54 protein-coding genes and 3 riboswitches (2 of these 57 only partly in view) are annotated in these 56,305 nt (G+C 66.9%); of the genes, 32 read left to right on the top strand and 22 right to left on the bottom strand.

The window, feature by feature from the left end:
• The 5 genes from E4K64_RS14115 to E4K64_RS14095 form a co-directional block, all read left to right on the top strand.
• A protein-coding gene (locus tag E4K64_RS14115) for an ABC transporter permease (RefSeq protein WP_126256002.1) crosses the window boundary here: on the top strand, positions 1-84 show its 3' end. It extends 804 nt beyond the left edge of the window; 84 of the gene's 888 nt are visible here — the last part of the coding sequence; its start codon lies beyond the left edge, outside the window; its stop codon occupies positions 82-84.
• A 2-nt stretch (positions 85-86) separates the two neighbouring features.
• Positions 87-1,100, top strand: coding sequence for an ABC transporter ATP-binding protein (locus E4K64_RS14110; protein ID WP_167771998.1), 1,014 nt, complete (start codon positions 87-89; stop codon positions 1,098-1,100).
• Entirely contained in the window at positions 1,097-2,101 is a 1,005-nt protein-coding gene (locus tag E4K64_RS14105; RefSeq protein WP_135164059.1) for an ABC transporter ATP-binding protein, read from the top strand. The genes E4K64_RS14110 and E4K64_RS14105 overlap by 4 nt, the downstream gene beginning before the upstream one ends.
• A gap of 55 nt (positions 2,102-2,156) precedes the next feature.
• The gene (locus tag E4K64_RS14100) at positions 2,157-3,653 is read left to right on the top strand and encodes an ABC transporter substrate-binding protein (protein WP_135164058.1); all 1,497 of its coding nucleotides are present in this window, start codon (positions 2,157-2,159) and stop codon (positions 3,651-3,653) included.
• 341 nt (positions 3,654-3,994) lie between these two features.
• A complete protein-coding gene (locus E4K64_RS14095; protein WP_135164057.1) occupies positions 3,995-4,855 on the top strand; it encodes a L,D-transpeptidase in 861 nt (286 codons plus the stop codon).
• A gap of 62 nt (positions 4,856-4,917) precedes the next feature.
• On the opposite strand, the gene E4K64_RS14090 is transcribed toward E4K64_RS14095, so the two are convergent.
• A complete protein-coding gene (locus tag E4K64_RS14090; RefSeq protein WP_135164056.1) occupies positions 4,918-5,544 on the bottom strand; it encodes an alpha/beta hydrolase in 627 nt (208 codons plus the stop codon).
• Complete coding sequence (locus E4K64_RS14085; protein ID WP_135164055.1) at positions 5,541-6,479, bottom strand: ring-cleaving dioxygenase; 939 nt, start codon at positions 6,477-6,479, stop codon at positions 5,541-5,543. Before E4K64_RS14085 ends, E4K64_RS14090 begins: the two co-directional genes overlap by 4 nt.
• A gap of 128 nt (positions 6,480-6,607) precedes the next feature.
• Here E4K64_RS14085 and E4K64_RS14080 point away from each other — a divergent pair, with 128 nt between their 5' ends.
• Entirely contained in the window at positions 6,608-7,516 is a 909-nt protein-coding gene (locus E4K64_RS14080; protein WP_167771997.1) for a LysR family transcriptional regulator, read from the top strand.
• A gap of 206 nt (positions 7,517-7,722) precedes the next feature.
• Here E4K64_RS14080 and E4K64_RS14075 read toward each other — a convergent pair whose 3' ends face one another.
• From E4K64_RS14075 to cobU, 5 genes are all read right to left on the bottom strand, one after another.
• The gene (locus tag E4K64_RS14075) at positions 7,723-10,416 is read right to left on the bottom strand and encodes a hybrid sensor histidine kinase/response regulator (RefSeq protein WP_135164054.1); all 2,694 of its coding nucleotides are present in this window, start codon (positions 10,414-10,416) and stop codon (positions 7,723-7,725) included.
• Positions 10,413-11,444, bottom strand: coding sequence for an ABC transporter substrate-binding protein (locus E4K64_RS14070; protein ID WP_135164053.1), 1,032 nt, complete (start codon positions 11,442-11,444; stop codon positions 10,413-10,415). Before E4K64_RS14070 ends, E4K64_RS14075 begins: the two co-directional genes overlap by 4 nt.
• 152 nt (positions 11,445-11,596) lie before the next feature.
• Entirely contained in the window at positions 11,597-12,229 is a 633-nt protein-coding gene (gene bluB, locus E4K64_RS14065; RefSeq protein ID WP_135164052.1) for a 5,6-dimethylbenzimidazole synthase, read from the bottom strand.
• A 4-nt stretch (positions 12,230-12,233) separates the two neighbouring features.
• A complete protein-coding gene (gene cobS, locus E4K64_RS14060; RefSeq protein ID WP_135164051.1) occupies positions 12,234-13,016 on the bottom strand; it encodes an adenosylcobinamide-GDP ribazoletransferase in 783 nt (260 codons plus the stop codon).
• Positions 13,013-13,516 (bottom strand): bifunctional adenosylcobinamide kinase/adenosylcobinamide-phosphate guanylyltransferase, encoded by a 504-nt coding sequence (gene cobU, locus E4K64_RS14055; protein WP_135164050.1) that lies wholly within the window; start codon positions 13,514-13,516, stop codon positions 13,013-13,015. Before cobU ends, cobS begins: the two co-directional genes overlap by 4 nt.
• 122 nt (positions 13,517-13,638) lie before the next feature.
• Here cobU and cbiB point away from each other — a divergent pair, with 122 nt between their 5' ends.
• Together cbiB and cobD are read left to right on the top strand one after the other, a co-directional pair.
• A complete protein-coding gene (cbiB, locus tag E4K64_RS14050) occupies positions 13,639-14,580 on the top strand; it encodes an adenosylcobinamide-phosphate synthase CbiB (RefSeq protein WP_167771996.1) in 942 nt (313 codons plus the stop codon).
• 11 nt (positions 14,581-14,591) lie between these two features.
• Positions 14,592-15,554 (top strand): threonine-phosphate decarboxylase CobD, encoded by a 963-nt coding sequence (gene cobD / locus E4K64_RS14045; RefSeq protein WP_167771995.1) that lies wholly within the window; start codon positions 14,592-14,594, stop codon positions 15,552-15,554.
• Here the strand turns inward: cobD and E4K64_RS14040 are convergent.
• Together E4K64_RS14040 and cobO are read right to left on the bottom strand one after the other, a co-directional pair.
• Complete coding sequence (locus tag E4K64_RS14040; RefSeq protein WP_135164048.1) at positions 15,543-16,991, bottom strand: cobyric acid synthase; 1,449 nt, start codon at positions 16,989-16,991, stop codon at positions 15,543-15,545. The genes cobD and E4K64_RS14040 overlap by 12 nt on opposite strands.
• A 6-nt stretch (positions 16,992-16,997) precedes the next feature.
• Complete coding sequence (gene cobO / locus E4K64_RS14035) at positions 16,998-17,633, bottom strand: cob(I)yrinic acid a,c-diamide adenosyltransferase (protein WP_126255987.1); 636 nt, start codon at positions 17,631-17,633, stop codon at positions 16,998-17,000.
• A gap of 40 nt (positions 17,634-17,673) precedes the next feature.
• Positions 17,674-17,893: riboswitch (cobalamin riboswitch) on the top strand.
• Positions 17,894-17,987: 94 nt separating this feature from the next.
• Here cobO and E4K64_RS14030 point away from each other — a divergent pair.
• Genes E4K64_RS14030 through cobJ form a run of 7 tightly spaced genes read left to right on the top strand, consistent with a single transcriptional unit; the run spans position 17,988 to position 25,895 of the window.
• Positions 17,988-18,362 carry a DUF1636 family protein gene (locus E4K64_RS14030; protein ID WP_135164047.1) on the top strand — a complete coding sequence of 125 codons (375 nt, stop codon included), beginning with the start codon at positions 17,988-17,990 and terminating at the stop codon, positions 18,360-18,362.
• Positions 18,359-19,393 carry a cobalamin biosynthesis protein CobW gene (cobW, locus tag E4K64_RS14025; RefSeq protein ID WP_135164046.1) on the top strand — a complete coding sequence of 345 codons (1,035 nt, stop codon included), beginning with the start codon at positions 18,359-18,361 and terminating at the stop codon, positions 19,391-19,393. The genes E4K64_RS14030 and cobW overlap by 4 nt, the downstream gene beginning before the upstream one ends.
• On the top strand, positions 19,393-22,641 hold the full coding sequence (gene cobN, locus E4K64_RS14020; RefSeq protein WP_135164045.1) for a cobaltochelatase subunit CobN: 3,249 nt from the start codon (positions 19,393-19,395) through the stop codon (positions 22,639-22,641). The genes cobW and cobN overlap by 1 nt, the downstream gene beginning before the upstream one ends.
• Positions 22,638-23,801: a precorrin-3B synthase gene (gene cobG, locus E4K64_RS14015; RefSeq protein WP_135164044.1), complete on the top strand. Its 1,164-nt coding sequence runs from the start codon at positions 22,638-22,640 to the stop codon at positions 23,799-23,801. The genes cobN and cobG overlap by 4 nt, the downstream gene beginning before the upstream one ends.
• The gene (locus E4K64_RS14010; RefSeq protein WP_135164043.1) at positions 23,801-24,430 is read left to right on the top strand and encodes a precorrin-8X methylmutase; all 630 of its coding nucleotides are present in this window, start codon (positions 23,801-23,803) and stop codon (positions 24,428-24,430) included. Before cobG ends, E4K64_RS14010 begins: the two co-directional genes overlap by 1 nt.
• A gap of 2 nt (positions 24,431-24,432) precedes the next feature.
• A complete protein-coding gene (locus E4K64_RS14005) occupies positions 24,433-25,164 on the top strand; it encodes a precorrin-2 C(20)-methyltransferase (RefSeq protein ID WP_135164042.1) in 732 nt (243 codons plus the stop codon).
• A complete protein-coding gene (gene cobJ, locus E4K64_RS14000) occupies positions 25,161-25,895 on the top strand; it encodes a precorrin-3B C(17)-methyltransferase (protein WP_135164041.1) in 735 nt (244 codons plus the stop codon). The genes E4K64_RS14005 and cobJ overlap by 4 nt, the downstream gene beginning before the upstream one ends.
• Here cobJ and E4K64_RS13995 read toward each other — a convergent pair.
• Entirely contained in the window at positions 25,871-26,614 is a 744-nt protein-coding gene (locus E4K64_RS13995; protein WP_135164040.1) for a cobalt-precorrin-6A reductase, read from the bottom strand. The genes cobJ and E4K64_RS13995 overlap by 25 nt on opposite strands.
• A 1-nt stretch (position 26,615) precedes the next feature.
• On the opposite strand from E4K64_RS13995, the gene cbiE reads away from it, so the two are divergent.
• The 8 genes from cbiE to cobT all read left to right on the top strand — a co-directional run bounded on the left by cbiE (position 26,616) and on the right by cobT (position 33,810).
• Positions 26,616-27,797: a precorrin-6y C5,15-methyltransferase (decarboxylating) subunit CbiE gene (cbiE, locus tag E4K64_RS13990; RefSeq protein WP_135164039.1), complete on the top strand. Its 1,182-nt coding sequence runs from the start codon at positions 26,616-26,618 to the stop codon at positions 27,795-27,797.
• On the top strand, positions 27,794-28,162 hold the full coding sequence (locus E4K64_RS13985; RefSeq protein WP_167771994.1) for a cobalamin biosynthesis protein: 369 nt from the start codon (positions 27,794-27,796) through the stop codon (positions 28,160-28,162). Before cbiE ends, E4K64_RS13985 begins: the two co-directional genes overlap by 4 nt.
• Positions 28,159-28,941 (top strand): precorrin-4 C(11)-methyltransferase, encoded by a 783-nt coding sequence (gene cobM, locus E4K64_RS13980; protein ID WP_135164037.1) that lies wholly within the window; start codon positions 28,159-28,161, stop codon positions 28,939-28,941. Before E4K64_RS13985 ends, cobM begins: the two co-directional genes overlap by 4 nt.
• A complete protein-coding gene (locus E4K64_RS13975) occupies positions 28,941-30,251 on the top strand; it encodes a cobyrinic acid a,c-diamide synthase CobB (RefSeq protein WP_135164036.1) in 1,311 nt (436 codons plus the stop codon). Before cobM ends, E4K64_RS13975 begins: the two co-directional genes overlap by 1 nt.
• Positions 30,248-30,979, top strand: a complete 732-nt coding sequence (gene cobA, locus E4K64_RS13970; RefSeq protein WP_135164035.1) for a uroporphyrinogen-III C-methyltransferase — start codon at positions 30,248-30,250, stop codon at positions 30,977-30,979. The genes E4K64_RS13975 and cobA overlap by 4 nt, the downstream gene beginning before the upstream one ends.
• A gap of 45 nt (positions 30,980-31,024) precedes the next feature.
• A riboswitch (cobalamin riboswitch) is annotated at positions 31,025-31,242 on the top strand.
• A gap of 37 nt (positions 31,243-31,279) precedes the next feature.
• Positions 31,280-31,957 carry an energy-coupling factor ABC transporter permease gene (locus E4K64_RS13965; RefSeq protein ID WP_135164034.1) on the top strand — a complete coding sequence of 226 codons (678 nt, stop codon included), beginning with the start codon at positions 31,280-31,282 and terminating at the stop codon, positions 31,955-31,957.
• 40 nt (positions 31,958-31,997) lie between these two features.
• Positions 31,998-32,747 (top strand): precorrin-6A synthase (deacetylating), encoded by a 750-nt coding sequence (gene cobF / locus E4K64_RS13960; protein WP_135164033.1) that lies wholly within the window; start codon positions 31,998-32,000, stop codon positions 32,745-32,747.
• A 10-nt stretch (positions 32,748-32,757) separates the two neighbouring features.
• Complete coding sequence (gene cobT, locus E4K64_RS13955) at positions 32,758-33,810, top strand: nicotinate-nucleotide--dimethylbenzimidazole phosphoribosyltransferase (RefSeq protein WP_135164032.1); 1,053 nt, start codon at positions 32,758-32,760, stop codon at positions 33,808-33,810.
• Here the strand turns inward: cobT and E4K64_RS13950 are convergent.
• Entirely contained in the window at positions 33,803-34,375 is a 573-nt protein-coding gene (locus E4K64_RS13950; protein ID WP_167771993.1) for a histidine phosphatase family protein, read from the bottom strand. The two genes, cobT and E4K64_RS13950, sit on opposite strands and share 8 nt — an antisense overlap.
• 72 nt (positions 34,376-34,447) lie before the next feature.
• Positions 34,448-34,649, top strand: a riboswitch (cobalamin riboswitch).
• 115 nt (positions 34,650-34,764) lie between these two features.
• Here E4K64_RS13950 and E4K64_RS40295 point away from each other — a divergent pair.
• The 7 genes from E4K64_RS40295 to E4K64_RS13910 all read left to right on the top strand — a co-directional run bounded on the left by E4K64_RS40295 (position 34,765) and on the right by E4K64_RS13910 (position 44,286).
• Entirely contained in the window at positions 34,765-37,122 is a 2,358-nt protein-coding gene (locus tag E4K64_RS40295; RefSeq protein WP_167771992.1) for a TonB-dependent receptor, read from the top strand.
• Positions 37,123-37,134: 12 nt separating this feature from the next.
• Positions 37,135-38,559, top strand: coding sequence for a PepSY domain-containing protein (locus E4K64_RS13935; protein WP_135164029.1), 1,425 nt, complete (start codon positions 37,135-37,137; stop codon positions 38,557-38,559).
• Positions 38,560-38,789: 230 nt separating this feature from the next.
• Positions 38,790-40,391, top strand: a complete 1,602-nt coding sequence (locus E4K64_RS13930; protein ID WP_135164028.1) for an ABC transporter substrate-binding protein — start codon at positions 38,790-38,792, stop codon at positions 40,389-40,391.
• Between the two features lie 17 nt (positions 40,392-40,408).
• On the top strand, positions 40,409-41,350 hold the full coding sequence (locus E4K64_RS13925) for an ABC transporter permease (protein WP_135164027.1): 942 nt from the start codon (positions 40,409-40,411) through the stop codon (positions 41,348-41,350).
• Entirely contained in the window at positions 41,347-42,270 is a 924-nt protein-coding gene (locus E4K64_RS13920; protein WP_135164026.1) for an ABC transporter permease, read from the top strand. Before E4K64_RS13925 ends, E4K64_RS13920 begins: the two co-directional genes overlap by 4 nt.
• 31 nt (positions 42,271-42,301) lie before the next feature.
• Positions 42,302-43,291: an ABC transporter ATP-binding protein gene (locus E4K64_RS13915; RefSeq protein ID WP_167771991.1), complete on the top strand. Its 990-nt coding sequence runs from the start codon at positions 42,302-42,304 to the stop codon at positions 43,289-43,291.
• Complete coding sequence (locus E4K64_RS13910) at positions 43,288-44,286, top strand: ABC transporter ATP-binding protein (RefSeq protein WP_135164024.1); 999 nt, start codon at positions 43,288-43,290, stop codon at positions 44,284-44,286. Before E4K64_RS13915 ends, E4K64_RS13910 begins: the two co-directional genes overlap by 4 nt.
• An 84-nt stretch (positions 44,287-44,370) precedes the next feature.
• Here E4K64_RS13910 and E4K64_RS13905 read toward each other — a convergent pair whose 3' ends face one another.
• The 11 genes from E4K64_RS13905 to E4K64_RS13855 form a co-directional block, all read right to left on the bottom strand.
• Positions 44,371-44,658 carry a YciI family protein gene (locus E4K64_RS13905; RefSeq protein WP_135164023.1) on the bottom strand — a complete coding sequence of 96 codons (288 nt, stop codon included), beginning with the start codon at positions 44,656-44,658 and terminating at the stop codon, positions 44,371-44,373.
• 69 nt (positions 44,659-44,727) lie between these two features.
• Positions 44,728-45,702, bottom strand: coding sequence for a sugar ABC transporter substrate-binding protein (locus E4K64_RS13900; protein WP_135164022.1), 975 nt, complete (start codon positions 45,700-45,702; stop codon positions 44,728-44,730).
• Between the two features lie 43 nt (positions 45,703-45,745).
• Complete coding sequence (locus tag E4K64_RS13895) at positions 45,746-46,723, bottom strand: ABC transporter permease (RefSeq protein ID WP_126255960.1); 978 nt, start codon at positions 46,721-46,723, stop codon at positions 45,746-45,748.
• On the bottom strand, positions 46,720-47,670 hold the full coding sequence (locus tag E4K64_RS13890) for an ABC transporter permease (protein ID WP_135164021.1): 951 nt from the start codon (positions 47,668-47,670) through the stop codon (positions 46,720-46,722). Before E4K64_RS13890 ends, E4K64_RS13895 begins: the two co-directional genes overlap by 4 nt.
• Positions 47,663-49,186 (bottom strand): sugar ABC transporter ATP-binding protein, encoded by a 1,524-nt coding sequence (locus tag E4K64_RS13885; RefSeq protein WP_135164020.1) that lies wholly within the window; start codon positions 49,184-49,186, stop codon positions 47,663-47,665. Before E4K64_RS13885 ends, E4K64_RS13890 begins: the two co-directional genes overlap by 8 nt.
• 10 nt (positions 49,187-49,196) lie before the next feature.
• A complete protein-coding gene (locus E4K64_RS13880; protein WP_135164019.1) occupies positions 49,197-50,591 on the bottom strand; it encodes an FAD-linked oxidase C-terminal domain-containing protein in 1,395 nt (464 codons plus the stop codon).
• A gap of 59 nt (positions 50,592-50,650) precedes the next feature.
• On the bottom strand, positions 50,651-51,535 hold the full coding sequence (locus E4K64_RS13875; RefSeq protein WP_135164018.1) for an intradiol ring-cleavage dioxygenase: 885 nt from the start codon (positions 51,533-51,535) through the stop codon (positions 50,651-50,653).
• A 14-nt stretch (positions 51,536-51,549) separates the two neighbouring features.
• Positions 51,550-52,452 carry an NAD(P)-dependent oxidoreductase gene (locus E4K64_RS13870; protein ID WP_135164017.1) on the bottom strand — a complete coding sequence of 301 codons (903 nt, stop codon included), beginning with the start codon at positions 52,450-52,452 and terminating at the stop codon, positions 51,550-51,552.
• Positions 52,453-52,473: 21 nt separating this feature from the next.
• On the bottom strand, positions 52,474-53,838 hold the full coding sequence (locus E4K64_RS13865; protein ID WP_135164016.1) for an amidohydrolase family protein: 1,365 nt from the start codon (positions 53,836-53,838) through the stop codon (positions 52,474-52,476).
• 4 nt (positions 53,839-53,842) lie between these two features.
• The gene (locus E4K64_RS13860; RefSeq protein ID WP_135164015.1) at positions 53,843-54,922 is read right to left on the bottom strand and encodes a maleylacetate reductase; all 1,080 of its coding nucleotides are present in this window, start codon (positions 54,920-54,922) and stop codon (positions 53,843-53,845) included.
• Positions 54,919-55,242 carry a Dabb family protein gene (locus E4K64_RS13855; protein ID WP_126255952.1) on the bottom strand — a complete coding sequence of 108 codons (324 nt, stop codon included), beginning with the start codon at positions 55,240-55,242 and terminating at the stop codon, positions 54,919-54,921. The genes E4K64_RS13860 and E4K64_RS13855 overlap by 4 nt, the downstream gene beginning before the upstream one ends.
• Positions 55,243-55,348: 106 nt before the next feature.
• Here E4K64_RS13855 and E4K64_RS13850 point away from each other — a divergent pair, with 106 nt between their 5' ends.
• Together E4K64_RS13850 and xylB are read left to right on the top strand one after the other, a co-directional pair.
• A complete protein-coding gene (locus E4K64_RS13850) occupies positions 55,349-56,272 on the top strand; it encodes a LysR family transcriptional regulator (RefSeq protein ID WP_135164014.1) in 924 nt (307 codons plus the stop codon).
• A gap of 13 nt (positions 56,273-56,285) precedes the next feature.
• On the top strand, positions 56,286-56,305 hold the 5' end (the start) of the coding sequence (gene xylB / locus E4K64_RS13845) for a xylulokinase (RefSeq protein WP_135164013.1). Its footprint extends 1,426 nt past the window's final position; only the first 20 of its 1,446 coding nucleotides appear in the window; its start codon is at positions 56,286-56,288; its stop codon lies beyond the right edge, outside the window.

The raw sequence follows: 56,305 nt of genomic DNA, 5'->3' as shown, positions 1-56,305 counted from the left end.
ATCGCGGTCGCGGTGCTGGGCCTCAATCTGCTCGGCGACGGCTTGCGCGACCTGCTCGATCCCAGACTGGCGCGGGAGCGATGACGATGGCCGAGCGCTCCGACATGCCGCTGATCGAAGTTGAAAACCTCGGGGTCCGCCTCAACACCAGTCGCGGGCCGGCGCAGGCCGTACGTGGCCTCAGCTTCTCGCTGAAGCGCGGCGAGACGCTCGGGCTCGTCGGCGAGTCCGGTTGCGGCAAGTCGGTCACCGCGATGTCCCTGATGGGACTGCTGCCTGATAGCGCCGTGGTCTCGGGCAGCATCAAGCTCGACGGCCACGAGCTCGCCGGGCTACCGGATGCGGAATATTGCCGCCTGCGCGGCAACCGCATCAGCATGATCTTCCAGGAGCCGATGACCGCGCTCAACCCGATGCACACGATCGGCAACCAGGTCGCCGAGCCGCTGCGGCGGCACAAGACATACTCGGCGGCGCAGGCACGCAGCGAGACGATCGCCTTGCTCGACCGCGTCGGACTGCCCGATCCGGCGCGGCGTGTCGACGCCTATCCGCACCAGTTTTCCGGCGGCCAGCGCCAGCGCATCACCATCGCGATGGCGCTCGCCTGCGAGCCGGACCTCCTGATCGCGGACGAGCCGACCACCGCGCTCGACGTCACCATCCAGGGCCAGATCCTCGACCTCATTGCCGATCTCGTCGAGGAGCGCGGCATGTCGATGATCCTGATCTCACACGATCTCGGCGTCATTGCCGAGAACGTGCAGCGCATGATGGTGATGTATGGCGGCGCCGTGGTCGAGAGCGGACCGACCGACGAGGTCTTCCGCCGCATGGGCCATCCCTATACGCAGGGCCTGTTCCGCGCGCGGCCGAAGCTCGGCGCGCGCAAGGGGACGCGGCTGCAGACGATATCGGGCACGGTGCCGGAGCTGGCTGATCTGCCAGCGGGGTGCACCTTCTCCGACCGCTGTCCCCTGGTGATCGATGCGTGCCGCGCCGCGCTGCCGCCGATGGTGGAGGTCGGACCGCGCCATGGCGTGCGCTGCATCAGGACTGATGTGTCGATGGCAGAACGCGTCGGAGCGCTGACCGCATGACCGCCGAGCCGCTTCTCGACGTGAAGGATCTCGAACAGCGCTATGCGCTGCCGCGGGAAAGCCTGTTTCGTCCGCCGGGGCAGGTGCGCGCGCTCAATGGGGTGAGCGTGCAGGTTGCCGCGGGCAAGAGCCTCGGCGTGGTCGGCGAATCCGGCTCGGGCAAGTCGACCTTCGCGCGGCTGGTGATGGCGCTGGAGCGGCCGACGTCGGGACAGGTCGCGCTGCTCGGCCGTGATCTCAACCGCATCCCCGCGGACGAATTGCGCCGCGCCCGCCGCGATTTCCAGATGGTGTTCCAGGATCCTTACGGCTCGCTCGATCCGCGCCAGACCATCGCGCGCATCGTGGCCGAGCCGCTGACCGTGCTGGAGGGGGCCGACCGCTCCAGGTTTCGCGACCGCGTCGCGGCGGCGCTGCGCCAGGTCGGCTTGCGCGATGCGGACATGGAGAAATATCCGCACGAGTTCTCCGGCGGCCAGCGCCAGCGCATCGCCATCGCGCGCGCGTTGATCACCCAGCCCAAGCTGATCGTCGCCGACGAGCCGGTCTCCGCGCTCGACGTCTCCGTGCAGGCCCAGGTGCTGAACCTGATGCAGGATCTCCAGGAGCAGTTCGGCCTCAGCTACATCCTGATCAGCCATGACCTCGCCGTCGTCGACTATCTCTGCGACGAGGTCGCGGTGATGTATCTCGGCCGCATCGTCGAGCAGGGGCGGCCCGAAGACCTGTTCGAGCATTGCGCCCATCCCTATACGCGGGCGCTGCTGGAGGCCGTGCCGCGGGCGCGTGCCGGCGGCGGTCGGCGGCGGCGCGGCGGCCAGGCGATCGCCTCGCAATCGGCGGCGACGGCCGGATGCCCCTATGTCGCGCGCTGTCCGCTCGCCGAGCAGCATTGCCGCGAGGCCCTGCCTGCGTTACGCAAGGTCGGCGAGGGACACCTTGCCGCCTGCCACAGGGCGGAGGCCGTGATGGCGTTGCCGCAGGTCGCCATGGAAGGTTAGTGTCCGGAGCCGGATTGGCGTAGGCTGAAGAACGGAACAGGCCGGGGAGTTGCGCATGTTGAGGAAATTGTCGATTGTTGCCGTTGCCGCCGCGCTCGTCGCGGCGCCTTTGCCGGTGCTGGCGCAAGGCAAGAAGGACAGCGTCGTCATGGCGATGGCGCTGGAGCCGCCGGGCCTCGATCCCACCAATGCCGCCGCCGCCGCGATCGCCGAGGTCACGCTCTACAACATCTACGAGACGCTGACCAAGATCAACGAGGACGGCTCGGTCGCGTCGCTGCTGGCCGAGAGCTGGACCGCTTCGCCCGACCTGAAGACCTATACGTTCAAGCTGCGCAAGGGCGTCAAATTCCACAACGGCGAGCCGTTCAATTCCGCCGCGGTGAAGTTCTCGTTCGAGCGCAACGCCGCGCCGACCAGCACCAACAAGGACAAGAGCCTGTTCCAGGCCTTCGAGAAGGTCGATGCGCCCGACGCCGACACCGTTGCGATCACCATGAAATATGGCGAGCCGAACCTGCCGTTCCTGCTGGGACAGGCGAGCGGCTCGATCGTGGAGCCGAAGAGCGCGGCCACCAACGTCACGCAGCCGGTCGGCACCGGGCCCTACCAGCTCGGGGCCTGGGCCAAGGGCTCCTCGATCACGCTGACCAAATGGGCCGACTACCGCAGTGCCGCTGCGGTCAAGCTATCCAAGGTGACGATCCGCTTCATCTCCGAACCGGCGGCGCAGACCGCCGCGCTGCTCTCGGGTGACGTCGATGCGTTCCCGCGCGTTGCCGCCCAGCGGACGATCGCGCAGTTCAAGGCCGATCCGCGCTTCAACGTCCAGGTCGGCGGCTCCAGGGCCAAGACGATCGTCGGCATCAACCACCGGAAGAAGCCGCTGGACGACGTCCGCGTCCGCCGCGCCATCCTCGCCGCGATCGACCGCAAGGCGATGATCGACGGCGCCGTCGATGGTTTCGGCACGCCGATCGGCAGTTTCTACGTCCCGGGCGCGCTAGGCTATGTCGACACCACCGGCATCAATCCCTACGACCCCGAGAAGGCCAAGAAGCTGCTGGCCGAGGCCGGCGTCGCCACGCCGCTCGAGCTCTCGCTCAAGCTGCCGCCGCCGTCCTACGCGCGGCAGGGCGGCGAGATCCTGGCGGCGCAGCTCGCCAAGGTCGGCATCGTCGCCAAGATCGAGAACGTCGAATGGGCGCAGTGGCTGTCGCAGGTGTTCGCGCCCAACGGTCCGCACAATTTCGATCTCACCATCGTCAGCCATGTCGAGCCGTTCGACCTCGTCAAGATCACCGAGCCGGACTACTATCTCGGCTACAACAACGAGAAGTTCAACGCGCTCTACAAGCAGATCGTGTCGACGCCGGAGGAAGCCGCCCGCGCCAAGCTGCTCGGCGACGCCCAGCGCATGCTGGCCACCGACGCGGTCTCCGCCTACCTCTACCAGCCGCAGCTGATCACCATCACCAACAAGAAGCTCAAGGGCGTCTGGAAGGACGTGCCTCAATACGAGAACGATTTCTCGACCTGGTATTGGGAGTAGGGGGCGGCGAGATCAGGTCGAGATGATCTACTTGTCGATTTCTCCCGATGAGAGAGAAGATCACGGGGGGCCAAGACAAAAACTGAAAAACAACCCCATGCACAGTAGCCGGGCGTAGTCATTTCAATGGCTTGCGCGTTGCGCCGTTCAATGGCTGACGCGTCAGGGCGGGCTAGCCTGCATTGGGCCGACTTCTCGTTTGAGCGAGTTGGTTTGGACGCAACGACGGAAAATAGTTCGGCGTTAACCATCGCTGCCGGTTCCAATCTGAACGAACTCGCTTCGAAGTTTCTTAAAACTTGCTGGATACTTCTCTTGGGCATGGTGACCTGGGGAAGCATATGAGCAAGCGGGCCAAACGCAGGAAGGCGGAGACGCTCGCAATACCAATGGCCGCCAGAGTTGCAATTGGCGCCGTGGCGGTCGCCGCATTGGGCTACGGCTTGCTGTCTCGCCCAGCGAGCGTGCAAACGGCGCGGAAGCCGTCCGCGCCTCAAGCCCAGGCATCGTCAACTCCGGTTTACGTGGCACCTCCGGTTCATGCATCAGTGTCGGCTCCGGCTCCGATTCCGGCCCCGGCGCCTCTGGTCGAGCCACCAAAAGCCGCTGACGGTCCCGGCGCTTTTGTCCGGCAGGTGGTTGACTATGCAAGCCGCCAGGCACCGGGCACCGTGATCATCGATACCAAGAACACGTTTCTTTATTTCGTCCTGAACGACACGCAAGCGATGCGCTACGGCATCGGTGTCGGCCGCGAAGGTTTCACATGGTCCGGTGAGCAGACTGTGGCCCGTAAGGCAGAATGGCCGGATTGGCATCCGCCCGCGGAGATGGTCTCCCGTCAGCCTTATCTGCCGCGGTTCATGGCAGGTGGCCCCGGCAACCCGCTCGGCGCCCGGGCGATGTATCTGGGCGAGACCGAATATCGAATTCACGGCACCAACAAGCCCGATACGATCGGGAAGCGGGTTTCGTCCGGCTGTATCCGGCTGACCAATGAGGATGTCGTTGACCTCTATGAGCGGGTGAAGATCGGAGCGAAAGTGATCGTGCTTCCGACGAATGCTGCGCGTCGACCTTCCCAGGGCGTGCCGTCCGACGCCGCTTTCCGGTTGCCGGACCCGGCATCGCCGTCGAACCGGTCCTTGGCGGCTCACGCGAAGACGCCGTCGTTTGCACCGGAAATCGCCGAGGTCCAGTAGCTCACCTCTTCGTACGAGTGAAGGCGGCGGCGCATCGTTCGGACAACGATGCGCCGCTTCTCTCATGCGGCTTTCGCTTCAAGATTGCCGATCCAGTCGCGGGCGAGGGTCACGTCGGCTTGCGACAATTGATGGCCCGCCGGCAGGACCCTGTGGGTCACGCTCGCGCCTGCTTGCGAGAGCAGGGCCGCGAGCCGCGCCGAATTGCCAGCCGGCACGATCGGGTCGCCTTGCCCGGACAACAGCAGAATCGGCTTGCCTGCAAGATCCGCCGTTGGCGCATCAGACAGCGGCACCATCGCGCGCAGCAGGATCGCGCCGGCAAGCACGTCCGGCTCCAGCAGCAACAGCGCGGCGGCGATGTTGGCGCCGTTGGAGAAGCCGACCGCGACAGGCGCGCCGATGCCATAGCGCTGCCGCGCCTCGCTCACGAAGTCGCCGAGCTCGTGCGCGCGGCGGCGCACATCGGCCTCGTCGAACACGCCTTCGGCGAGGCGGCGGAAGAACCGCGGCATGCCGTGCTCGAGCACGCGGCCGCGCGGCGAGAGCAGGGCGGAGCCGGGCGAGATCATCTTGCCGAGCCCGAGCAGGTCGTTCTCGTCGCCGCCGGTGCCGTGCAACAGCAGCAGCGGAGGGGAGCCCGCGCGGGTCGCGGGCTCGAAGCGGTGGATGAAGGCACTCTCGGTCATGACGCGGTCTCTTCCAGGCTCGGCAGCACGCCCTCGATCTGCTTGCGGTGCTGCTCGAGGAAAGCAGGCAGCTTGAGGTCCTGCCCCAGCGTCGCGACGGGCTCGTCGACGGCGAAGCCGGGGATGTCGGTCGCGATCTCGAACAGCACGCCGCCGGGCTCACGGAAGTAGATCGAGCGGAAGTAGTTGCGGTCCCTCTGCTCGGTCGGATGCAGGCCGTGATTGCTCACGAGCTTTTGCGCCATGTTGCCTTGCTCGGCATCGTCGGCCGCGCGGAACGCGATGTGATGGACCGACCCGCCGCCCTGATGCCCGCGCAAAAATCCCTTGGCCTCGTAGATGTCGACGATGCTGCCTTCGGCATCGCCCGCAGCCTTGAAGCGGATCACCGAGCCTTCGCGGCCGGTCTCCTTGAAGCCGAAGACGTCGGTGAGAACGGCGGCGGTCTTCGCCGCGCTGTCGAGCAGCAGGGTCACGCCGTGGAAGCCGCGGATGGCATGCTCCGCCGGCACGTCGCCATTGCTCCAGCCGGGTTCGCCTTCGGCGCCTGATACCCCGACCAGCGCGAGCGCCATGCCGTCAGGATCGGTGAACGGCAGCACGGATTCGCCGAAGCGCTTCTCCAATGCCTCATAGGCAATGCCCTTCTCGGTGAAGCGCTGGGTCCAGTAGCCGAGCGAGCGCTCCGGCACGCGGAAGGCGGTCTGATGGGTCTCGCCGACGCCGCGGCGGCCGGGCGACACGCCGGCCCAGGGAAAGAAGGTCAGGATGGTGCCGGGGCGGCCGGTCTCATCGCCATAATAGAAGTGATAGGTGCCGGGATCGTCGAAATTGACCGTCTTCTTGACGAAGCGCAGGCCCAGATCCCGGGTGTAGAAGCCGAAATTGCGGATCGGGTCGCCGGCGATCGCGGTGACATGGTGCAGTCCAGACATGGTCGTCCTCCTGAGTTCGGGGAGCGTCTTGCTCTGGCCGGAAATATTGTTCCGCTTTGGATTGGAGACAATCCATGCAAATATGACCACAATGTCTACGATTTGGAAACAATCGGCGAAGGCGGCCCTTGGATAAGCTCGGCAGCCTCCGGGCCTTCGTGAAGGTGGTGGAAAGCGGCAGCTTTGCGGAAGCCGGCCGGCAGCTGCGGCTGTCGCGCTCGGCGATCAGCAAATACATCGCCGACCTCGAGGAGAGCCTCGGGGTCCAGTTGCTTATCCGGACCACGCGGCACGCCAGCCCGACCGAGAACGGCAAGCGCTATTTCGAACGCGCGCTCGTCATCCTCTCGGAGGTCGAGGCGGCCGACCAGGCGGTGACGCAGGCGCAGTCGGCGCCACGCGGGCTGCTGCGCGTCAATGCGCCGATGTCGTTCGGCACGATGCGGCTCGGTCCCGTGCTCGCCGATTTCATGGCGCGATATCCGGAGCTTCAGCTCCAGATCGTGCTCAGCGACGACCTGCTCGATCCGGTCCAGGACGGCTTTGACGTGACGTTGCGGATCGCGGAATTGGAATCGTCGAGCCTGATCGCGCGAAAGATCATGCCGGTGGCGCGCATGGTCTGCGCTTCGCCGGATTATCTCGCCCGTCACGGCACGCCGAAGCATCCGCAGGATCTGCGCGAGCATGTCTCGCTGACCTACGGCTTCCTGCTGACCGGCAATCAGTGGAAGCTCACAGGCCGCGACGGCGACCACTGGATCCAGCCGGCCTGGTCGCTTTGCGTCAACAATGCCGAGGTGCTGCGTGATGTCGCGATCAAGGGCAGGGGGCTGGCGCTGCTGCCGGAGTTCATCGCTGCCGACGCGTTGACGAAGGGCGAGCTGCGAACCGTGCTCGACGACTATGCCGCGCCGCCGCTCGCGCTCTATGCGGTGTATCCGCCGACGCGGCATCTGTCGGTGAAGGTGCGGCTCTTTATCGACTTCCTGGTCGAGCGGTTTGGCCGCGAGGACGAGGGCGTGCGAACGCGTTGAGGACAACTCATGATCGCGCCCATGTCAGGTCTCGATTTCGAGCCGAACTTCCACATCCTCACCAATGCGGGCAAGCCTGCGCGCTCGTGTCTCCGCAATCGCTGAGGCGCTCCCATTGCAGCCTTGAGCGCTAGTCGAAAATCCTGAGCCGTTTTCCAACTGCTTGCATCGAGTTGTATGTCGTGCATGGCATACCAAGTGATTGTCTAGCCGACCGTACGCTGCTCGGCCGGCCGCAGCAATTGGTCCAATGCGTTCATCGAGGCCTCCTGAAGCGCAGCGAGTCCCTGCGCGGCTTCTTCGCATTCGGCGGGAGACATCGAGGGCGCAGCCAGTTCGACTTCGCGGCAGCGTTCGAACAGGCGGACGAGGCCGAGCGCGCCGGCGGCGCTGCCGAGCTGGTGCGCGGAACGCGCCAGCTGCTTGTGATCGCCGGCCGCCGCGGCGCTGACGATGTCGGCGATCAGCCTGTCGCTGGTTTCCCGCAGCAGACGGTGCAGGCTTGCGATCTGTGCGGCCCCCAGCAGCTCGCGCTGGTCGTCGAAAAAATGCCGGTCGATCAATGCGCCCGCGGCAAGCTGCGCGGCGGCCGGCTCGGCTTCCGGATCGTCCTCGATCGCCTCGCGCAGCGCGCCGATCAGGATCGGCTTGCTGATGATCCGGACGATGCCGGCGTCTGCGAGCCGCTCGCGCGCGCTGGACGACACGTCCGCCGTCACGGCGATGATGCGCGGTATCTTCGGCAGATCGAGTGCGCCGATCCGGGTCGCGGCCTCGACGCCGTCCATGTCGGGCATGTGCAGATCCATCAGGATGACGTCGAACGAATGATCGCCGGCGAGCTCGACGGCCGATGCGCCGTTCCTGGCGATCGTGGGGTCATGGCCGAGCCGCTTCAGGATCGCCTCCCCGACCTCGCAATTGACGGGGTCGTCGTCAACCAGCAGCACGCGGCGCGGCCGCGACGGCGGCGGAAGCGCGCCTTGCGCGACGCCGCTCGTGGCCAGGCCCAGCGGCACCTCGAAGCTGAATGTGCTGCCCACCCCTGGCGTGCTCGCAACCGTCAACTGGCCGCGCATCAGGCGGGCCAGACGCCGCGCGATCGCAAGGCCGAGGCCCGTGCCGCCGAACCGCCGCGCGATGCTGTCGTCGGCCTGCACGAAATCCTCAAAAATCCGCTCGTGCATCTCGGGGGCAATGCCGATGCCGGTGTCGCGCACGGTGAGGTGCAGCAGGACATGATCGTCGTGCCGCTCGGCGGCTGCGGCCACGGCGATCCCGCCCGACGGCGTGAACTTGACGGCGTTGCCGATCAGGTTGAGCAGGATCCGATTGAGCCTGACTGGATCGCCATGCACCGAGGTATGGACCGACGCATCGCAGGCAAGGTCGAAGGTCAGTCCCTTGCCGACGGCCTGCGGACGCATCAGCTCGGCGGTCGTCTCGATCAGCTGGTCGAGGCGGAAATTGCGCGGCTCCAGCGTTTCAGCGCTGGCCTCCAGGCGCGCATATTCGAGGATGGTGTCGACCAGCGCGATCAGCGTCTCGCCCGACGCGGCCGCAGTCGCGAGGTGGCGCCGCTGCGCCTCACCGAGGCTGCCGTCGTCGAGCAGCTGCACAACGCCCATGACGCCGTTCAGCGGCGTGCGCAGCTCGTGGCTGACGACGGCGAGGAAGCGCGACTTGGTCTCGTTGGCCGCCACCGCCGCGCTGCGCGCGCGCTCGGCGGCGTCGTGCTCGGCGAGCGCGTGATCGCGAGCCTTCTCCAGCTCCGAGGTGCGCTCGATCACCTTGCGCTCGAGCGTCGCGTAGGACTCGCGCAAGTGCGCCGCCATCCGGTTGAACTGGTCGCCGAGCGCTTCCAGCTCGTCGCCGGTCCTGATCGCGAGCCGCAGACCGAGATCGCCGCTGCCGATCCGCCGGGCGCCCTGCGTCAGCAGCTGGATCGGCCCGGTCATGCGCCGGCTGAGGAAGAGCGAGACCGGCACCGCACCGATCAGCAGGACGACGAGGAGAAAGGTCGAACGGCCGATCGATGCATAGATCGGCGCATAGGCTTCGCTGAGCGGCAGCTCGACGAACACCAGCCAGCCGAGCGAGGGCACCGTCGCATAGGTCGACAGCACGCGCTGGCCGGTCAGATCCTCCTTGACCAACCCGCCCGAGGGCGGCCCCACGCCGTCGAGCGCGGCGCGCACGTCCGCATGGCCGGAGAGATCGCTGCGCTGCAGTGCCCGCCACAGATCGGGATGGGCGATCAGGACCCCCATGCGGTCGACCACATAGGCCTTGCCGGTGTTGCCGACCCTGATCCCGGTGACGAGGTCCCAGATGAAACGCAGATTGACCTCGGCGACGATCACATTCGGATTGCGGCCGGTGCCGCGCGTGGCGAGCGTCATGAACGGCTCGGTGTCGGCGAAGAAATAGACCGGCCCGTAATAGGCGCGGCTTTCGTTGGCGCCGCGGAAGGCGGGCGAAGCCGACAGATCGGCCTTGCTGCCGATCCTGTCGGCGACACGGCGGGACACGCGCACCTGCTCGAGCCCGCGCGAGTCGAGCTCGGCGATTTCCGCGATCGCCGGCGAAAGGCGCAGGAGACGGATGGCGTTGAGGCGCTCGTCCTCGTTGGTCGACAGCTCCGGCGGCAGGCGCGAGAGCCATCTGATCTGGTTCTCGATCTGGCCGACGAACTGGCCGATCTGGATCGCCGCGGACGCTGCCTGCTCGCGCTGGGTTGCCGCCAGAAGCTGCTTCTGCTCGCGATAGGAGAACCAGACGTCGAAGCCGGTGTTGATGGCGAGCGCGGCAAAGGCGAGGGCGAGGATCGAGTAGAGATATTTGCGGAACAGCCGCCCGGGAGGCGTCCGCAAATGTCCCTGGTCGACCGTCTCGTTCACTCGCGGATCTCGTCGGCGCGCGCGAGCAGCGTGAACGGAATGGTCAATCCCAGCGAGCGCGCAACCGTGCGGTTGATCAGGAGCTCGTATTTCCGAGGCGACTGCACCGGAAGATCACCTGCCTTGGTGCCGCGCAGGATGAGATCGACGTAGTCGGCCGAGCGTACTTCCAGCGTCGGCCCGTAGCTCATCAGCCCGCCGGCATCCACGAAGTAATGGAACGGATAGATCGTCGGCACGCGATACTTGACTGCCGCCGCGACGACCGCCTGCCGGTTGACGACGAGGAAGCTGTCGACCAGCGCAATCATCGCCGCCTTGGGCGGTTCGGAGAAGCGCCTGACGGCTTCGTCGATGTCCGCCGGCGCATTGACGGGGGCGGGGAGGACCGACACGCCGGACTGGGCCGCCTGTTGCTCGATGGAGTCGAGGAAGAAGCGTCCCGCCCGAGGCGTGCTCGCCGGATTGAACAGAACGCCCACGCGCGCGAGATCCGGCACGGCCTCCCGGATGAGCTGAAGCCATTTGCCGCCCATCTCGGCGGTGCTGTTGGTGAAGCCGGTCACGTTGCCGCCGGGATGGGCAAGGCTATCGACGAAGCCATTGCCGACGGGATCGTTGGCGGTCGCAAAGACGATCGGAACGGTCTTGGTGGCGGCGAGGACCGCTGCGGTTTCGACGGTCGATCCCGTCAGGATCACATCCGGCTTGAGCTCGAGCAGTTCCTGAACGGCCGCCTTCAGCCGGTCCGGTGCGCCGAAGCTCGAACGCAGCTCGAGGCGGAAGTTGACGCCTTCGACCCAGCCGCGCTGTCTCAAGCCGACGATGAGGCTGCCGAGACGAGAGGTCGCGCTGTCGATCATGCTCCGCCTCGTCAGCTCGTCGTCGAGCGGCAATGCGGTCAACGATGCGACGATCCGCATGCGGTCCGACGTTGCGCCGAGCGCGATCCATCCCGCGGCGGTTGCTCCCGCAACACGAATGAAGCCGCGGCGATCGACCGCGAAAGCGGAAGGCAGTTTGGTCATGGAGTGCTTTGCATGATGGCTTGCCCCGGTTCGGATGCTTAGCGCGAACGGCCGGTGTCCACAATTGATCAAAAAGCGCTTGTGAATGTTCATTCGCAGCGCTTGGCACTCGATACCGTATTCGTACCCGGCCCGAGGGATGGTCCGGTGCGCTAACGCCGCAAGGTAAACTCGTCCGCCCCGCGCCGATGCTCCCATTTCGCCTGCTCCAGCTCCGGCCGGTCGCATTCGGTCTCGGGATAGCCGATGCAGAGATAGGCGATGAACTTCCAGGGATCTGGCACGTCGAGGACGGCGTGCACGCGATCCGGATTGAGGATCGACACCCAGCCGAGGCCGATGCCTTCCGCGCGCGCGGCGAGCCACATCGCGGTGATGGCGGCGACTACGGAATATTCCGTGGTCTCCGGCATGGTCGCGCGACCGAGACCGTGGCCGATGTCGCTGCTCTTGTCGGCGAACACCGCGAGATGGCCGGGCGCCTGTTCAAGGCCCGACAGTTTCAGCGTGGCATAGCGCGCGGCGCGTTCGCCGGAATAGCAACTCAACGCATCGGCGTTGCACGCCTTGAAATCGTCGGTCACGGCGCGGCGGCGCACGGCATCGTCGACGATGACGAAGCGCCAGGGCTGGCTGAGGCCGACCGAGGGCGAGAGGCAGGCGGTCTCGATCAGGCGGTCCATGGCGCCGTCCGGCAGGGGATCGCTGCGAAAGCGGCGCACGTCGCGGCGCCACACGAACAGCTCGCGCAATTGCCGGCGGAAGGTGTCGTCGAATTCGGCCATGAGGTCAGCCTCCCGTCTGGAAGGAAGCGGCAACGAGCAGGATGATGATCTCGCCCAGCTGCTCGAACGCGCCGAGGATGTCGCCGGTCTGCCCGCCGATCTGGCGGATCGCAAGCCGCGCCAGCATCAATCCAGCGAGCGACAGCAGGATCAGGCTGACCAGCGCCTTGCCCGGCCCCAAAGCCAGAGCGAGCGCGAGCGTTCCGACTGCAAAGGCGATGGCGATGCTCCGGCCCGGCGGCGCGCCGGCGCTTGCCGACAGCCCGTCCGGCCGGGCGGGCGGGACCAGCGCCATGAAGGCCGGCACGCCGGCGCGGGCAGCAGCATGCGCGGCGCAAAGCGCGAGTGCGACGGAATACGGATTGGCGATGGTCGCGAGCGCGCTCCAGCGCAGGCCGAACGACAGGATCAGCGCGCAGACGCCGTAGGTGCCGATCCGGCTGTCGCGCATGATCTCCAGTTTGCGCTCGCGCGTGCGGCCGCCGCCGAGCCCGTCGGCGGCATCTGCGAGACCATCTTCGTGCAGCGCGCCGGTGATGAGGGCGGTGGTCGCCAGGGCGAGCAGGGCAGCAAGGCTCGGCGTCAGCCCGAACCGGATGGCGACCTTGTAGACGAAAGCGCCGGCAAGGCCGACCAGCAGTCCCGCGACGGGAAGCGCCCAGGTCGCGCGCGCGACGGCGCCGTCAGGCGCCGGCTTCGACGATGCCACGGGAAGGATCGTGACGAACGATGCCGCCATCCTGAGATCGGCGACGATGTCCTTGAGGAGCTCGGCGCGCGGCATCATTTCAATTTCATGGGAAGGCCGGCGACGACGAACTCGACTTCATCGGCGGCGGCCGCGATCGTCTGGTTCATGATCCCGGCGGCGTCGCGAAAACTGCGCGCCAGTGCATTGTCGGGCACGATGCCGAGGCCGACCTCGTTGGTGACGAGGACGACGGGGCTCTTCAAACCGGGCAAGGCGCTGGCGAGCTCGGTCACGTCACGCTCCCAGTCGCGCCTCGCATGCATCAGGTTGGAAAGCCACAGCGTCAGGCAATCCACCAGCCGTGCGCCGTCGCCATCGCTCGCGACCAGCGCGGACACGAGATCGAGCGGTACCTCGCGCTCGATCCAGTCGGCTCCGCGCCGCGCGCGATGCTTGGCAATACGTGCTTCCATCTCGGTGTCGAGCGCCTCGGCCGTTGCGACATAGACCGGCTGTCCGGGAAAGGCGCGCGTGCGCATTTCCGCGCGCTTGCTCTTGCCCGATCGCGCTCCGCCGGTGATCAAGATGACAGCCATGAAGGTCTCCTGGAGGCCTGACTAACCACCAATCGCGGCCAAAGACAAAGCCGAAATCGGGCGTGGAGGGGCTTGCGCTCGCGCCTTGCTTTGCGCAACAGGGGCGGGGACAGGAGGCAGGATTGGGCTTTGCGGGCGCGATGGTGGTGGCGATGGCGGTGGACGCCTTCCTGGGCTGGCCGTCAGGGCTGTTCGCGCGCGTCGGTCATCCCGTGACCTGGCTGGGCCGGCTGATCGGCGCCATCGATCGCAGCTGGAATCGTGCAGCCGATCCCCCGGCGCTGCGCCGTGCGGCCGGCATCGCCGGAGCGCTTTTGGTGATTGCAGTCTCCGTTGTGATCGGCTGGATGATTCAGTCCTTGCTTCCCAAGGGTTGGATCGAGATCGTGCTGGTTGGCATCCTCTCCTGGCCGCTGGTCGCGCTGCGTTCGCTGCATGATCATGTGGCTGCCGTGGCGAAGCCGCTGCGCGCCGGCGACATCGCCGCCGCACGCGAGGCGGTCTCGCGGATCGTCGGTCGCGATCCCACAGCGCTCGATGAGGCCGGAATCGCGCGTGCGGCGATCGAGAGCCTCGCGGAAAACGCCTCGGACGGCATCGTTGCGCCGGTGTTCTGGGGCGCGCTGTTCGGCCTTCCGGGCATTTTGGGTTACAAGGCGATCAATACGCTGGACTCCATGATCGGCCATCGCAGCGAGCGGCACGAAGCCTTCGGCTGGGCCGCGGCGCGCATCGACGATGTCGCCAATTTCATTCCGGCGCGCCTGACCGGATTTCTGTTCGTGCTGCTGGCGCCAAGGCGGTCCGAGGCGCTGTCAAGCATGACGCGCGATGCGCGCCGTCACCGCTCGCCCAATGCCGGCTGGCCCGAAGCGGCGATGGCCGGCGCACTTGGCGTACGGCTCAGCGGTCCCCGCATCTATCAGGGCAGCATCACGAACGAACCCTGGCTCAACGAGGGCGCGCGCAATCCGCTTGCCGCGGATATCGGCGAGGGACTAACGGTCTACCGTCGTGCCATGCTGCTGCTCGCCGGCGTGCTTGCGATCCTGGCCTTCGCGTGAAAGAACGGAGCATGCGCGAGCACGGTGGAAATCTCGATCAAGCCCAAGAGCGTTTTGGCGGACGCGCCGAGCACTGGATCGATCTGTCGACCGGGATCAACCGGTCGCCTTATCCCGTCGGCGAGCTGAGCGCGCGTGCGTGGAGCGCGCTGCCCTCGCGCGCCGAGATCGACGCTCTTCATCAGGCCGCGCGGCACGCCTACCGCACCAGCGCGCCGATCGTCGCGCTCGGCGGCGCGCAGGCCGCCATTCAATTGCTGCCGCAACTCGCGCCGCCCGGCCGCGCGCGCATCCTCGCGCCGACCTATAATGAATATGCCGGCGTGCTGTCGGCCGCGGGCTGGAATGTTCAGGAGGCCGGCGAGCTCGACGCGCTGGCGGGCGCCGACCTCGCCGTCGTCGTCAATCCCAACAATCCCGACGGCCGGACTCATGCGCCAAAGGACTTGCTGGCGCTGCTGCCGCGCGTCGGCCGTCTCGTGATCGACGAGAGCTTTGCCGACGCGGTTCCGCTGTCGCTTGCACCTGAGGCGGGACGGCCGGGGCTGCTGGTCCTGCGCTCGTTCGGAAAGTTTTATGGCCTTGCCGGCCTGCGGCTGGGCTTTGCTCTTGGCGATGCGGCTGATGTGGCCAAGCTCGCGGCGGCTTCAGGGCCATGGCCGGTCTCAGGGGCAGCGATCGCAATCGGTTGTCGCGCGCTGCATGACGATGCCTGGGCCGAGGCCACATCCGCGCGGCTTGCCCGCGACTGCGTTCGCCTCGACGAGATGGCGCGAGTGCAGGGCTGGACCTTGGTCGGCGGCACCCCGCTGTTTCGTCTTTACGAGACGCCTGACGCACGTGCTGCGCAGGAGAACCTGGCTCATGGCCAGATCTGGTCACGCGTGTTTGCACAACAGCCGACATGGCTGCGCCTCGGGCTTCCCGGCAGCGAAGCCGAATGGACGCGCCTCGCCGAAGCCCTAGCGCGCTAGCGCGAGCAGGCCTGCGACGTCGAGATGTTTTTCGATGTGATCGGCCAGCGCCTCGAGCGCGCTTTCGACCCGGGCCATATACGGCTCGTTGCCGGCGGGAATGTCGAGCTTGGCCAGATACGCCTTGCGGAAATCATCCGACGTGAACAGGCCGTGCAGATAGCTGCCCTGCACGCGGCCGTCGCGCGAGACCGCGCCTTCCGGCTCCCCGTTCAGCGTCGCGAAGGGGCGGATGCGATCCGGTCCGTCGGTGCGCCCGATGTGGATTTCGTAAGCCTCGATCGCCTGCTTCGTGGCGGCATGCACGGCCGCGACACGCGTCAGCGTCTTCTGCGGGCTCATCACCGTCTCGACATCGAGCAGCCCAAGTCCCGGCGTATCGCCCGCGGGCCCTTCGATGCCATCAGGGTCAGCAACGCTGCGCCCCAGCATCTGATAGCCGCCGCAGAGGCCGAGCACGTGGCCGCCGCGGCGATGGTGTGCGAGCAGGTCGATGTCCCAGCCCTGCGCGCGCAAAAAGGCGAGATCGCCGCGGGTGGATTTCGAGCCGGGGATGATGACGAGGCGCACGTCGCCCGGAATCGCTTCACCCGGGCGCACCATGACGAGATCGACGCCAGGCTCTAGCTTCAGCGGATCGAGATCGTCGAAATTGGCGATCCGCGACAGCGCAAGACAGGCGATCTTGCATTGGCCAGGCTTGCGCGCGTCGCTCAGGCCCAGCGCGTCCTCGGCCGGCAGCTCGCCGGCGCGGGCGAACCAGGGCAGCACGCCGAAGCCGCGCCAGGCGGTCTTTTGTTCGATCAGCCTGTAGCCGTCGTCGAACAGGGTGGGATCGCCGCGGAACTTGTTGATGACAAAACCCTGGACCATGGCGGCATCGTCGGGGTCGATCACCGTCTTGATGCCGACGAGCTGCGCGATGACGCCGCCGCGGTCGATGTCGCCGACCAGCACGACCGGCACGTCCGCCTTGCGGGCAAAGCCCATATTGGCGATGTCGGACTTGCGCAGGTTGACTTCGGCCGGACTGCCGGCGCCCTCGACCAGCACGAGATCGGCGCGCGCCTTCAGGCGCTCGAAGCTCTCCAGCACCGCGCCCATCAATGATGGCTTCATAGCCGCGTAGTCGCGCGCACGCGCCGTGGCAATGCGTTTGCCGTGAACGATGACCTGCGCGCCGACATCGGTCTCGGGCTTCAGCAGCACCGGGTTCATGTCGGTGTGCGGCTCCACGCCTGCGGCGAGCGCCTGCAATGCCTGGGCGCGGCCGATCTCGCCGCCGTCGATCGTGACAGCCGCGTTGTTCGACATGTTCTGCGGCTTGAACGGGAGCACGCGCAAGTCCCGCCGCGTGAACGCGCGCGCGAGGCCGGCGACGATGAGCGATTTGCCCACGTCGGAACCGGCTCCCTGGATCATCAGCGCGCGCGCCATCGTGGTTCAGAACTCGACGCCGGCCTGCGCCTTGATGCCGGAGCGGAAGGGATGCTTGACCAGCGTCATCTCGGTGACGAGGTCGGCGATCTCGATCAGCTCGTCCTTGGCGTTGCGCCCGGTGAGCACGACGTGAGTCATCGGCGGCTTCGAGGTGGTCAGGAAGTCGACGACCTCGGCGATGTCGAGGTAATCGTAACGCAGCGCGATGTTGATCTCGTCGAGCACGACCATGCGCAAGTTCTCATCGAGGATCAGCTCCTTGGCCTTCTCCCAGCCGGCGCGCGCCGCGGCGATGTCGCGGGCGCGGTCCTGCGTCTCCCAGGTGAAGCCTTCGCCCATCGCATGGAACTGGCAGAGCTCGCCGAAATGGCCGGTGAGCAGGCGGCGCTCGCCGGTGTCCCAGGCGCCCTTGATGAATTGCACCACCGCGCAGGGGAAGCCATGGGCGACGCAACGCACGATCATGCCGAAGGCGGAAGAGGACTTGCCCTTGCCGGCGCCGGTGTGGACGATGATGAGGCCCTTTTCGCCGCTCTTGGTCGCCATGATCTTGTCGCGGGCGGCTTTCTTCTTCGCCATTTTCTGGGCGTGCCGGGCGTCGGTTTCCTCAGGTGTTTGGGTGTCCGGTTCAGGCGTCATTGGATCCGGTCCTTCGGCTTGACAAGAGGCGGCCACCGGCAAATGGTGGCCCGGCGTTGGTTCCTGTCCTATGACAGGCGAAGAGGGAATGCGATAGGGTCCGAATCGGCAAGATTTGGGTCCAAACTGCAGCCGCCCCCGCGACCGTGACCGGAGAGATGCCCAAAGCCACTGATTCCCCAGGGAATCGGGAAGGCGGGGATCGAAGGGCAAAACCCTGCTCCGCAAGCCGGGAGACCTGCCAGCGCGGACGAGTTTTGGACCGGCGGACGGGGTGTTCCGCGACGGGGAAACGGGCCTTCTGACGAACGGTCCGTGTGCCTCATCGCCTCCCGCTGTTATCTGGAAGAGGCGATGACCGTCACACTTCACGTCTGCATCACCTGCCGTGCCGGCCAGACGCTTGGCGAGGGCGAGACCACGCCCGGCAAGCGCCTGCATGGTGCGATCCTCGACGCCGGCGTGCCCGACGGCGTCAATGTGGTTCCCGTCGAATGCCTGTCGGCCTGCAGCCAGGGCTGCTCGGTGGCGCTGAGCGCACCCGGCCGCTGGTCCTATGTCTATGGCCGCCTGTCGGATGCGAATGCGCAGGACGTTGTCGCGGGCGCTGCGGCCTATGCGGCCGCGCCGGACGGGCTCGTGCCCTGGCGCAGCCGCCCCGAAATCTTCCGCAAGCAGTCGCTTGCCCGCATTCCCCCCATTGCAATCGTGCCGGAGGCCGCCGAATGAGCTCGCTCGCAAAAGTCCCGGTCACGGTGGTCACCGGTTTCCTCGGCTCCGGCAAGACGACGCTGATCCAGCATCTTCTCGCAAATCCCAACGGCAAGAAGCTCGCCGTGCTCGTCAACGAGTTCGGCAGCGAGGGCGTCGACGGCGAGATCCTGAAGTCCTGCGCCGATGCGAACTGCCCGGAAGAGAACATCGTCGAGCTCGCCAATGGCTGCATCTGCTGCACCGTTGCCGACGATTTCATTCCGACGATGGAGAAATTGCTGGCGCGGCCGGTGCGGCCCGATCACATCCTGATCGAGACCTCGGGCCTGGCGCTGCCGAAGCCGCTGCTGAAGGCGTTCGACTGGCCACAGATCCGCTCGCGCATCACGGTCGACGGCGTGATCGCACTCGCCGATGCCGAGGCCGTGGCGGCGGGCCGCTTCGCGCCCGATCCTGACGCCGTCGAGGCGCAGCGCGCGGCCGACGCCAATCTCGACCACGAGACGCCGCTGTCGGAAGTGTTCGAGGACCAGATCGCCTGCGCCGACATCGTGCTGCTGACCAAGGCCGATCTCGCGGGCGCGGCCGGCATCGAAGCCGCCAGGGCGGCGATCACGGCCGAGATGCCGCGCCGCGTGCCGATGCTGCCCGTCACCGACGGCGCGATCGACGCCCGCGTCATCCTCGGCCTCGGCGCTGCCGCGGAGAACGATCTCGCCGCGCGCCCCTCGCATCATGACGGCGAGGAGGAGCACGAGCATGACGATTTCGCTTCCGTCGTGATCGACCTTCCGGAAGTCGCCGACATCGATACGCTCGTTGCCTCCGTGCAGCGCCTAGCGCGCGAGCAGAACGTGCTGCGCGCCAAGGGCTATATCGCGGTCGCGGGCAAGCCGATGCGTCTCTTGCTTCAGGCCGTGGGCGAGCGCGTGCGCCACCAGTTCGACAAGCCCTGGGGCGCAGGTCTCAGGCAGTCCAAGCTCGTCGTGATCGGCGAGCACGGCGATATCGATGAGGCCGCGATCAGGTCAGGACTTGGTATCTGATGCACGTCGTCTTCCGCGAGAGCCGCGGTCTGGAGGAGACCGCGACACCCAGAGACATCGGCCAGGACCCGGCCGATCTCGTGGTGCTCTCGTATTCGGATTCCGACCTTGCCGCGTTCGCTGCCGGCTGGCGCCGGGGCCGCGATAGCCTGCCGTCGCTGCGGCTCGCCAATCTCGCGGAGCTGCGTCATCCGCTGTCCGTCGACACCTACATCGAAAAGACGCTGTCGCAGGCGCGCGGCATTCTGGTGCGGCTGATCGGCGGCGAATCCTATTGGCAATACGGGCTCGCTGCGCTCCAACAGCTCGCGAAGGACCGCAACATCGTGCTCGCCGTGCTGCCGGCCGACGGTCGCGATGACACGCGGCTCGATTCATATTCGACCTTGCCGGTCTCGACGCTGCGCCGGCTCAAGGTGCTCTGCGACACCGGCGGCCCGGTCGCCGCGCAAGCGGCGATCGCGCAGCTCGCACTGGCCTCGGGGCTTTATGCCGGGCCCGTCACCGGCGAGCTGACCGTGCCGGAGATGGGCTTCTACGATCCCACGCGCGGCGTCATTGCTGCGCCGGCCTCGCGTGAGGACAGGCCGCTCGCGCTGGTGACGTTCTATCGCTCGTACCTTACCGCCGCAGATGCAGGCCCGGTCGATGCCCTGATCGCCGCGCTGCGCGAGAAGGGCTTTGACGCATATGGCGCGTTCGTCACCTCTTTGAAGGCGCCGGGCGTTGCCGATTGGTTGCGCGCGCATCTCGCGCATAATCCTCCGGCCGCGATCGTCAATGCGACGGCGTTCTCGGCCATCGGCGACGATGGCACGACGCCGTTCGATGCCGCATCCTGTCCGGTGTTCCAGGTCGCGCTCTCGACGGCGCGGCGCGAGGATTGGGCAGAGTCGCTGCGAGGTCTCTCGCCCGGCGATCTCGCGATGCATGTGGTGCTGCCCGAGGTCGACGGCCGGCTGTTCGCCGGCGTTGTGAGCTTCAAGTCGGCAGGGATGCGCGATCCCGATCTGCAATTCGCCCATCTGGCGCACGGGCCCGACGATGAGCGCGTCAAGGCCGTCACCGCGCGCGTTGCGGCCTGGCGGCGACTTGCACAGAAGCCCGCCGCCGAGAAACGGGTGGCGATCGTGCTCTCGAATTATCCGGGTCGGCCGCACCAGATCGCGCATGCGGTCGGGCTCGATGCGCTGGCTTCGGTGGAAGCATTACTGTCCGATCTCACCGAGGCCGGCTTCGCTGCTGCGCCGGTTCAAGCACTCGGTGGGACTCTCTTGAAGCAGAAGCTCGCCTGGAACGTGGCCGATTATCGCGCGGCCCTTTCGCGCCTGCCGCAATCCCTGCAAGACGATCTCGCGCAGGCCTGGGGCGCGCCGGAAATCGATCCGAGCTGCAACGGCGGTGCGTTTCAATTCGCGGCCATCGCAAGCGGCCGGTCCATCATCGCGGTGCAGCCGGAGCGGGGCGATGCGGTCACGCGCGATGCCGATTATCACGATCTCGCCCGCACGCCGCGCCACGCTTATGTCGCGTTCTATCTCTGGCTCCGCGCGCAGGGGATCGATGCCGTCGTGCATATGGGCGCGCATGGCACGCTGGAATGGCTGCCCGGAAAATCCGTCGCGCTGTCGTCCGCGTGCTGGCCGGAAGCGCTGATCGGCGATCTGCCCGTCATCTATCCCTTCATCGTCAACGATCCCGGTGAAGCCGCGCAGGCCAAGCGCCGCATCGGTGCGGTCACCATCGGCCATCTGCCGCCGCCGCTCGCGCAATCTGTGGTGCCGGAGGGGTTGCGGCGGCTCGAACGTCTGCTCGACGAATATTCGACCGCCGATGGTCTCGATCCCGCGCGCCGCCAGCGGTTGATCGCGGCGATCCGCGACGAGGCACGCGCGGCAGGTCTCGAAGACGATCTCGGCCTCGATGCCTCGGCCGCGCCGGCCGAAGCCATTCCACGGATCGATCGCTTCGTCTGCGATCTCAAGGAAAGCCAGTTCGGCGACGGCCTCCATGTGTTCGGCCGCGGCGCCTGCGGCGACGCCGAGCGCGATGCGCTGCGTTCCGCACTTGGCGGCAAGCGCGTCGCACCCGGGCCGTCGGGCTCGCCCTATCGCGGCCGCCAGGACGTGCTGCCGACCGGGCGCAATCTCTTTGCCGTCGACCCGCGCGCGGTGCCGACCCCGTCGGCGCATGCGCAAGGGATAAAACTCGCCGAGGAGCTGCTGCGCCGTCACCTGCAGGATCATGGCGACTGGCCGAAGGGCCTCGTCGTCGATCTCTGGGGCTCGGCGACGATGCGCACGGCGGGCGAGGAATTTGCGATGGCGCTGCATCTGGCCGGCCTCGCGCCGCGCTGGGATCACGCCTCGGGCCGCGTCACCGGCTATGACATCATCGCCCCGGCCGAGCTCGGCCGCCCCCGCATCGACGTCACGTTGCGGGTGTCGGGCCTGTTCCGCGACGTTTTTTCGGGCCTTGCGCAATTGTTCGAGGCCGCCTCCGAGGCGCTCGCCGCGCGCGAGGACGAGGGCGAGGAGAATCCGTATCGCCACCGCGTCTCCCGTGTGTTCGCGCCGCGTCCCGGCCAATATGGTGTCGGCCTCTCGGCGATCCCCGATGCGTTCACGCCGGAGACGCGCGAGGCCGCCGGCGAAGCCTGGCTGTCGGCCTCGTCCTGGGCATTCGCGGTCGATGGCGAGATGCAGCACGATCGCGCCGGGATCGAGGCGCGGCTTGCCTCTGCCGACGCCTTCGTCCACGTCCAGGATTTGCCGGAAACCGACCTGCTGCTCGCCGCCGACTATGCCGCGCATGAAGCCGGCATTGCGGCGGCCGCAGCGCATCTCGGTGCGGCAGGACCGGCGCTCTATCACCTCGACACGACACGTCCCGAACAGCCGCACGCGCGTACGCTGACCGAGGAGATTTCCCGCGTCGTCCGGGCGCGCGCCGCCAATCCGGCCTGGATCGCCGGCATGATGCGTCATGGTTTTCGCGGCGCCGCCGAGATCGCCGCGACGCTGGAGCACATGGCCGCCTTCGCCCATCTTGCCGGCGCCGTGCCGCCACATCTGTTCGATCTCTATTACGATGCGACGCTCGGCAATGACGATATCCGTGCTTTCATGGCGCGCGAAAATCCGTCGGCGCTCGCCGCGATGCAGACCTGTTTTGCGCGCCTGCACGATGCGGCGTTGTGGCAGACGCGTCGCAACTCGATCGCCGCGGCGCTGCGGGAGGCCTCATGAGTGCGGCCGCGGTCAAGGGCTGGTGTCCCGGCGCGCTGCGTCCGATGCTGTCGGGCGATGGGCTCGTGGTGCGGGTGCGCCCGTTCGGCGGGCGCCTCGAACCCCCACAGATCACCGGGCTTGCCGAGCTCGCCGGGCGGCACGGCAATGGCCTGATCGACGTCACGAGCCGCGCCAATCTCCAGATCAGAGGCGTCAGCGAGCAAGGCCATCGGCCGCTGCTCGACGGCCTTGCACAACTGGCGCTGCTCGACCCCGACGCCGAGATCGAAGCTCGGCGCAACATTCTGGTGATGCCGTTCTGGGGCGGCGGCGACGAAACGCAGTCGCTGGCTGCCGAGCTGGAGGAGGCGCTCGCCGATAGCGGCCTCGCTCTTCCGACCAAGTTCGGGTTCGCCATCGATGACGGAAGGTCACGGGTCCTCGTCGGCGATTCCGCCGACATCCGCATCGAGCGCGATCGCTCGGGCCGTCTCCTGGTGCGGGCCGACGGTGCGAGGCTTGGCCGCTCCGTCGCGCGCGGCGAGGCCGTGAGCACGGCGCTGGCGCTCGCAAGCTGGTTCCTGGTCTCCGGCGGCGCGAGGAGCGGGCGAGGGCGGATGGCGGCCCACATCGCGTCCGGTGCGGCATTGCCTCAATCTCTGCGCGGCGAGACCGAGCCTGCGCCCGTGATGGCCGCCTCGCGGCCCGGGCACTATCCGCAAGGCGCGATGGTCGGCGTTGCGTTCGGGCAGATGCTGCACACGACGCTGCATCAGTTCGCCGGTTGCGGACACGCGCTGCGCATGACGCCCTGGCGGATGCTGCTGAGCGAAGGCAAGCGCGAGATGCCGAGCGCGCCGGGCCTCATCACCGAGCCGTTCGATCCTGCGTTGCGCGTCATCGCCTGCAGCGGCGCGCCGCGCTGCCGCGAAGCCCATGCCGATACGCGCGCGCTGGCCGCGGCGCTCGCGCCGCGCATCGCCGCCGATGCGCGGTTGCACGTCTCGGGCTGCGGCAAAGGCTGTGCCCATTCCGGCACGGCCGCAGTCACGCTGGTTGCGACGCGTGCCGGCTTCGATCTCGTTCGCGACGGCTCGACGCGCGATGAGCCGGTCCTGCGTGGCCTCAACGGCGCCGACATCGTCAGCGACCCCTCCATCCTGGTGGGAGGGAACTGATGCCGCACAGCTACGAGACCGATGGCGCGGCGATCTACCGGCAGTCCTTCGCCACGATCCGGGCCGAGGCCGATCTTGCCCGCTTCACGCCGGACGAGGAGCAGGTGGTGGTGCGGATGATCCACGCCGCCGGCATGGTCGGCCTGGAGTCGTATATCCGCTTCACGCCAGGCATGGCGATCGCCGCGCGCGCGGCCTTGCAGAAGGGGGCGCCGATCCTGTGCGACGCGCGCATGGTCTCCGAAGGGATCACGCGCGCGAGGCTGCCCGCGGCCAACGCCGTCATCTGCACCCTTGGCGACGAGACCGTGCCCGCGCTCGCGCAATCGATGCGCAACACCCGGTCGGCCGCGGCGCTCGAGCTGTGGCGGCCGCATCTCGCCGGTGCGATCGTTGCGATCGGCAATGCGCCGACGGCGCTGTTTCATCTGCTCAACATGCTGGAGGATCGTGACTGCCCGCGGCCCGCCGCGATCATCGGTTGCCCTGTCGGCTTCGTCGGTGCGGCCGAATCCAAGGCGGCGCTGATGGCCGATCCGCCGGCGCCGGCGCTGACCGTCGCGGGCCGCCTCGGCGGTTCCGCAATCACGGTCGCGGCCGTGAACGCGCTGGCGAGCCGGAGCGAATAGCGATGGGACGCATCATCTGCTGCGGTCTTGGCCCCGGCGACCCTGATTTGATGAGCGTGCGCGCCGATCGCACCGTGCGCGGCGCCAGCCACGTCGCCTATTTCCGCAAGAGGGGCCGGCCGGGCCAGGCGCGGCGCATCGTCGAGGGCATGCTGGCGGCCGGCGTCACCGAATTTCCGATGGAATATCCGGTCACGACCGAGATCGCATTCGACAGTCCCGAATACATCCACTTGCTCGCCGGTTTCTACGATGAATGGGCCGAGCGCCTGGCGCGGCTCGCGCGCGCCGTCGATGTCGTCGTGCTCTGCGAGGGCGATCCCTACTTCTACGGCTCCTTCATGCATCTCCATACGCGCCTGCAAGGCCGCGTCGAGATCGAGGTGATCGCGGGCATTCCCGGCATGGTCGGCTGCTGGAACGGCGTCGGACAGCCGATCGCGCTCGGCGACGACGTGACGACCGTGCTGATGGGGACGCTGGCTGAAAGCGAGCTCGAGCGGCGCATGCGCGATTCCGATGCGCTCGTCGTCATGAAGACCGGCCGCAATCTCGCAAAGGTGCGCCGCGCGCTCAGCTCAGCCGGCCGGCTGGACGATGCCTGGCTGGTCGAGCAGGGCACCATGCCGGGTGAGCGCGTCGCGCGGCTGGCCGAGATCGATGCCGCCGACTGTCCGTACTTCGCGATCGTGCTCGTACACGGCAAGGGCCGGCATCTGGATGCCGCCGAATGACGGGCACGCTGACCATCGCGGGTCTCGGCCCGGGCAGCGAGGCGCTGGTGACGCCGGAAGTCTCGGCGGCGCTTGCAGCCGCGACCGACATTCTGGGCTACGCGCCCTATGTCGCGCGCGTGCCGCCGCGAGTTGGACTTAACCTGCACCCTTCAGATAACCGCGAGGAGCTGCAGCGCGCCCGCGAGGCATTGCGGCTTGCGTCCGAAGGCGGGCAGGTGGTCGTCGTGTCCTCCGGCGATCCCGGCGTGTTCGCGATGGCCTCCGCCGTGTTCGAGGCGCTCGAACAGGCGCCGCACTATCAGGCCCTTCCGATCCGCGTGCTGCCCGGCATCACCGCGATGCTGGCGGCCGCCGCCCGCGCCGGCGCGCCGCTCGGCCATGATTTCTGCGCCATCAACCTTTCCGACAATCTCAAGCCCTGGGCCGTGATCGAGAAGCGCTTGCGCCTCGCGGCCGAAGCTGATTTCGCGATCGCGATGTACAATCCGCGCTCGGCGAGCCGGCCGGAAGGATTTGGCCGCGCGCTTGCGGTGCTGAGGGACGCGCGCTGTGGCGAGCGCCTCGTGATTTTTGCGCGCGCGATCAGCGCGGCTGATGAGAAGATCGAGATCGTGACGCTGAATGAAGCGACGCCAGAAATGGCCGACATGCGCACGCTGGTGATCGTCGGCAATTCGCAGACACGCTGCGTCGGCCGCTGGGTCTATGCGCCGAGGCAGGCGCGATGACCGAGCCATTGCATCACGTCAGCAACGCGCTCGACCCGCCGCCGCTCGGGCAGTTGCGGCCGCGAGATCATGAGCACGGGCAGGCCGAGCCTCCGGGCCGCGTCGATCTTGGCGCGCGCGCCGTCGCCGCCGGAATTGCGGGCGACGATCCAGGCGATGCCGCGCCTCCGCATCATCTCAAGCTCGCTATGAAGCGTGAACGGTCCACGCGATACGATCACGTCGGCCGCAAAGGGCAGGGGCGCTTCGGGCGGATCGACGAAGCGCAGCGTGTAGGTGTGCTGCGGCTTCGTCGCAAACGGCGCGATATGCTGGCGGCCGATGGCGAGGAACACGTTTGCCGGCGCCTCGGGCAGCGCAGCGGCCGCTGTGTTGACATCGGCGACGTCTATCCAATTGTCGCCGGAGGCCCTCGTCCAGGGCGCGCGCTCCAATGCGATCAGCGGCGTGGTGGTTTCCGCGCACGCCTTGACCGCATGACGGCTCATCTCGGCTGCGAACGGATGCGTCGCGTCGATCACGTGGGTGATTCCCTCGCGACCGATGTAGTCGGCAAGCCCGCTCACGCCGCCGAAGCCGCCGATGCGAGTCGGCAGCGGCTGGTCCGCCGGCGTGCGGGTGCGGCCGCCATAGGAATAAACGGCATCAAGCCCGGCGCGCGCGATCTCCGCGGCGAGCAGGCTCGCATCGGCCGTTCCGCCCAGTATGAGGGCGCGCATCGTGTCTGATCCCTGGCTGACCATCATCGGTATCGGCGAAGATGGCCTTGCCGGCCTGTCCGAGGCAAGCCGAAAGGCGCTCGATGAGGCCGAAACCGCGTTCGGCGGTGAGCGGCACCTTGCGCTTGCCGGCGTCGGCAGCCGTGGCCGACCGTGGCCGGCGCCGTTCGACGCCGCTGTCGTTCTGAGCTGTCGCGGCCGGCCAACGGTGGTGCTCGCCTCCGGCGATCCGTTCTGGCACGGTGCCGGCGCCGTCCTCGCCGAGAGGCTCGGCAGCGACGAGTGGATCGCGCATCCGGCACCGTCGACCTTCTCGCTCGCGGCCGCCCGGTTGGGCTGGCGGCTGGAGACCACGACATGCATCGGCCTCCATGCCGCGCCGTTCGAGCGCCTGATACCGCATCTGGTGCGAGATGCGCGCATCATCTGCCTGATGCGTGACGCAAGAGCGGTCGGCGATCTCGCGAAATGGCTGACGGAACGCGGATGGGGCGCCTCAATGTTGTGGACGCTCGAGGCGCTTGGCGGGCCGCGAGAATACATTGACCAGCATCGCGTCGACCTCTTTGCCGAGGAGGTCGCCGCAAATCTGGTCGCGGTGGCGGTGTGGGCGAGGGGGACGCAGGGCATTCCCCGCAGCTCGGGCCTGCTTGACGATCTGTTCGTGCACGACGGCCAGATCACCAAGCGGCCGGTCCGCGCGCTGGCGCTCTCGGCGCTGGCGCCACGTCCGGGCGAGCGACTGTGGGACGTCGGCGCCGGCTCGGGATCGATCTCGGTCGAGTGGGCGCTGTGCGGGGGGACGGCGACCGCCATCGAGCCGCGCGAGGATCGCGTCGCGAACATTCGTAAGAATGCAGCCGCGTTCGGACTGGCGCATCGGGTTGCTGTCGTCACCGGGAGGGCGCCGGAAGCTCTTGCCGGGTTGGAAGCGCCGGATGCCGTCTTCATTGGCGGCGGTCTCGACAGCGCGATGTTCGATGCGATCTGGTCGCGCCTCGCACCTGGAACGCGGCTCGTTGTACATTCCGTCACGCTGGAGACGGAAGCCCTGCTTGGCGATCTGCAGCAGCGCCACGGTGGCGAGCTGATGCGGGTCGAGATCGCGCATGCTGGCCCGCTCGGCCGCTATCGTTCCTGGGAGGCGACACGGCCGGTGGTGCAGTGGAGCGCGGTCCGATGAAGGTGGCCGGGCTCGGATTCAGAAAGGACGTCACGCTGGCTTCGCTGCGCGAGGCGTTGCTGGCAGCGGGCGGCCCTGCGGGACTCGACGCGGTGGCAACCGTCGGAGACAAGGCCGATACAGAATCGCTGAAGCAGCTCGCGCGCGAGTGCGGCGTGCCGATCAGGCCTATTCCGGCCGAGACGCTGGCTGGCATTGACACGTTTACGCAATCGAAGCTCGTCGTGGAGAAGTTCGGCGCAGGATCGGTTGCCGAAGCCGTGGCGCTCGCGGCGGCTGGCCCTCGGGCGCGGCTGATCGCGACCCGCGTGGTCTCGCGGGATCGCACCGCAACCGCCGCAATCGCGGAAGGAGACGGGGCATGACGGTGCATTTCATCGGCGCAGGGCCAGGCGCACCTGATTTGCTGACCTTGCGCGGACGCGATCTGATCGCGGCCTGTCCGGTCTGCCTCTATGCCGGCTCCCTGATCCCTGAAGGCGTGCTGGCGCATTGCCCGCCCGGCGCGCGCATCGTCAACACGGCGCCGCTGTCGCTCGACGAGATCATCGCGGAGATTGCCGCCGCGCATGCGGACGGCAAGGATGTCGCGCGGCTGCATTCCGGCGATCTCTCGATCTGGTCGGCGATGGGCGAGCAGCTCCGCCGCCTCCGCGCGCTCGGCATTCCCTATACGGTCACGCCTGGTGTGCCGTCCTTTTCCGCCGCTGCGGCAGCGCTGGAGGCCGAGCTGACGCTGCCGGGGCTTGCCCAGACGGTGGTGCTGACGCGCACGCCGGGCCGCGCCAGCGCAATGCCCGAAGGCGAGAAGCTCGCCGCATTCGCCGCGACCGGCGCGGTGCTCGCGATCCATCTGTCGATCCACCTGCTCGACAAGGTCGTCGCCGAGCTCACGCCGCATTACGGCGGGGATTGCCCCGTCGCCATTGTCTGGCGCGCGAGCTGGCCGGACCAGCGTATCGTGCGCGCGACGCTGGCGACGCTGGATGCCGCAATCGGCACGGAGATGGAGCGCACTGCGCTGATCCTGGTCGGCAAAACGCTTGGCGCTGCGGATTTCGACGAGAGCCGTCTCTACGCTGCTGACTACGACCGCCGCTATCGGCCTGTTGGCGCCGAGCCGCGCTTTCCGGAGGCATCGTGATGGCGGCAGGCCTCGTCATCTCCGCACCGGCCTCCGGCGTCGGCAAGACCACGCTGACGCTGGCGCTGGCGCGGGCCTGGCGCGATCGCGGCTTGAACGTGCAGTGCTTCAAGAGCGGGCCGGATTACATCGATCCGGCCTTTCACGCCGCCGCCACGGGACGCGCCTCCGTCAACGTCGACAGCTGGGCGATGGACCGCGGGACGATTCTGCATCTGGTCAGCCGCGGCAGGGATGCCGATATTGTGCTCGCCGAGGGCTCGATGGGCCTGTTCGACGGCGTCGCCGCGCGCGGCGTCTGCGGCACCGGTGCCACCGCCGACATCGCGGAGATGCTGGGCTGGCCGGTGCTGCTGGTGATCGATCCCTCGGGCCAGGCGCAGACTGCCGCCGCAATCGCTGCGGGCCTGCGCGATTATCGCCCCGGCGTCAGACTTGCGGGCGTCGTGCTCAATCGCGTCGCCAGCCCGCGCCACGAAGACCTGGTGCGGCGCGCGCTTGTTGATGCCGGCATCGCCGTGTTCGGCGCGCTGCCGCGCCATGCCGAGATCAGCCTGCCGAAGCGGCATCTCGGTCTGGTGCAGGCCGAAGAGCAGGCCGAGATCGGCAAGCTGATCGACGAGGCCGCGCGCTTCGTCGCCGAGCATGTCGATCTCGATGCGGTGTTGCGCTCCGCAGCCGGATGGTCGCCGCAACCGGCGGCGAGCGGCCTGAACGTGGCGCCGCCGGGGCAGCGCATTGCGCTGGCGCGCGATGCCGCGTTCTCCTTCGTCTATCCGCATATGCTGGAAGCCTGGCGCGCGGCGGGCGCCGAGATCTTGCCGTTCTCGCCGCTGGCCGATGAAACGCCTCATGCGAGCGCCGATGTGTGCTGGTTGCCCGGGGGCTATCCCGAGCTTCATGCCGGCAGGATCGCGTCCAATGCCCGGTTTCGCGACGGCCTGCGCGCCTTCGCGGAAACGCGGCCGGTGCACGGCGAATGCGGGGGCTATATGGTGCTGGGAGCCGCTTTGACCGATGCGGACGGGATCCGCCATGCGATGACAGGCCTGCTTGGCCTCGAGACCAGCTTTGCCAAACGCCGCATGCATCTGGGCTATCGCCTCGCGGCGCTCGCCGCGCCGATGCCGGGCCATCGTCCCGGCGCGCGTCTGCGCGGCCACGAGTTTCACTATTCGACCATTGTTGCCCAGCCTGACACGCCGCTGGCGGTCGTGCATGATGCAACGGGCGCGGTCATCGCCGAGACCGGCTCGCAGCGCGGCTACGTCAGCGGCACCTTCTTTCATCTGATCGCGGAGGACCGGTGAGCGGGTTCGTTTCCTTCATCTCCGCCGGACCCGGCGACCCCGAGCTGCTCACGCTCAAGGGCGCCGCGCGGCTGCGCGAGGCCGACGTCGTGCTCTATGACGATCTTGCCTCCGGCGCGATCCTCGATCTCGCCCGGCCGGGCGCCAATCTCGTCGCGGTCGGCAAGCGCGCAGGGCGGCCCTCGACCAAGCAGCATCACGTCAACCGCCTGCTGGTCGACTATGCCGCGACCGGCGCGCGCGTGGTGCGGCTCAAGTCCGGCGATGCCGGCATTTTCGGCCGGCTCGAGGAGGAGATCGAGACGTTGCGCGAGGCCGGCATCGGCTATGAGATCGTGCCGGGCGTCACCTCGGCTTGTGTCGCCGCCGCGCAGGCCGGCATTCCCCTGACCCGACGCCATACCTCCCGCCGGGTGCAGTTCATCACCGGGGCCGACGTCACCGGCGAGCTGCCGCCGAATCTGAACTGGGCGGCGCTGGCCGATCCTGAGGCGACGACCGTGGTCTATATGGGCCGGCGCACCTTTCCGGCGCTTGCCGCAAAATTGATCGCGCACGGTCTCGCCGCGAATACCCCGGCGCTGTTCGCCGAATCCCTCGGCCGCCCCGACGAGCGGCTGGTCCGCACCACGATTGCCGAGCTTGCCGAGCAGCTTGCCCGCGGCGGCGCCGCTTCCACCGCCGCCGTGATCCTGTTCGGCGCGCTGGCGGGGGATTATCCGTCATGATTGTCTCGGGCGCGCCTCGCCCCTTGACGCAGGCTCGGCGAAAGGGGCACACAGGAGCGGCAAGGTGCTCGACGCGGCGCAAAGCGCCGGAGCATAATCGGGAATGGGGATGGGCGGACCAAGTTGCGGCGCCCAAAACCCCAGCCGCCCCCGCGACTGTAAGCGGTGAGGGGCTCCGATCAGCCACTGGGCCGCAAGGTCCGGGAAGGCCGGAGAACCAGTGAACCGCGAGCCAGGAGACCGGCCCTGCACGTTTTGAGGCCAAGGCCGTCGGGTGTGACGGCAGGAAGGATCTGAGCCATGCATATCGAACCCGGGGTAGTGACGGGCGCCAAGCTCGTGTTGAGTTACGCAACCGGCATCGCCGCAGGCGGCGTTGCCTTGAAGCTCGCAGCCGAGACTGTGCGCGAGCAGGGCATCGGCTCGTTCGCGGCGCGGACGCTCGCCACCACGATCCTCGTCTTCACCTTCTTCGAGATCCTGCCGCACTTCCCGGTCGGCGTCTCCGAGGTGCACTTCATCCTCGGCTCGACGCTGTTCCTGCTGTTCGGTGCTGCGCCCGCGGCCTTCGGCCTCGCGTTCGGCCTGCTGCTTCAGGGCGTGTTGTTCGAGCCGGCCGACCTGCCGCAATACGGCATGAACGTCACGACGCTGCTGGTGCCGCTGTTCGCGATCCAGGCGATCGCCACGCGGATCATTCCGCGCAACACGGCCTATGTCGACCTGAAGTATCGGCAGGCATTGGCGCTGTCGACCACCTATCAGGCCGGCGTGATCGCCTGGGTGGCGTTCTGGGCGCTCTATGGCTCCGGCTTTGCGATGAGCAACCTCGCCAGCATCGCGACGTTTGCGGCTTCCTACGCGCTGGTGATCGTGATCGAGCCGCTCGCCGATCTCGCCGTGCTGGCGCTGGCGAAGTCGCTGCGCGGCGTCACCGCGCCCGGCCTCGTCACCCCGCGCCTGCACAACGCAGCTTAAGCGAGACAGGGGGCGGCCGTCATGGCCGCCCCCACGCGCGATGCTCACGCTCTCCCTGATCGGCATCGGTTGCGGCGATCCTGGCCAGCTCACGCGCGCCGCCGTTCAAGCCATCAACGCCGCCGACCTCGTCCTGATCCCACGCAAGGGAACGGCGAAGTCCGATCTCGCCGATCTCAGGCGGACGATCTGCGCGGATGTGCTCACCAGCGACACGACAGCCATTGCCGAGTTCGATCTTCCCGTGCGCGATGCCGCCGAGGCGGATTACCGCAAGGGCGTGGACGACTGGCACGATGCGGTCGCCGCGACCTGGTCGCGGACGATCGCAGATCATCTCGGAAGCAAGGGCAAGGTCGCGCTGCTGATCTGGGGCGATCCTTCGCTGTATGATTCCTCGCTGCGCATTGCGCGGCGGCTCGATCCCTTGCCCAAGATCGAGGTTGTGCCCGGCATCACGTCGATCCAGGCGCTGTGTGCGGCACATGCGCTGCCGCTGAACGATATCGGCGAGCCGTTTCTGGTCACGACGGGCCGGCGCTTGCGCGAAGGCGGCTGGCCGCAAGGCGTCGACACCGTGGTGGTGATGCTCGACGGTGGCACGGCATTCGAATCGTTGGATCCGGCAGGGATTCACATCTACTGGGGCGCCTATCTCGGCATGCCCGATCAGATCATCATGTCCGGCGCCCTCGCCGAAACCGGCCCGCGCATCGTCGCGGCACGGCAGGAAGCGCGCGCGCGGCATGGCTGGATCATGGATAGCTACATTCTCAAGCGCAGGCGTTAAGCGAGGCAGCATGCTCCCCGAATGGGTCACCCGGAACTGCCCCGCGATCTCCGCGCTCCATCGCGAGGCGGCGATCGCGCGTCAGGCGCAGCTGACAAAGCCGACCGGCGCGCTCGGCCGGCTCGAGCAGCTCGCGATCGAGCTCGCAGGTCTGCAGGCAACCGAGCAGCCGCGCGCGGCGCGCGTGCCGATCATCGTCTTCGCCGGCGACCACGGCATCGTCGTGCAGGGCGTCTCGGCCTATCCGCAAGAAGTGACCATCGCGATGATGGCGAATTTTGCCTCCGGCGGTGCTGCGATCTCGGTGCTGGCGCGCGAGCTTGGCTCCAGCCTGGAGGTGGTCGACGCCGGCACGCTGGCGCAACAGGAGATGGCGGGGATCGTCACCGACAAGCCGCGCCACGGCACCCGCGATTTCAGCGTGGAGGCTGCGCTCACACCGGCCGAGCTGGCGTTTGCCTTCGAGGCCGGCCAGCGCGCGGTTGCGCGGGCGGAGGCCAACCAGCCCGACCTGTTGATCTTCGGCGAAATGGGGATCGGCAACACCACGACGTCGGCAGCGATTGCGGCGAGCCTGCTCGGCATCAGCGCCGAGGAGATCGCGGGCAGCGGCACCGGCGTCGACGCGGCCGGCCGGGCGCACAAGGCGCGCGTGATCGATGCGGCGATTGCACGTCACGGCGTTTCGGGCGCGGCGCCGGAAAAGATCCTGTGTGCCGTCGGCGGGCTCGAAATCGCCGCGATCTCGGGCGCGATCATCGCGGCCGCGCAGCGCCGCATCCCCGTGCTGATCGATGGCTTCATCGTGTCGGTCGCAGCGCTCGCAGCGGTGCGGCTGAACCCGTCATGTCAGCCCTATCTGCTGCCGTCGCATCAATCGGCCGAGCAGGGCCATCGCCTGATGCTGCGCGCCCTGAACGTGCAGCCGCTGATCAGCCTCGATCTCAGGCTCGGTGAGGGATCGGGCGCCGCCATCGCGCTGCCGCTGGTGCGCGTCGCCTGCGCGCTTCATAACGGCATGGCCACCTTTGCAGAGGCCAATGTGCCCGATCGGCCTAGCTGATCCGCTGATTGACCGAGACGACGCGCCAGCCGGCCGCGAGGCGATCGATCCGGGTCAGCGACAGCGGCTCGATCACGAAGCGCAAGGCGGCTTGTGGCGTGAGATCGAGCGCGATGCACAGCGCGGCGCGGATGGTGCCGGAATGCACGATGAGCGTGGCTGGTCCCGCTCCGATCCGCGACAGACCGAGCTGCACGCGCGCGACCTGATCCGCAAAGCTTTCGCCGCCCGGCGGCCGTCCGCCGGCCGGATCGTTCCAGAACTGCGCATAGGCCTCGCCGCCCGCGGCAGCGAGCGCGTCGTGCCGATGGCCGGTCCAGTCGCCGAAATCCTGCTCGCGGAATTCGCTGACCTGCTCCGGTTCGTGCCCCAGCGCGCGCGCCGTCTCGACCGTGCGCCGCGACGGGCTGGCGTAGCTCGCAGTGTCCCGCGGCAGGCGCTGCCGCAGCGCCTCCAGTTGCGCGCGATCGCGGAGATCGGCCGGCGCATCGGCGGCATGGATCGTCCCTTTGACGCCATCGACCGGCGCATGCCGTATCAGCCAGAGGAAGGTCTCGCCTTCCATGCTCATCTCCAAGGAAGTTGGTCGCTGTGGCAATAACGCCGCAACTGGCACATTGACTCTGTCGTGACGGTAATCCTAGATGCTCGCGACGGTTTCCCCGAGAGGGGATGAAAAGGGAATGCGGTGCGGGGACGTTGTCCCCAATGCCGTGGCTGCCCCCGCAACTGTGAGCGGATAATCCTTCGTCAGAAGCCACTGGGTCCTCGGTCCCGGGAAGGCGACGAAGTGGTGATGACCCGCGAGCCAGGAGACCTGCCGTCAGCCGTGGTCACACGCGAAGATGTCGGTCGGGGAGTACAGACATTCGGCTTCATCGGACGGCCGCAAGGCCAAGGGTGAGACCTCGTTCGCTGTGACGTGCCACTGACGTCATACCGAGGTTTCCAGCCGTGTCTTCCATCCGCATCTTCCGACCGCGCCATTTCCTGCTTGCTTCCGCGGCTCTCACGTTCTTTGCAGCGCTCGATCTGCCCGCCGCACAGGCGCAGCAGGCTCGCGAACCGCTGCCGCCGGTCGAAGTGTCGCCCGCGCAATCCCGCAAGCCAGCCAGATCAGCCGGCCGGGAGGCGCAAGGCCCACGCCGCGCGGCGGCGCGCAGGCCTGCTGCCGCATCCGCAGCGCCCAAGCCCCTCGCCCCGGCTGCGACGGCGCAGACGCCGCTTAACAGCAATGCCGTGGCCGAAAGCGCCTCGCGGCTCGGCCTGACGGTGCGCGAGATGCCCGCGACCGTCGAGGTGATCTCGGCCGAGACCATGCGCGAGCAGGGCTATCGCACCGTCTCCGACGTGGCCCAGGGCGCGGTCGGCGTCACCTCCGGTGACAATCCGGCCGAGCCTTCCGCCTTCTCGATGCGCGGTTTCACCAACAGCCAGATCAACACGCTCTACAACGGCATCAAGATCGGCCCGCAGAACATGACCTCGCGGATCATGGACACCGCCAATCTGGAGGCCGTGGAATTCTTGAAAGGCCCGGCCTCGCTGATCTCGGGCGAGGGGGCCGCGGGCGGCGCGATCAATTTGGTCACCAGGCAGCCGCACACGGGACCGATCCGGAACGAAGCCGATTTCTCCTGGGATTCCCTGAACTCGTTCCGCGCGCATTACGGCTCGGGCGGCAGCACCAACGTGCAAGGCCTCGACTACCGCTTCGACGTCAGCCGCTCCGCGCTCAACGGCTTTGCCGACGACACCAACACCAAGATGCTGGATGTGTCCGGCCAGCTCAACTACCGCATCTCCGACAGCCTCAAGGTCTGGGGCGCGATCGAATATCGCGAGGACCGTTCGAAGGCCTATTGGGGCGCGCCGCTGGTGCCGATCGCCTTCAGCGGCTCGCATGCGACGAGCGGGATCGTTTCGGGCAATTACGTCTCGAACTACAACAAGACCGACCTCGGCGCCGTCACCATCGACGACCGCACCTTCAACACCAACTACAACGTCCTCGACAATCGCAACGTCGCGCAGGAAGTCTGGCTGCGTGGCGGCTTCGAGCTGAAGCTCGCGCCCGATCTCACGCTGAAAAGTCAGGCCTATGGCTATGGCGCGGAACGCAGCTGGTTCAACAACGAGGTCGAGGCGTTCAATTCCGGAACGAACCTGGTCGATCGCGAGCGCTTCTACGTCGCACACAGCCAGCGTCTCGTCGGCAACATCACCGACCTGATCTGGGACACGAACATCGCAGGTTTCGACAATCGGCTGGTCACGACGTTGTCCTCGAGCTATCTCGATTTCGTCAGGCCGGGCGCGGCCAATTTCCCCGGCGATTCCGTTTCCCTGGTCGATCCCAACCGCGGCTTCTACGGCCTTCTCACGACGCAGCAACAGACTGCGCGTATCGACAACGAAGCCCTCTCGTTCGAGGACCGGCTGAAGCTGACCCGGACCTTCGCGCTGATCGGCGGCATCCGCGTCGAGCATATCGGACTCGATCGCAACTCGACCGACAAGAGCGGCTTGGAGAAAGCAGGCTTCCCGTACACGAAGGACTGGGCGCCTGTGACGGGGCGCATCGGCTACACCTGGGAGGCCGTGCCCGGCCTGACCTTCTTCAGCCAGTACGCGACCGGCGCGGATGTGTCGGCCAACAACATCTTCCTGCTCACGCCGACCCAGCCGCTGGACCTCACCACCGCACGCACCTACGAGACCGGCGTCAAGCATCTGTTCTGGGACAACCGGGCGGAGTGGTCGTTCTCGGCCTACGATATCGTGCGCAGGAACGTCTATGCCGCGGCCGGCGGACAGGCGCTCAACATCGCCGGGCGGCAGGAGTCCAAAGGCGTCGAGCTTGCGGCGTCCGTGCGCCCGATCGAGCCGCTGCGGCTCTGGGGCAACATCGCCTATGTCGATGCGCGCTATGCCGATTACAATTTCGTTGGCGGCTCGTTCTCCGGCAACACGCCGCCCAACGTCCCGCGCATCGTCGCCAATGCCGGCGCGTCCTGGCGCTTCTTCACGCCCTGGCCGGTGGAGCTCGGCATCACCGGCCGCCATGTCGGCGACCGCTACAACACCGATGCCAATGTCGTGACGATGAAGGCCTACACCGTGGCCGACGTCTATGCCTTCGTCGACATCCCCAAGACGGTGTTCAACGCAGTCGACCAGGCCCGCCTGACCTTCCGCGTCCGCAACGTCACCGACAAGCGCTATGCGATCTGGGGCGATCCGTTCTATCCCGACCAGATCCTCCTTGGCGCGCCGCGCACCTACGAGCTCTCGGCGGCGTTCAAATGGTAGGACGCTGACCGCATGCTGGGCGCGGTCGTCCTGTTGCATCGCTGGCTAGGGGTCGCGTTCTGCCTGCTGTTCGCGATGTGGTTCGCGACCGGTATCGTGATGCACTTCGTTCCGTTTCCGTCGCTGACGGAAGCGGAGCGCTTTGCCGGCCTTGCGCCGGTGGTGTACGCGGAAGCAAGGATCTCAATCGCCGACGCAGTCGCCGCGAGCGGGGTCATCGATGCCACGCGCGTGCGTCTGGTCCAGCGGAGCGGGGGATCGGTCTATATCGTGTCGGGGTCATCGCGCGTTCGTGCGGTCCGTGCCGCCGACGGGCAGGACGCAGCTTTGATGTCTGCCGATCTCGCGCTCGCCATCGCGCAAGATCACGCCCGCCGCCGCGGGCTCGATGCCGCGCGGGCCGGGATCGTCGCGCTGGAAGATTACGATCAATGGAGCGTGCCGAACGGCTTCGACCGCCATCGGCCCTTGTTTCGCATCGCGCTCGGCGATGCCGCTGGAACGGAGATCTATCTGTCGTCGCGCACCGGCGAGGTCGTCCTCGATACGACGCGAGGCGAGCGCGGCTGGAATTGGGCCGGCAGTGTGCTGCACTGGATCTATCCCACGGTCCTGCGGAGCAATTGGTCGCTGTGGGATCGCGTCGTCTGGACGCTGTCGCTGCTGGCCTTGCTCGCGGCTTCGCTGGGCGCGTTGCTCGGGATGGTGCGGATCAGGATGCGAGATCGCCGGATCTCGACGCCCTACCGCGGCTGGCATGCGCTGCATCACCTCGTTGGCCTTGCAGTAACGGTCTTCGTGTTGACCTGGATTTTCAGCGGCTGGCTTTCGATGGATCACGGCCGGCTGTTCTCGCGCGGGGAGCTGAGCCCCACCGAAGCCGGCGTGATGAACGCGGCACCGGACTGGACGGCGGCCCCGTCATTCGATCGACAGCCGACAACATCGTCGGTCCGCGAGGTTGAATGGTTCGCCTTCGGCGGTCATGTCTATCGCCGCGATCGCTCCGCCCTCGGCGTCCAGACCTTGGCCATGGCGGGGGATGCCTCCCGCGCGGAATTTCTGACCGCGCGCGAGGTCGAGGGGCTCGCGGTGCGGCTCGCCGCCGGATGCGGCACGCCGTCCGTTGTTGCCGGAAGCGACGATTATCCCGCGCATTCCGCCGTTCCCGGAGCACCCGTCTACCGCGCGCGCTGCGGCGATCTCTGGCTCGACATCGACGGTGCCGGCGGCCAGGTGCTGCAACGGCTGGACGCCTCGCGGCGCGCCTATCGCTGGTTCTACAGCGCGCTGCACACGCTCGATTTCCCGGTCCTCATGGCGCATCCACGATTGCGCGATATCGTGATCGTCGGGCTCTGTGCGCTGGGTTTCGCGTTCTCCATGACCGGCGTCGTCATCGGCTGGCGCCGCTTGCGGCTCTCTCTGATGGTCTGACCGGGCGAACCAGCCGCGATCTCGACGCGGTGCACACGCTCTGCGATCGTACCCTCGTGGATCGCAACGCTGGCGACAACTCTTTGAGGCCCCGGGCGGCTCAAAATCGCGATGAGATCCTGCTGGCGAAGGGCCGGTTAGTGGCATACCATTTGCAAGCGAATGGGCTCTGGTTTCAACTACTCTTGGCCAACGATGGCCAGCATCACGGCATTACTGGGAGGACTTCCATGGATCGCAGGACCGTATTGAAGGGATTGGCTGGGGCGGGCGGTCTGGCATTGACCGGCCTCTCGGCCCCGGCGATCGCGCAAGGCGCATCAGCCCGCACCCTGCGCTTCGTGCCCCAGGCCAATCTCGCCAATTTCGATCCGATCTGGGGCACGCAATATGTCGTGCGCAATGCCGCCGCGATGGTCTGGGACACGCTCTACGGCATCGATGCGCAGCTTCAGCCGCAGCGGCAGATGGTCGAGTCCGAGGAAGTGACCGACGACGGCACGACCTGGACGTTCAAATTGCGTCCGGGCCTCAAGTTTCATGACGGCGAACCGGTGCTGAGCAAGGACGTCGTTGCGAGCCTGACGCGCTGGTCGGCGCGCGACCCCATGGGATTGATGATCAAGGCGCTCCAGCAGGAGCTCACTGCCGTCGACGACCGCACCTTCAAATGGGTGCTCAAGCAGCCCTTCCCGAAGATGCTTTACGCGCTGGCTAAGAACAACTCGCCGTGCGGCTTCATCATGCCGGAGCGAATCGCGCAGACCGATCCGTTCAAGCAGATCACCGAATATGTCGGCTCGGGGCCGATGAAGTTTGCCAAGGGCGAGTGGGTTCCCGGCGCAAAGGCCGTGTTCGAGAAGTTTGCGGACTACGTGCCGCGGCAGGAGAAGGCCTCCTGGCTTGCCGGGGGCAAGCAGATGCAGCTCGACCGCATCGAATGGATCGTGATGCCGGATCCGGCCACGGCAGCCGCGGCGTTGCAGAACGGCGAGGTCGACTGGTGGGAAAACCCGATTGCGGACCTCGTTCCGGTCCTGAAGAAGAACAAGAACATCAGCGTCGACATCGGCGATCCGCTCGGCAATATCGGCTCGTTCCGCATGAACCATCTGTTCGCGCCCTTCAACGACGTGCGGGCGCGGCGCGCGGTGCTGATGGCGCTCAGCCAGGAAGACTACATGCGCGCGATCGTCGGCGACGACAACGCGCTCTGGAAGCCGCTGCCCGGCTTCTTCACGCCGGATACGCCGCTCTATAGCGAGGTGGGCGGCGAGATCCTGAAGGGCAAGCGCGATCTCGATGCGGCCAAGAAACTGCTCGCCGAGAGCGGCTATTCCGGGCAGCCAGTGACGTGCATCGTGGCGCAGGACCAGCCGATCACCAAGGCGCTGGGCGACGTCACCGCCGACCTGCTGAAGAGGCTCGGCATGAATGTCGACTTCGTCGCTACCGATTGGGGCACGGTCGGCTCGCGCCGCGCGCAGAAGACCCCGCCGGGGCAGGGCGGCTGGAACATGTTCCACACCTGGCACGCGGGCGCCGACTGCATCAATCCGGCACCGTACACCGCCATTCGCGCCAACGGCGACAAGGCCTGGTTCGGCTGGCCGAACAGCCCCGCCACGGAGAAGGAGGTCGCGTCCTGGTTCGAGGCCAAGAACCTCGACGAGGAGAAGGCCGCCATCGGCCGCCTCAACAAGGCGGCCCTCGATGACGTCGTCTACGCGCCGACGGGCTTCTTCCTGAGCTACACTGCGTGGCGCAAGAACGTCTCCGGCATCACCAAGGGGCCGCTGCCGTTCTTCTGGGGCGTCTCCAAGTCTGCATGATCGTGCGCTGAGGCCAGATGCTCTCCTACATCCTCCGCCGCATCGCCGCGACCCTGCCGGTCATGGCCATCGTCGCGCTGTTCGTGTTCAGCCTGCTCTACATCGCGCCGGGTGATCCCGCCGTGGTGATCGCGGGCGACCAGGCCAGTCCGGAGGATGTGGAGCGCATCCGCCAGAGCCTCGGTCTGGATCGGCCGTTCCTGGTCCAGTTCGGAAGCTGGGTCTGGCGCATCCTGCACGGCGATCTCGGCACCTCGATCTTCACCAATCTGCCGGTGTCGGCGATGATCGGGCAGCGTCTCGGACCGACGCTGTCGCTGATGATCGTCACGCTGCTGCTCACGATCGTGGTGGCGGTGCCGCTCGGCGTGGTGGCGGCGTGGAAGGCCGGCAGCCTGATCGACCGCGTCATCATGGGCTTTGCCGTGTTCGGCTTCTCGCTGCCCGTCTTCGTGGTCGGCTACATGCTCGCCTACATCTTCGCACTCGAGCTCGAATGGCTGCCGGTGCAAGGCTACACGCCGCTCAGCTCAGGCTTCTGGCCGTGGCTGGAAAACCTGATCCTGCCGGCGATTGCGCTCGGCTGCGTCTACATCGCGCTGGTCGCGCGCATCACCCGCGCGTCCATGCTCGAAGTGTTGCAGCAGGATTATATCCGCACGGCCAAGGCGAAGGGCCTCGGGCAGGGCGGCATCCTGTTCATTCACGCGCTGAAGAACGCGGCGGTGCCGATCGTGACGGTGATCGGGATCGGCATCGCGCTGCTGATCGGCGGCGCGGTCGTGACCGAGAGCGTGTTCGCGATTCCCGGCCTCGGCCGGCTCACGATCGATGCGATCCTGCGGCGCGACTATCCCGTCATCCAGGGCATCGTGCTGCTGTTCAGCTTCGTCTACGTCCTCGTCAATCTGATGATCGACGTCATTTACACGCTCGTTGACCCGAGGATCCGCTATTGACCGACACGACCGTCAATCCGCAATCGCTTCCAGCCGGGTTCGTCCTTGCACCACAACTGCCTGAAATCCTGCGACCGGTCACGATCCGGCGCGGCTTCCTCGGGTTCTTGCGCGGCCATCCCACCGTTGCGATCGGCGGCGCATTGCTGCTGACGCTGGTGCTGATCGCGATTTTTGCGCCCTATCTCGGGTCGGTCGATCCGACCGCGCTCGCGCCGGCCAAACGCACGCGTGCGCCGTCGGCCGATTTCTGGTTCGGCACCGACGTGCTCGGACGCGATATCTATTCGCGCGTGCTGTTCGGCGCGCGGGTTTCGCTCACGGTCGGACTGTCGGTGGCGATCTTTGCGTCTGCTGCCGGCCTTGCCATCGGCATGGTCTCCGGCTTTATCCGCTGGGCCGACGGCATTCTGATGCGCTTCATGGACGGGCTGATGTCGATCCCGCCGATCCTGCTCGCGATCGCGCTGATGGCGCTGACACGGGGCAGCGTCGGCAACGTCATCCTCGCCATCACCGTTGCCGAGATCCCGCGCGTCTCCCGTCTCGTCCGCAGCGTCGTGTTGTCGCTCCGCGAGCAGCCTTACGTGGATGCTGCGGTCGCCTGCGGCACGCGCACGCCGATGATCATCCTGCGCCACATCCTGCCCAACACGGTGGCGCCCATGCTGGTGCAGGCGACCTATATCTGCGCCAGCGCCATGATCACCGAGGCGATCCTGTCCTTCATCGGCGCCGGCACGCCGCCGACCATTCCGTCCTGGGGCAACATCATGGCCGAGGGCCGCGCGCTGTGGCAGGTCAAGCCCTACATCGTGTTCTTCCCGGCGGCGTTCCTGTCCGTGACCGTGCTCGCCGTGAATCTCCTCGGCGACGGCCTTCGCGATGCGCTCGACCCGCGCATGGCCAAAAGCCTGTGATGTTGCCTGTGATGGATCGAGGCTGATCGCAATGGCCCTGCTCGAAGTCGACAACCTCCAGACCCATTTCCGCACCCCCGGCGGCATCAACCGCGCCGTCGACGGCGTATCCTTCCATGTCAATGAAGGCGAGACGCTGGCCATCGTCGGCGAGTCCGGCTGCGGCAAGTCGGTGACCTCGATGTCCTTGATGCGGCTGATCCCGGAGCCGCCGGGCCGGATCGCGGGCAGCATCCGCTTTGCGGGCAAGGACCTCCTCAAGCTGTCCGATCGCGAGATGCGCGCCATCCGCGGCAACGACATCTCGATGATCTTCCAGGAGCCGATGACCAGCCTCAATCCGGTCCTCACCGTCGGCCGCCAGATCCGCGAGACGCTGATGATCCATCAGGGCCTGGACAAGCAGGCCGCCGAGGCGCACGCGATCGAGATGCTGACGCTGGTCGGCATCCCCGAGCCGGGGCGGCGGGTGCGCGAATATCCGCACCAGCTCTCCGGCGGCATGCGCCAGCGCGTGATGATCGCCATCGCGCTCGCCTGCAACCCGAAGCTTCTGATCGCGGACGAGCCCACCACCGCGCTCGACGTGACGATCCAGGCCCAGATCCTCAAGCTGATGCTGGACCTCAAGCGCCGGGTCGGCGCCGCCATCATCCTGATCACCCACGATCTCGGCGTCGTTGCCGAGATCGCCGAGCGCGTCATGGTGATGTATGCCGGCCGCAAGGTCGAGGAGGCGCCGGTCGCCGAACTGTTCCGCTCCCCGCGTCATCCGTACACGCAAGGCCTGTTGGGCGCGGTGCCGCGGCTCGGCTCCTCGCTGACGGGCACCGCGAGGCGGCTGGCCGAGATTCCCGGGCAGGTGCCGGATCTGCGCAAGCCGATCGTCGGCTGCGTCTTCGCCGGCCGCTGCGCGCTCGCGACCGATCTGTGCCGGCAATACGCGCCGGGGCTCGAAGAGAAGGGCCCGCGCCACATTGCCGCCTGTCATTATTCGGCCAAGGGAGCCGTCGCGGCATGAGCCTTCCGCTGCTCCAGGTCAACGACCTCAAGAAGCATTTTCCGGTCAAGGCCGGGCTGTTCAGCCGCAAGTCCGAATTCGTCTATGCGGTCGACGGCGTCTCCTTCGAGATCGCGCGCGGCGAGACGCTGTCGCTGGTCGGCGAGTCCGGCTGCGGCAAGTCGACGGTCGGCCGCGCCATCCTGCGGCTGTTCGACATCACCGCGGGACAGGTGATCCTCGACGGCCAGCGTATCGACGACGCCGCGCCGAGCACGATGCGCCAGATGCGACGGCGCGTGCAGGTGGTGTTCCAGGATCCGTTCTCCAGCCTCAACCCGCGCATGCGGGTGCGCGATATCCTGGCCGAGCCGATCCGCAATTTCGGCCTCGCCAAATCCGCAGAGGATCTCGAAGTTCGCCTCACGGCGCTGATGGACACCGTGCGATTGCCGCGCGAGGCGCTCAATCGCAGGCCGCACGAATTCTCCGGCGGCCAGCGTCAGCGCATCGGCATCGCCCGGGCGCTGGCAGCCGAACCCGAGCTGATCGTGTGCGACGAGGCGGTGTCGGCGCTCGACGTCTCGGTCAAGGCGCAGATCGTCAATCTGCTGCAGGATCTCCAGAGCGAGTTCGGCCTCGCGCTTTTGTTCATCAGCCACGATCTCGCGATCGTCGAGCACATGACCCACCGGGTTGCGGTGATGTATCTCGGCAAGATCGTGGAGGTGGCGCCGCGCCGCGAGATCTTTGCCGCGCCCAGACATCCCTATACCAAGGCGCTGCTGTCCGCGGTGCCGCTGCCGGAGCCGGGTGCCCAGCGCAATCCGATCATCCTCAAGGGCGACGTGCCGAGCCCGATCAACCCGCCGAAGGGTTGCCGCTTCCACACCCGCTGCCCGCTCGTCTTCGATCGCTGCCGGGTCGAAGAGCCGGTGCTTCGCGCAGCCGGAGCCGAGCAATGGGTTGCCTGTCATCTCGAAGAGGGCGCGCCAGCGGCGAGCCCTGAAGGGTGAGATTCGCGTTGGAATTCGTCAGCAAAAACAACCCCCGTTCTACTGTGCATGGGGTTGTTTTCGCATTTTTTGACGTGGCCGGCCTCAGCCCTGGCGGCGCAGGAAGCCGGTGATTGTGACCTTGTCCCAGATCCCGGCCGCGGCGAAGGGATCGGCGCGGTTGAAGGCCTCGACCTCGCTGCGGCCGGGGGCCTCGATCAGGAACAGGCTGCCGATCATCGTCTGGCCGTCGTCGGAGACCAGCGGTCCCGACATCACGATCTTGATGCCGAAGCGCGAGGTGTCGCTCAGGAACGCCTTGTGGGCATCGTAATTGGCGAGCCGGGTCGGCAGCGCTCCGGCGCGGTCGAGGGCGTGAATGGCGAACAGCATAGGGTCTCCGTTTCTTGACTTGGTTTTGGGACGGCCGCTACGGCGGCCGTCCGGACGTGATGGGTGGACTTATTTGGCGCCGAGCTTGCCGGCGTCCTCGAAGGTCGGGCAGGTGCGCTGCTCCAGCGGCACGTCGAACGGCTGGTAATTGTCCTTGGTGATGACGGTCGGCTTCAGCACGATCTCGGCGATCACAGGCTGGTTGCGCAAGGCGCGGATCGCCATCATGGTGCCGAGGCAACCCTGGGCAAATCCGTTGTAGTCGCCGCTGGCGAGCAGCTTGCCGGACTTGATCGCGTCGATCGCCTCCTTGGTGCCGTTGATGCCGATCACCTGCGCCTTGCGATTGGCGCCGTCGAGCGCCTCGATCGCGCCGACCGCCATGGCGTCGTTGGCGGCGAGCACGCCGTCGATCTGCGAGTTCGACTGCATCAGGTTCTCCATCACCTGGAGCGCCTGGAGCCGCTGGTAGTTGCCGGGCTGTGAAGCCAGCAGTTTGGCGCCGGGGACTTCCTTCAGCGCGTCGTTGAAGCCGCGGACGCGGTCGACATTGGTCAGCGAGCCCTTGACGCCCTCGATGATGACGATGTTGCCCTTGCCGCCGAGCGTCTTCAGCAGGAAGCGCGCGGTCTCCAGGCCGAGGCTGTAATCGTCGGCGCCGACGAAGGACAGGAACTTGCCGCCCGCGGAGCGGTCGGTGATGTTGACGACCGGGATCTTGGCCTCGTTGATCTTCTCGACCCCCGGCACCATCGCCTTGTAATCGACCGGCGTGAACACGATCGCGCTCGGCTTCTTCACCACGACGTCCTCGATCTGGCTGAGCTGCTCGGGGATCGAGTCCGGCTTGGTCGGGATGTACTGAAGCGTCTTCGCGTTCAGCGTCTTCGCCATGTTGTCGGCGCCGACCCGCACCGTCTGGAAGAACGGATTGGTCTGGTTCTTGGTGAAGACGGCGATGGTCTCGCCGTCGGCACGGGCCTGTGTCGTGAACGCGGCAGCCACCAATAACGGCACTGCCAAATATCCCAGTTTCTGTTTCATGTTGCCTCCATCCCTCGTTTTGCTTGTTGGACTTCTTGGAAACTCATTGCGTGCGCCGGCGCGTCTTCATGTCGAGCCAGACCGCGAGAATGACGATGATGCCGGTCACCAGCGGCTGCCAGTTGGCGCTGACCGAGAGCAGGTTCATGCCGTTCAGCACCAGTGTCAGGATCAACGCGCCGATGAAGGTGCCGAACACGGTGCCGACGCCGCCGAACAGCGAGGTGCCGCCGATCAGCACGGCCGCGATCGCCGGCAACGTCAGGCTTTCGCCGATGTCGGCTTCGGCTGAATTGAGCCGCGACAGGAAGATGATCGAGGCGAGCCCCGCCATGAGGCCGGAGACGGCATAGACCAGCAGCAGGCGCCGCGCGACCGGAATGCCGGAGAGCCGCGCCGCGACCGGATTGGCGCCGATCGCATAGATCTCCTGGCCCCAGATCGTGCGCTGCGCGAAGAACGTGCCGATCCCGAGAAACACCAGCAGCAGATAGACCGGGATCGGAAGGCCGAACAGATAGCCGCTGCCGATCTGGCGGAAGCCGGCCGGGAAGCCGTGCAGGGTCTCGCCGGCCATGTACCAATAGGTCAGGCCGTTCAGCACCCAGAGCATGCCGTAGGTGGCGATGAAGGAGGGGATGCGGAGCGCGGTGACCATGATGCCGTTGAGCAGTCCGACGATGCCGCCGCAGGCAAGCCCGGTGAGGATGCCGAGCGCCGGCGAGCCGGTCTTGTGGATCACGGTGCCGGCGATGCAGGCGGACAGCGCCACATTGGCGCCGACGGAAAGATCGAGGCCGGCTGTCAGCACAACCAGCGTCAGTCCGGAGGCGATGAAGAAAGTCAGGCTCGCCTGGCGCAGCACGTTGAGGATGTTGCCGAGGCTGAGGAAGGAATCGCTGAGCACGGCGAGCACGGCACAAATCAGAAGCGCCGCCAGCAGGCGGTAGAACACCTGGATCGCGTCCTGCGACAGGAAGGAGCGGGGCGGCATGATCGCCTCTTTGCTGATGTCGGTCATGCGCGGCTCCTGAGACCATCGAGGAACAGCGCGACGATGACGAGGACGCCGACGCTGGCGACCTGCACCGAGGAGGGCAGCGAGATCAGGTTCAGCCCGTTGCGGAGCACGCCGACGGAGAGGACGCCGAGCAGGGTGCCGAGCAACCAGCCATTACCGCGCTCGAACGAGGTGCCGCCGACGGCGACGGCCGCGATGGCATCGAATTCGAGGCCGAGGCCGGCGGTGGGGTGACCGGAGTTCATCCGCGCGGTCATCAGGAGACCCGCGATGCCGGCCATGGCGCCGCCGATCGCGTAGACGGCGATCAACAGCCGGTTCGGCGACAGCCCGGCATAGCGCAAGGCTTCGCGGTTGCCGCCGAGCGCGAAAATGTAGGTGCCGAAGCGGGTATGATAGAGCAGGCCGTGGAACGCAGCGTAGGTGACCAGCGCCATCACGATCGGCACGGGTATGCCGACAAGCGTCGCCGAATAGATGTCGCGCACGCTGTGGGGGATGCCGACCACGCTCTGGCCGTCGCTGACGATCAGTGACAGGCCCTGCGCCATGCCGAGCGTGCCCAGCGTCGCGACGAAGGGCGGAATGCCGAGGATGGCGACCAGCCAGCCGTTGACGGTGCCGAAGGCCACGCCGACCAGCAGGCCGGCACCCAGGCCCAGCAGCATCGACTTGGTCGCGAGCGAGACGATGGCGACGCAGAGCGAGGTCAGCGTCAGCACCGCGCCCATCGACAGGTCGAGCCCCTCGGTCATGATGATCAGCGTCATCGGCAGCGCGAGCATGGTCAGAATGGTGGACTGGACCAGCACGTTGGAGAGGTTCGCGACCGACAGGAATCCGGGCGCGATCGCGCCGAACAGGGCGATGAGCAGCACCAGCACGATGGCAACGCCGGGAATGCGTTGCAGCGGATTGGGCTCTGAAGCGACTGCGGCCTCACGCATGATGCATCCCCAGTCGCACGATGTTCTCCTCGGTCAGTTCGTTGCGCGTCAGATGCCCGGCAATGCGCCCCTCGCGCATCACATAGGCGCGGTCGCAGACATGGCAGATCTCGATCTGCTCGGACGAGATCATCAGCGCCGCCGCGCCGTCGGCGACCAGGCGGTCGATCAGCGCAAAGATCTCGGACTTGGCGCCGATGTCGATGCCGCGCGTCGGCTCGTCGAAGATGAAGAGCTTCGAGCCTGCCGCCAGCCACTTGCCGATCACGACCTTCTGCTGGTTGCCGCCGGAGAGCAGGCCGACGGTCTGCCGCGCGCTCGGGGTCGCGATGCGCAGCTGCCGGATCAGGCCGTCGGCGGTGCGCTGGGCCGAGCGCTGGTCGAACAGGCCGCTTGGGAACAGCTTTCGCAGTGCAGACACCACCAGATTGTCGCTGACCGAGCGCAGCAGCGCGAGACCCTCGCTCTTGCGGCTCTCCGGGATCAGCGCGATGCCGCGGCGGGCGGCGAGGTCCGGCTCGCCGGTGATGGTCTTGCCGTCGAAGATGATCTCGCCTGACGTGATGGGATCGGCACCGAAGATGGCGCGCGCGACCTCGCTGCGGCCGGAGCCGACGAGGCCACACAGGCCGACGATCTCGCCCCGGCGCACCTCGATGTTAATGTCGGAGATGCCGGTTGGCGCGGTCAGGCCCTTGACCTCGAGCAACAGTTCGCCGGGCTTGTCGGCAAAATGGCGCGGATAGGTCGTGTCGACGTTGCGGCCGACCATCATGCGCACCAGCTGGTCCGGCGTCACGTCGGCGGGGCGAACGCCGTCGATACGCCGGCCGTCGCGCAGCACCGTAATACGATCGCCGAGCGCGAACACCTCCGCCATGCGGTGCGAGATATAGACGATGGCGACGCCGTCGGCCTTCAGCCGCGCGATCAGCGCAAACAGCAGCTCGGTCTCGCGGTCGGACAGCGCCGCGGTCGGCTCGTCCATCACGAGGATGCGGGCATCCTGGCTGATCGCCTTGGCGATCTCGACCATCTGCTGCTGGGCCACGCCGAGCTTGTCGACAGTGGTAGAGGGATCGACGTCGAAGCCGATCGTATCGAGCACGCGCCTGGCATCGGCCAAGATCTTGCGGCGGTCGATGGTGCCGGGGATGCGGCCCTTCGGCTCGCGGCCCAGGAAGATGTTCTGGGCGATGTCGAGATAGGGGACCAGCGAGAATTCCTGGAAAATCACCGCAATGCCGAGCTTCTGCGCGTCGGCGGTCGATGTAATCGCGACCTTCTCGCCCTTGTAGAAGAACTCGCCGGCATCGGCGCCATAGGCACCGCACAGCACCTTCATCAGGCTCGACTTGCCGGCGCCGTTCTCGCCCAGCAGCATGTGCACTTCGCCGGGATAGACGGCAAAGGACACATCATCCAGCGCCTTGACGCCGGGAAACTCCTTGCTGATGCCGCGCAGCTCCAGCAGCGGGGTGGGCGAGGAGACCTCGATCGGGAGCGCGTCGCTCATGCCGTCTCCTTCATGCTCTGGCTCCGCTCGCAAAGATCTTGCCGGGATTCATCAGGCCATTCGGATCGAGTGCGGTCTTGATCGACCGCATCACGTCGACGGCCTCGCCGAGCTCGTCGGTGAGATAGTCGATCTTGCCGAGCCCGATGCCGTGCTCTCCGGTGCAGCTGCCGTCCATTGCGATGGCACGGGCGACCATGCGGGCCTGCAGCGCCTTGGCGCCTTCGGCTTCCTCCGGCTTGGCCGGATCAATCAGGATCAGCATGTGAAAGTTGCCGTCGCCGACATGGCCGACGATCGGTGCGGTGAAGCCGTGCTCGTCCGCGTCCCGCCGCGTCTCGGTCAGGCATTCCGCCAGCCGCGAGATCGGCACGCAGACATCGGTGATCACCGCGCGCGCACCCGGCCGCAGGCCCAGGCCGGCATAGAGCGTGTTGTCGCGGGCGTGCCAGAGCCGGCTGCGGTCCTCCGGTGCTTTGGCCCAGGCAAAGCCATGGCCGCCATGATCGGCGGCGATCGCCTGTGCGGCCTCGGCTTGCTCGGCGACGGAGCTCTCGGAACCATGGAATTCGAAGAACAAGGTGGGTGCCTCGCGATAGCCGAGCTTGGCGTAGGCGTTGATGCCGCGCATCATAACGTCGTCGAGCAGCTCGATGCGGGCCACGGGGATCGCGGACTGGATCACGGAGATCGCGGTCTCGACAGCGTCATGCAGCGTGTCGAAGCTGCACACGGCAGCCGAGATCGCCTGCGGCACCGGATGCACCTTCAGCGTGATTTCAGTGATCACGCCGAGCGTGCCTTCCGCGCCGACGAACATGCGGGTCAGGTCATAGCCCGCTGCCGATTTCCGCGCGCGCCTGGCGGTGCGGATCACGCGGCCGTCGGCCAGCACCACCTCCAGCGCCATGACGTTGTCCTTCATGGTGCCGTAGCGCACGGCCATGGTGCCGGAGGCGCGCGTCGAGGCCATGCCGCCGATCGAAGCGTCGGCGCCGGGATCGATCGGGAAGAACAGGCCGGTATTGCGCAGCTCCGCATTGAGCTGCTTGCGGGTGATGCCGGGCTGCACCACGACGTCCATGTCGCTGTCGTGCACCGCCAGCACTCTGTTCATGCGTGCGAAGTCGAGGCAGACGCCGCCCGCGACCGCGGCCGCGTTACCTTCGAGCGAGGTGCCGGCGCCGAACGGCACGATCGGCATGGCTGCGCCGGCGCACAGCTTGACGATCTCGGCCACTTCCTGCGTCGTCTCGGGAAAGACGACGATGTCAGGCGGCAGATTGCGATAATGCGATTCGCTCTGCCCATGCTGATCGAGCACGCCGCGCGCAACGCTCGCGCGCGGGCCGATCATGCCGGTGAGGCGATCGGCCAATATGCTCGTGCTGACCTGCGGTCCCATCCTCAGCTCCCTGTCTGCCCGATCGCGGACTCTTGCGGTCCGCTGTGGTGTCGTCCGGCTTAGGCGGCTCTTGCGTTGCTCGCAACCTGCTTCAAGCCGAAATCATAGTTGAGATGAAAATACTCGCGCTCCACCATGCGACCATCCGGCGCACGGCCGGCGGGATGTCGGACGAACTCCCGGATCAGGCTGTCCTTGACGCCGAACACCACGTCGCTGTCGAGATACTGGTCGCCGGCAACGAACACGTGCGTCACGAGTTGCTCGAAACCGGGCGCCGAGATCATGAAGTGCACATGCGCCGGGCGCCAGGGATGGCGTCCCTGCGCCTCCAGCATGTCGCCGACCGGCCCGTCATGCGGGATCGGATAGGCGGCGGGCTTGATCGACCAGAAATGGAAGCGCCCGTTGGCATCGGTGTGGAAGCGGGCGCGCATTGCGAGATCGCCGATCCGGTCGAGCTGCTGCACGTCGTAATAGCCGTCATCGTCGGAGTGCCAGACGTCGACGACGGCGCCCGTCAGCGGCTTGCCGTCGACGGTCGAGACCGAACCGGTGACCAGCATCGGGTCGCCCTCCATCGGGCCGGAGATGTCGGCGCCGTTGTCCTTCTCGGGCGCGGCCTGCACGAAGAACGGCCCGAGCACGGTGGTCTCGGTCGCGCCTTCCGGCACCGGATGGTTGATGGCATCCACCAGCATGGAGACGCCGAGCGTGTCCGACAGCAGGATGAACTCCTGGCGCTTGTCGTTGCACATGTGTCCTGTGCGGGTCAGAAAGTCGATGCCGAACTCCCATTCCTTCTGGGTCGGCCGCACCTCGCGGACGAAGGCGTGAAGGTGACGCACCAGCGCTTCGCTCACCTCTTTGATCCGAGGATCGGTTGCGCCCGCGATCCGCTCCAGCACCGCATCCGTGATCGTGTTCTCGTTGAAGTTGCGCATAGGGACTCCGTGGGTCAGAGTTCTGGCTCGCCGAGGCCGGACAGCCGCTCGAGATGCTTGACGGTGGCGATGAAGTCGGTGTCGCCGTCGCCTTGGGCGACCAGCGAGCCATAGGTCTCGCGCACTTGCGCGGCGAGCTGAAGCGGCACGCCGACGGCGTGGCCGGCACCTAAGATCAGGTCGAGATCCTTGGCCATCTGCTTGCAGGAGAAGGTCGATGCGAAATCGCGCGTCCTGAGCGGCGCGGTCTTGTACTTCACCATCGGCGAGGCAACCGCGCTGTCGTCCAGCACCTTCAGGATGTCCGGCCAGGCGATGCCGCCTTTGCGCGCCAGCGCGAGGCTCTCTGCCATCATCGCGGCCGAGACCGCGATCATCAGATTGACCGAGAGTTTTGCGTAGCGCGCTTCTTCAGCGGGCCCAAGATAGGTCTGCGCGCGAGTGAAGGCCGCGAACAGGGGCTGGAGTTTCTCGAACGCGTCCTTGGGGCCGGAGACGAAGCAGGTCAGCGCGCCGGTGTGGACGATGCTGGCGTTGCCGGAGACCGGCGAACGCAGATAGGCGATGCCGCGCGCCTGAGCTGCCGCTGCAATTTCAGTTGAAGCGTCGACGCTGACGGTGCTGGTCTCGATCAGGACGGCACCCCGTGCCATCGCGGTGATAAGGCCAGCGGGGCCGAGCAGCGCGCCGCGCAGCGCGACGTCGTCGGGCAGGGAGGTGATGACCGCGGTCTTGCCGCTCACGGCCTCGGCAGGGGAAGCGGCAATCGAAATGCCCTGTGCGCGCGCCTCATTGAGCCGCGACGTGCTCCGATCGAACGCGGTGACGGCGTAGCCGGCTTTGGCAACGAGCACCGACATCGGCAGGCCCATCTTGCCGATCCCGATGAAAGCGATGTTCCTTGAGCTGTCTGTCATTATTGTTGTCCGTTGGCGCTGCTAGGCAGCGCGTCCTTGTCGTTCGATGTCCTGCACCAGCCGCCGGCCGGATTGCGCCAGCAGCTCCTTCTTGGTCTCCAGCCCCTCGACCAGCAGTCGGCCGTTCCGCTTCTTCCAGGCGCCGCCGATCATCACGGCCTCGATATTGGCAAGGCTTGTCTGCATCACGACGGTGGCGACGGGATCATGCACCGGATGGAGATTGAGGTCGGAGGCGTTGATGATGACGAGGTCGGCGAGCTTGCCCGGCGTCAGCGATCCGATCTGGTGCTCGCGGCCGAGCATGCGGGCGCCTTCCGTCGTGATCCAGCGCAGCGCCTCGCGCACAGGAATCGTGGTCGTCGCCGGAATGGTGCCGCTGGTCTTGCGCGAATCGGCATTGTCGAGCGCGCGCTGCATCGACAGCGCGATGCGGGCGGCCGAGAAGAGGTCGCCGGCCAAAACGGATTCGAGATCGATGCCGATCGTCGGGCGGACGCCGCGCTTGAGCAGCCGTCCGGTGATCGGGAAGCCGTGGCCCTGGATCATCTCGTTCTCCGGCGTCACCGAGAAGGACACGCCGAGATCGACGAGACGATCGAGCAGATCGTCAGGCAGATCGTTGCCATGGACGATGTTGATGCCGGAGCCGACGAGGCCGGCCTCGATCAGCCTGTCCCAGCCGCCCGGGGTCTTGGCCGGACCGCCGCCCTGGTGCATGGATGCGATCAGCTTGTGCTCACGCGCCAGACGGAAATCCTGCATGGCGACGTCGAGCGTGGAATAATGTGGGCCGAGAATGGCGAGCCCGAGCGTGACGAGGCCGTCGCGGTCGGCGAGGGGGCCCGCCAGCAGCCGCTCGACCTCGCGGCGCGGATGCGGCACTTCCGAGAAATGCGGCTCGCCCGGCTTCGGCTCCGGCTTGCGCGAGCCGTGGAAGAAAGCGGCGCGGATGCCGCTCTCGATCAGGCCGCGCACAGCCGCGTCGGTGTGATCGGGCGTCGGATTGTTGTGGCACCAGTCGACCAGCGTGGTGACGCCGTGGTTGATCTGGTTCAGCGCGCCGACCAGCGTTGCGATATGGATATCGTCGGGCCGGAACACGGTGGCCAGGCCCGCATGCATGCGGCGGAAATATTCCAGCAGCGTCCAGTTCGCGGCAAAGCCGCGCAAGCCTGTTTGCCAGGTGTGCATATGCGCGTTGATCAGGCCGGGGATGACGATGCGGCCCTTGCCGTCAATGATCTCCGTGTCCGCCGCGATGTCGATCGTCGGCCGCACGTCGGCGATGCGGCTGCCCTCGACCAGCACGTCGCCGGTTGCGAGGTCGCCGATCGCGTCATCCATACTGATGATCGTCGCGGATCTGATCAGCGTGCGCGGCATCGTTTCAAGCCGCCGCTTTGACGGCGACCGGCGGCTCGCCGGCCCAGGCGCGTGCGATCAGGTCGCCAATGGCGTTTCGGTCGAGCGGGCGCGGATTCCAGTAGGCATTCGTCACCGCGAGATCGGCCGCCTTGTCGATGCCGCCTTCGGGCATGCCGATTTCGCGCAGCGCCAGCTTCGCGCCCAGCCGCTTGGCGAGATCGTAGAGACCTTGCGGTGCGTCAGCCGCGCCGATCGCGCGCGAGATGCGTGTCATCGCCTCGGGCACGGCCGGGGCGTTGTAGGCCAGCGCATGCGGCAGCACGATGGTGTGGGTCTCGGCATGCGGCAGGTCGAAGGTGCCGCCGAGCGTATGGCAGAGCTTGTGATGCAGCGCCATGCCGACGGTGCCGAGACAGACGCCGCACAGCCAGGCGCCATAGAGCGCTTCGGTGCGGGCCTCGCGGTCGCTGCTTTTCGCGGCGATGGCGGGCAGGGCGCTTGCCAGCGCGCGGATGCCTTCCTCGGCCATCAGCGACGTCACCGGATTGGCGTCGCGCGCATACAGCGCTTCCACCGCATGCGCGATCGCGTTGATGCCGGATGTTGCGGCCAGATTCGCCGGCAGCGTCAGGGTCAGATCGACATCGTAGATCACGGTCTCGGGCAGGATCGCCGCATCGCGCACCGTGGTCTTCAGGCCGTTCTCGGTCTGGCCGACGATCGGCGTCATCTCGGAGCCGGCATAGGTGGTGGGAATGCAGAGCTGGTTGACGCCGGTGCGCAAGGCCAGCGCCTTGCCGAGGCCCGTGGTCGAGCCGCCGCCGAGCGAGACGACGCAGTCGGCCTCGCACGCCGTCATCGCCGCGAGCGCGCGCTCGGTGACCTCGACCGGCGTGTGCATGGTGGCACCGGGAAAGATGCCGGCATAGAGCGGGCCGAGCGCTGCCCCCAGGCTCTTGCCCTGCGCCTCCTGCTGCGGCGTCGTCAGCACCAGCGCGCGCTTGCCGCCGAGCCGTTCGACCTCGGCCTTGGCGCTCGCCAGCGTTCCGCTGCCGAACACGACGCGGCAAGGCAGGTTTTCGAAGGTGAACGAACCGATCATGCGCCGGTCTCTTTGATGGGATAATCGACCTGGAAGCGACCGATCCGCAAGTCGCCCAATGCTTCGCGTACCCGCAGATGTTCCGGATGGTTGGCGTAGGCGCTGAGCGCCGTCTGGTCGGTGAATTCGGAGAACAGCACGACGTCGCAGGCGTAGTCGACCGCGCTGACGTCGATGCCGACCTCGATGTGGGTGAGGCCGTCGATCCGGCCCTTGAGGCCCTCGAACAGGGTCTTGACCTTGAGCCGGGCGGCGGAGCGCTCCTCGGGGGTCTCCCCGCGCAGCCGCCACATCACGATGTGCCTGATCGGGCCCGACATTTCCTGATTTCCTCGCCTGTATCGCGCTTTGTTGGCACCATTTTGCCTTGCAGAAATCGGAAATAAAGGCCAAAAATTGTAAGTCTCTTTTCCTGATTTCGCAAAAATGGATCGGCTGCTTCAACTCGAGGTCTTCTCCAAAACCGCTGAGCTCGGCAGCCTTTCCAAAGCTGCCGAGATCCTGCGGATGTCGAACGCGGCTGCGAGCCGTCATCTCAGTGCGCTGGAGGAGCGGCTTGCGGTCCGGCTGATCGAGCGCAACACGCGCCGGCAATGGCTGACCGAGGCAGGGCAGGAGCTATTGCAACGCTGCGGCCCGCTGCTGAACGAACTCGCCGAAGCCGAGGACGCCGTCTCCGACCGTGCGCTGTCGCCGAAGGGCATGCTGCGCGTCACCTCCTCGCTGTCCTTCGCGATGATCTACCTCGCGCCGATGTTGCCCGCCTTCCGCGCGCTCTATCCCAATCTCAACGTGCAGATCATCAGCGCAAACCGCTATCCGGACTTCATCGAAGCCGGCATTGACGTCGCGATCCGCACGCGCGAGCACGAGCCGGATTCCAACATCATCGTCCGCCGCATCGGCCAGATGCACCGCGTGCTCGCGGCGGCTCCGTCCTATCTGGAGAAGCATGGCCAGCCCGAGCATCCCGCCGATCTCGCCCGTCACGACATGCTGGTCTACAATCTCGCCAACGACCCCTATTCGCTGCGGCTGAGCCAGGGCAGCACGACGCAGACGGTGCGGATCGCGCCGACGCTCGACAGCAATGACGGCCAGATCATTTGCGGCGCGGCGCGTGCAGGGCTCGGCATCCTGATCCAACCGCTCTATATCGTGCAGGGCGATATCGCGGCCGGCCGGCTGGTGCCGGTCCTGAGGGACTGGCAGCTGCCGCTGCTCACCATGAACATCGCCTACCAGAACCGCGTCAGGCTGCCGGCCAAGATCCGGGTCTTCTCGGACTTCCTGGTCAGCCACATCCGCGAGCATTCGGAGCCGGGGATCTGGATCGACGCGGCGAAGTGAGCGGGAAGCATCCATGTATCTCGGCATCGATCT

The sequence above is a fragment of the Bradyrhizobium frederickii genome, from assembly GCF_004570865.1.
GTDB classification, from domain to species: domain Bacteria; phylum Pseudomonadota; class Alphaproteobacteria; order Rhizobiales; family Xanthobacteraceae; genus Bradyrhizobium; species Bradyrhizobium frederickii.
Note: the sequence above shows the minus strand (reverse complement) of the source record. Positions and strands in the feature narration are given on the sequence as shown.

Coding starts and splice junctions, on each gene's coding strand:
- E4K64_RS14110 (WP_167771998.1), top strand. CDS start 87: ATGGCCGAGCGCTCCGACATGCCGCTGATCGAAGTTGAAAACCTCGGG.
- E4K64_RS14105 (WP_135164059.1), top strand. CDS start 1,097: ATGACCGCCGAGCCGCTTCTCGACGTGAAGGATCTCGAACAGCGCTAT.
- E4K64_RS14100 (WP_135164058.1), top strand. CDS start 2,157: ATGTTGAGGAAATTGTCGATTGTTGCCGTTGCCGCCGCGCTCGTCGCG.
- E4K64_RS14095 (WP_135164057.1), top strand. CDS start 3,995: ATGAGCAAGCGGGCCAAACGCAGGAAGGCGGAGACGCTCGCAATACCA.
- E4K64_RS14090 (WP_135164056.1), bottom strand. CDS start 5,544: ATGACCGAGAGTGCCTTCATCCACCGCTTCGAGCCCGCGACCCGCGCG.
- E4K64_RS14085 (WP_135164055.1), bottom strand. CDS start 6,479: ATGTCTGGACTGCACCATGTCACCGCGATCGCCGGCGACCCGATCCGC.
- E4K64_RS14070 (WP_135164053.1), bottom strand. CDS start 11,444: ATGACCAAACTGCCTTCCGCTTTCGCGGTCGATCGCCGCGGCTTCATT.
- bluB (WP_135164052.1), bottom strand. CDS start 12,229: ATGGCCGAATTCGACGACACCTTCCGCCGGCAATTGCGCGAGCTGTTC.
- cobS (WP_135164051.1), bottom strand. CDS start 13,016: ATGATGCCGCGCGCCGAGCTCCTCAAGGACATCGTCGCCGATCTCAGG.
- cobU (WP_135164050.1), bottom strand. CDS start 13,516: ATGGCTGTCATCTTGATCACCGGCGGAGCGCGATCGGGCAAGAGCAAG.
- cobD (WP_167771995.1), top strand. CDS start 14,592: ATGCGCGAGCACGGTGGAAATCTCGATCAAGCCCAAGAGCGTTTTGGC.
- E4K64_RS14040 (WP_135164048.1), bottom strand. CDS start 16,991: ATGGCGCGCGCGCTGATGATCCAGGGAGCCGGTTCCGACGTGGGCAAA.
- cobO (WP_126255987.1), bottom strand. CDS start 17,633: ATGACGCCTGAACCGGACACCCAAACACCTGAGGAAACCGACGCCCGG.
- E4K64_RS14030 (WP_135164047.1), top strand. CDS start 17,988: ATGACCGTCACACTTCACGTCTGCATCACCTGCCGTGCCGGCCAGACG.
- cobW (WP_135164046.1), top strand. CDS start 18,359: ATGAGCTCGCTCGCAAAAGTCCCGGTCACGGTGGTCACCGGTTTCCTC.
- cobN (WP_135164045.1), top strand. CDS start 19,393: ATGCACGTCGTCTTCCGCGAGAGCCGCGGTCTGGAGGAGACCGCGACA.
- cobG (WP_135164044.1), top strand. CDS start 22,638: ATGAGTGCGGCCGCGGTCAAGGGCTGGTGTCCCGGCGCGCTGCGTCCG.
- E4K64_RS14010 (WP_135164043.1), top strand. CDS start 23,801: ATGCCGCACAGCTACGAGACCGATGGCGCGGCGATCTACCGGCAGTCC.
- E4K64_RS14005 (WP_135164042.1), top strand. CDS start 24,433: ATGGGACGCATCATCTGCTGCGGTCTTGGCCCCGGCGACCCTGATTTG.
- cobJ (WP_135164041.1), top strand. CDS start 25,161: ATGACGGGCACGCTGACCATCGCGGGTCTCGGCCCGGGCAGCGAGGCG.
- E4K64_RS13995 (WP_135164040.1), bottom strand. CDS start 26,614: ATGCGCGCCCTCATACTGGGCGGAACGGCCGATGCGAGCCTGCTCGCC.
- E4K64_RS13985 (WP_167771994.1), top strand. CDS start 27,794: ATGAAGGTGGCCGGGCTCGGATTCAGAAAGGACGTCACGCTGGCTTCG.
- cobM (WP_135164037.1), top strand. CDS start 28,159: ATGACGGTGCATTTCATCGGCGCAGGGCCAGGCGCACCTGATTTGCTG.
- E4K64_RS13975 (WP_135164036.1), top strand. CDS start 28,941: ATGGCGGCAGGCCTCGTCATCTCCGCACCGGCCTCCGGCGTCGGCAAG.
- E4K64_RS13965 (WP_135164034.1), top strand. CDS start 31,280: ATGCATATCGAACCCGGGGTAGTGACGGGCGCCAAGCTCGTGTTGAGT.
- cobF (WP_135164033.1), top strand. CDS start 31,998: ATGCTCACGCTCTCCCTGATCGGCATCGGTTGCGGCGATCCTGGCCAG.
- cobT (WP_135164032.1), top strand. CDS start 32,758: ATGCTCCCCGAATGGGTCACCCGGAACTGCCCCGCGATCTCCGCGCTC.
- E4K64_RS13950 (WP_167771993.1), bottom strand. CDS start 34,375: ATGGAAGGCGAGACCTTCCTCTGGCTGATACGGCATGCGCCGGTCGAT.
- E4K64_RS13935 (WP_135164029.1), top strand. CDS start 37,135: ATGCTGGGCGCGGTCGTCCTGTTGCATCGCTGGCTAGGGGTCGCGTTC.
- E4K64_RS13930 (WP_135164028.1), top strand. CDS start 38,790: ATGGATCGCAGGACCGTATTGAAGGGATTGGCTGGGGCGGGCGGTCTG.
- E4K64_RS13925 (WP_135164027.1), top strand. CDS start 40,409: ATGCTCTCCTACATCCTCCGCCGCATCGCCGCGACCCTGCCGGTCATG.
- E4K64_RS13915 (WP_167771991.1), top strand. CDS start 42,302: ATGGCCCTGCTCGAAGTCGACAACCTCCAGACCCATTTCCGCACCCCC.
- E4K64_RS13910 (WP_135164024.1), top strand. CDS start 43,288: ATGAGCCTTCCGCTGCTCCAGGTCAACGACCTCAAGAAGCATTTTCCG.
- E4K64_RS13905 (WP_135164023.1), bottom strand. CDS start 44,658: ATGCTGTTCGCCATTCACGCCCTCGACCGCGCCGGAGCGCTGCCGACC.
- E4K64_RS13900 (WP_135164022.1), bottom strand. CDS start 45,702: ATGAAACAGAAACTGGGATATTTGGCAGTGCCGTTATTGGTGGCTGCC.
- E4K64_RS13895 (WP_126255960.1), bottom strand. CDS start 46,723: ATGACCGACATCAGCAAAGAGGCGATCATGCCGCCCCGCTCCTTCCTG.
- E4K64_RS13890 (WP_135164021.1), bottom strand. CDS start 47,670: ATGCGTGAGGCCGCAGTCGCTTCAGAGCCCAATCCGCTGCAACGCATT.
- E4K64_RS13885 (WP_135164020.1), bottom strand. CDS start 49,186: ATGAGCGACGCGCTCCCGATCGAGGTCTCCTCGCCCACCCCGCTGCTG.
- E4K64_RS13880 (WP_135164019.1), bottom strand. CDS start 50,591: ATGGGACCGCAGGTCAGCACGAGCATATTGGCCGATCGCCTCACCGGC.
- E4K64_RS13875 (WP_135164018.1), bottom strand. CDS start 51,535: ATGCGCAACTTCAACGAGAACACGATCACGGATGCGGTGCTGGAGCGG.
- E4K64_RS13870 (WP_135164017.1), bottom strand. CDS start 52,452: ATGACAGACAGCTCAAGGAACATCGCTTTCATCGGGATCGGCAAGATG.
- E4K64_RS13865 (WP_135164016.1), bottom strand. CDS start 53,838: ATGCCGCGCACGCTGATCAGATCCGCGACGATCATCAGTATGGATGAC.
- E4K64_RS13860 (WP_135164015.1), bottom strand. CDS start 54,922: ATGATCGGTTCGTTCACCTTCGAAAACCTGCCTTGCCGCGTCGTGTTC.
- E4K64_RS13855 (WP_126255952.1), bottom strand. CDS start 55,242: ATGTCGGGCCCGATCAGGCACATCGTGATGTGGCGGCTGCGCGGGGAG.
- E4K64_RS13850 (WP_135164014.1), top strand. CDS start 55,349: ATGGATCGGCTGCTTCAACTCGAGGTCTTCTCCAAAACCGCTGAGCTC.